General features: G+C 65.1%; 51 protein-coding genes, 2 tRNA genes and 2 pseudogenes (1 of these 55 cut by a window edge). 29 read left to right on the top strand and 26 right to left on the bottom strand.

Translation table 11 applies throughout. The annotated features are described in order from the left end of the window. Both amt and QMZ05_RS17830 read right to left on the bottom strand, forming a co-directional pair. Window positions 1-443, bottom strand: the 5' portion of a protein-coding gene (gene amt, locus QMZ05_RS17835; protein WP_353701938.1) for an ammonium transporter. 880 nt of this gene lie to the left of the window's left edge; the window shows 443 of its 1,323 coding nt (coding positions 1-443); its start codon is at window positions 441-443; the stop codon falls past the left edge of the window. Between the two features lie 84 nt (window positions 444-527). Next, the gene (locus QMZ05_RS17830) at window positions 528-866 is read right to left on the bottom strand and encodes a P-II family nitrogen regulator (protein ID WP_074128375.1); all 339 of its coding nucleotides are present in this window, start codon (window positions 864-866) and stop codon (window positions 528-530) included. Between the two features lie 305 nt (window positions 867-1,171). On the opposite strand from QMZ05_RS17830, the gene QMZ05_RS17825 reads away from it, so the two are divergent. Next, window positions 1,172-2,062, top strand: coding sequence for a GYF domain-containing protein (locus tag QMZ05_RS17825; protein WP_353701937.1), 891 nt, complete (start codon window positions 1,172-1,174; stop codon window positions 2,060-2,062). A gap of 51 nt (window positions 2,063-2,113) precedes the next feature. Here the strand turns inward: QMZ05_RS17825 and tesB are convergent, their stop codons facing one another. After that, complete coding sequence (tesB, locus tag QMZ05_RS17820) at window positions 2,114-2,974, bottom strand: acyl-CoA thioesterase II (RefSeq protein WP_146986170.1); 861 nt, start codon at window positions 2,972-2,974, stop codon at window positions 2,114-2,116. 192 nt (window positions 2,975-3,166) lie between these two features. Between tesB and QMZ05_RS17815 the strand changes: the two genes are divergently transcribed. Continuing rightward, window positions 3,167-4,387, top strand: coding sequence for a ubiquinone biosynthesis hydroxylase (locus tag QMZ05_RS17815; RefSeq protein ID WP_353701936.1), 1,221 nt, complete (start codon window positions 3,167-3,169; stop codon window positions 4,385-4,387). A gap of 53 nt (window positions 4,388-4,440) precedes the next feature. On the opposite strand, the gene QMZ05_RS17810 is transcribed toward QMZ05_RS17815, so the two are convergent. Beyond that, window positions 4,441-4,638 (bottom strand): Trm112 family protein, encoded by a 198-nt coding sequence (locus tag QMZ05_RS17810; RefSeq protein WP_018269337.1) that lies wholly within the window; start codon window positions 4,636-4,638, stop codon window positions 4,441-4,443. Between the two features lie 46 nt (window positions 4,639-4,684). After that, entirely contained in the window at window positions 4,685-5,221 is a 537-nt protein-coding gene (locus tag QMZ05_RS17805) for a TetR/AcrR family transcriptional regulator (protein ID WP_353701935.1), read from the bottom strand. A gap of 94 nt (window positions 5,222-5,315) precedes the next feature. On the opposite strand from QMZ05_RS17805, the gene QMZ05_RS17800 reads away from it, so the two are divergent. From QMZ05_RS17800 to QMZ05_RS17750, 11 genes are all read left to right on the top strand, one after another. Beyond that, window positions 5,316-5,666: a hypothetical protein gene (locus tag QMZ05_RS17800; RefSeq protein ID WP_074130853.1), complete on the top strand. Its 351-nt coding sequence runs from the start codon at window positions 5,316-5,318 to the stop codon at window positions 5,664-5,666. Window positions 5,667-5,677: 11 nt separating this feature from the next. Next, a complete protein-coding gene (locus QMZ05_RS17795) occupies window positions 5,678-6,484 on the top strand; it encodes a crotonase/enoyl-CoA hydratase family protein (protein ID WP_353701934.1) in 807 nt (268 codons plus the stop codon). Continuing rightward, a complete protein-coding gene (locus QMZ05_RS17790) occupies window positions 6,481-6,903 on the top strand; it encodes a PaaI family thioesterase (protein ID WP_353701933.1) in 423 nt (140 codons plus the stop codon). The genes QMZ05_RS17795 and QMZ05_RS17790 overlap by 4 nt, the downstream gene beginning before the upstream one ends. Window positions 6,904-6,926: 23 nt before the next feature. After that, window positions 6,927-7,739, top strand: coding sequence for an NAD(P)H-binding protein (locus QMZ05_RS17785; protein ID WP_353701932.1), 813 nt, complete (start codon window positions 6,927-6,929; stop codon window positions 7,737-7,739). Between the two features lie 219 nt (window positions 7,740-7,958). Continuing rightward, a complete protein-coding gene (locus tag QMZ05_RS17780) occupies window positions 7,959-10,496 on the top strand; it encodes an EAL domain-containing protein (protein WP_353701931.1) in 2,538 nt (845 codons plus the stop codon). A gap of 223 nt (window positions 10,497-10,719) precedes the next feature. Beyond that, the gene (locus QMZ05_RS17775) at window positions 10,720-11,004 is read left to right on the top strand and encodes a PepSY domain-containing protein (protein WP_353701930.1); all 285 of its coding nucleotides are present in this window, start codon (window positions 10,720-10,722) and stop codon (window positions 11,002-11,004) included. A gap of 22 nt (window positions 11,005-11,026) precedes the next feature. Next, window positions 11,027-11,584, top strand: a complete 558-nt coding sequence (locus QMZ05_RS17770) for a cytochrome b/b6 domain-containing protein (RefSeq protein WP_353701929.1) — start codon at window positions 11,027-11,029, stop codon at window positions 11,582-11,584. A gap of 217 nt (window positions 11,585-11,801) precedes the next feature. Beyond that, the gene (locus QMZ05_RS17765) at window positions 11,802-13,430 is read left to right on the top strand and encodes a hypothetical protein (protein WP_353701928.1); all 1,629 of its coding nucleotides are present in this window, start codon (window positions 11,802-11,804) and stop codon (window positions 13,428-13,430) included. Between the two features lie 69 nt (window positions 13,431-13,499). Beyond that, on the top strand, window positions 13,500-13,970 hold the full coding sequence (locus QMZ05_RS17760; protein ID WP_353701927.1) for an FMN-binding protein: 471 nt from the start codon (window positions 13,500-13,502) through the stop codon (window positions 13,968-13,970). Further along, window positions 13,951-14,859: an FAD:protein FMN transferase gene (locus QMZ05_RS17755; RefSeq protein ID WP_353701926.1), complete on the top strand. Its 909-nt coding sequence runs from the start codon at window positions 13,951-13,953 to the stop codon at window positions 14,857-14,859. The genes QMZ05_RS17760 and QMZ05_RS17755 overlap by 20 nt, the downstream gene beginning before the upstream one ends. Then, window positions 14,849-15,268 carry a hypothetical protein gene (locus QMZ05_RS17750; protein ID WP_353701925.1) on the top strand — a complete coding sequence of 140 codons (420 nt, stop codon included), beginning with the start codon at window positions 14,849-14,851 and terminating at the stop codon, window positions 15,266-15,268. The genes QMZ05_RS17755 and QMZ05_RS17750 overlap by 11 nt, the downstream gene beginning before the upstream one ends. A gap of 5 nt (window positions 15,269-15,273) precedes the next feature. Here the strand turns inward: QMZ05_RS17750 and QMZ05_RS17745 are convergent, their stop codons facing one another. Continuing rightward, the gene (locus QMZ05_RS17745; protein WP_353701924.1) at window positions 15,274-15,948 is read right to left on the bottom strand and encodes an LON peptidase substrate-binding domain-containing protein; all 675 of its coding nucleotides are present in this window, start codon (window positions 15,946-15,948) and stop codon (window positions 15,274-15,276) included. Between the two features lie 30 nt (window positions 15,949-15,978). After that, window positions 15,979-16,899, bottom strand: coding sequence for a thioredoxin (gene trxA / locus QMZ05_RS17740; RefSeq protein ID WP_353701923.1), 921 nt, complete (start codon window positions 16,897-16,899; stop codon window positions 15,979-15,981). Between the two features lie 261 nt (window positions 16,900-17,160). Between trxA and QMZ05_RS17735 the strand changes: the two genes are divergently transcribed. From QMZ05_RS17735 to QMZ05_RS17715, 5 genes are all read left to right on the top strand, one after another. Continuing rightward, complete coding sequence (locus tag QMZ05_RS17735; RefSeq protein ID WP_353701922.1) at window positions 17,161-17,616, top strand: SRPBCC family protein; 456 nt, start codon at window positions 17,161-17,163, stop codon at window positions 17,614-17,616. A 160-nt stretch (window positions 17,617-17,776) separates the two neighbouring features. Beyond that, window positions 17,777-17,851 (top strand) — tRNA-Gly (locus QMZ05_RS17730). Between the two features lie 235 nt (window positions 17,852-18,086). Next, window positions 18,087-18,761, top strand: a complete 675-nt coding sequence (locus QMZ05_RS17725) for a DUF2865 domain-containing protein (protein WP_353701921.1) — start codon at window positions 18,087-18,089, stop codon at window positions 18,759-18,761. Between the two features lie 262 nt (window positions 18,762-19,023). Further along, window positions 19,024-20,301: a PQQ-dependent sugar dehydrogenase gene (locus tag QMZ05_RS17720; RefSeq protein WP_050425225.1), complete on the top strand. Its 1,278-nt coding sequence runs from the start codon at window positions 19,024-19,026 to the stop codon at window positions 20,299-20,301. 246 nt (window positions 20,302-20,547) lie between these two features. Then, window positions 20,548-21,129: a c-type cytochrome gene (locus tag QMZ05_RS17715; protein WP_353701920.1), complete on the top strand. Its 582-nt coding sequence runs from the start codon at window positions 20,548-20,550 to the stop codon at window positions 21,127-21,129. 204 nt (window positions 21,130-21,333) lie between these two features. Here the strand turns inward: QMZ05_RS17715 and panE are convergent, their stop codons facing one another. From panE to QMZ05_RS17695, 4 genes are all read right to left on the bottom strand, one after another. Further along, window positions 21,334-22,251 carry a 2-dehydropantoate 2-reductase gene (gene panE / locus QMZ05_RS17710; RefSeq protein ID WP_353701919.1) on the bottom strand — a complete coding sequence of 306 codons (918 nt, stop codon included), beginning with the start codon at window positions 22,249-22,251 and terminating at the stop codon, window positions 21,334-21,336. 112 nt (window positions 22,252-22,363) lie between these two features. Beyond that, complete coding sequence (locus QMZ05_RS17705) at window positions 22,364-23,014, bottom strand: 2-hydroxychromene-2-carboxylate isomerase (RefSeq protein WP_353701918.1); 651 nt, start codon at window positions 23,012-23,014, stop codon at window positions 22,364-22,366. A 66-nt stretch (window positions 23,015-23,080) separates the two neighbouring features. Continuing rightward, the gene (locus QMZ05_RS17700; RefSeq protein WP_353701946.1) at window positions 23,081-24,379 is read right to left on the bottom strand and encodes an MATE family efflux transporter; all 1,299 of its coding nucleotides are present in this window, start codon (window positions 24,377-24,379) and stop codon (window positions 23,081-23,083) included. 276 nt (window positions 24,380-24,655) lie between these two features. Continuing rightward, window positions 24,656-25,243, bottom strand: a complete 588-nt coding sequence (locus QMZ05_RS17695) for a DUF2239 family protein (RefSeq protein ID WP_353701917.1) — start codon at window positions 25,241-25,243, stop codon at window positions 24,656-24,658. Between the two features lie 131 nt (window positions 25,244-25,374). On the opposite strand from QMZ05_RS17695, the gene QMZ05_RS17690 reads away from it, so the two are divergent. After that, a complete protein-coding gene (locus QMZ05_RS17690) occupies window positions 25,375-26,040 on the top strand; it encodes a glutathione S-transferase (RefSeq protein ID WP_353701916.1) in 666 nt (221 codons plus the stop codon). 8 nt (window positions 26,041-26,048) lie between these two features. Here QMZ05_RS17690 and QMZ05_RS17685 read toward each other — a convergent pair whose 3' ends face one another. Further along, the gene (locus QMZ05_RS17685) at window positions 26,049-26,474 is read right to left on the bottom strand and encodes a DUF1330 domain-containing protein (RefSeq protein WP_353701915.1); all 426 of its coding nucleotides are present in this window, start codon (window positions 26,472-26,474) and stop codon (window positions 26,049-26,051) included. 106 nt (window positions 26,475-26,580) lie between these two features. On the opposite strand from QMZ05_RS17685, the gene QMZ05_RS17680 reads away from it, so the two are divergent. Continuing rightward, a complete protein-coding gene (locus QMZ05_RS17680) occupies window positions 26,581-26,916 on the top strand; it encodes a GIY-YIG nuclease family protein (RefSeq protein WP_353701914.1) in 336 nt (111 codons plus the stop codon). Between the two features lies 1 nt (window position 26,917). Here the strand turns inward: QMZ05_RS17680 and QMZ05_RS17675 are convergent, their stop codons facing one another. From QMZ05_RS17675 to ggt, 3 genes are all read right to left on the bottom strand, one after another. Next, window positions 26,918-27,793 (bottom strand): NAD(P)-dependent oxidoreductase, encoded by an 876-nt coding sequence (locus tag QMZ05_RS17675; RefSeq protein WP_353701913.1) that lies wholly within the window; start codon window positions 27,791-27,793, stop codon window positions 26,918-26,920. 207 nt (window positions 27,794-28,000) lie between these two features. Continuing rightward, on the bottom strand, window positions 28,001-29,299 hold the full coding sequence (locus tag QMZ05_RS17670) for an MFS transporter (RefSeq protein WP_353701912.1): 1,299 nt from the start codon (window positions 29,297-29,299) through the stop codon (window positions 28,001-28,003). A gap of 129 nt (window positions 29,300-29,428) precedes the next feature. After that, window positions 29,429-31,174 (bottom strand): gamma-glutamyltransferase, encoded by a 1,746-nt coding sequence (gene ggt, locus QMZ05_RS17665; protein WP_353701911.1) that lies wholly within the window; start codon window positions 31,172-31,174, stop codon window positions 29,429-29,431. A gap of 169 nt (window positions 31,175-31,343) precedes the next feature. On the opposite strand from ggt, the pseudogene QMZ05_RS17660 reads away from it, so the two are divergent. Then, window positions 31,344-32,684, top strand: a pseudogene (locus QMZ05_RS17660) (MFS transporter); the annotation flags it as partial. Between the two features lie 147 nt (window positions 32,685-32,831). On the opposite strand, the gene purH reads toward QMZ05_RS17660, so the two are convergent. From purH to QMZ05_RS17645, 3 genes are all read right to left on the bottom strand, one after another. After that, the gene (gene purH / locus QMZ05_RS17655; protein WP_353701910.1) at window positions 32,832-34,424 is read right to left on the bottom strand and encodes a bifunctional phosphoribosylaminoimidazolecarboxamide formyltransferase/IMP cyclohydrolase; all 1,593 of its coding nucleotides are present in this window, start codon (window positions 34,422-34,424) and stop codon (window positions 32,832-32,834) included. A 262-nt stretch (window positions 34,425-34,686) separates the two neighbouring features. After that, window positions 34,687-36,438: a heparinase II/III family protein gene (locus QMZ05_RS17650; RefSeq protein ID WP_353701909.1), complete on the bottom strand. Its 1,752-nt coding sequence runs from the start codon at window positions 36,436-36,438 to the stop codon at window positions 34,687-34,689. Window positions 36,439-36,575: 137 nt separating this feature from the next. After that, window positions 36,576-37,922: an RsmB/NOP family class I SAM-dependent RNA methyltransferase gene (locus tag QMZ05_RS17645; RefSeq protein ID WP_353701908.1), complete on the bottom strand. Its 1,347-nt coding sequence runs from the start codon at window positions 37,920-37,922 to the stop codon at window positions 36,576-36,578. 187 nt (window positions 37,923-38,109) lie between these two features. On the opposite strand from QMZ05_RS17645, the gene QMZ05_RS17640 reads away from it, so the two are divergent. Further along, the gene (locus tag QMZ05_RS17640) at window positions 38,110-38,343 is read left to right on the top strand and encodes a DUF1674 domain-containing protein (RefSeq protein WP_353701907.1); all 234 of its coding nucleotides are present in this window, start codon (window positions 38,110-38,112) and stop codon (window positions 38,341-38,343) included. A gap of 51 nt (window positions 38,344-38,394) precedes the next feature. Beyond that, window positions 38,395-39,003, top strand: a complete 609-nt coding sequence (locus QMZ05_RS17635; RefSeq protein ID WP_353701906.1) for a thermonuclease family protein — start codon at window positions 38,395-38,397, stop codon at window positions 39,001-39,003. Between the two features lie 330 nt (window positions 39,004-39,333). Here QMZ05_RS17635 and QMZ05_RS17630 read toward each other — a convergent pair whose 3' ends face one another. Beyond that, window positions 39,334-39,849: a L,D-transpeptidase gene (locus tag QMZ05_RS17630; RefSeq protein ID WP_353701905.1), complete on the bottom strand. Its 516-nt coding sequence runs from the start codon at window positions 39,847-39,849 to the stop codon at window positions 39,334-39,336. A gap of 373 nt (window positions 39,850-40,222) precedes the next feature. Further along, window positions 40,223-42,163 (bottom strand): acetate--CoA ligase, encoded by a 1,941-nt coding sequence (gene acs, locus QMZ05_RS17625; RefSeq protein ID WP_353701904.1) that lies wholly within the window; start codon window positions 42,161-42,163, stop codon window positions 40,223-40,225. An 824-nt stretch (window positions 42,164-42,987) separates the two neighbouring features. Between acs and QMZ05_RS17620 the strand changes: the two genes are divergently transcribed. Continuing rightward, window positions 42,988-44,154 (top strand): DNA topoisomerase IB, encoded by a 1,167-nt coding sequence (locus QMZ05_RS17620; protein ID WP_353701903.1) that lies wholly within the window; start codon window positions 42,988-42,990, stop codon window positions 44,152-44,154. A 159-nt stretch (window positions 44,155-44,313) separates the two neighbouring features. Here the strand turns inward: QMZ05_RS17620 and QMZ05_RS17615 are convergent, their stop codons facing one another. Next, window positions 44,314-44,727 (bottom strand): EVE domain-containing protein, encoded by a 414-nt coding sequence (locus QMZ05_RS17615; RefSeq protein ID WP_353701902.1) that lies wholly within the window; start codon window positions 44,725-44,727, stop codon window positions 44,314-44,316. A gap of 90 nt (window positions 44,728-44,817) precedes the next feature. Beyond that, the gene (locus tag QMZ05_RS17610) at window positions 44,818-45,945 is read right to left on the bottom strand and encodes an alpha/beta hydrolase (RefSeq protein ID WP_353701901.1); all 1,128 of its coding nucleotides are present in this window, start codon (window positions 45,943-45,945) and stop codon (window positions 44,818-44,820) included. 207 nt (window positions 45,946-46,152) lie between these two features. Between QMZ05_RS17610 and QMZ05_RS17605 the strand changes: the two genes are divergently transcribed. Next, a complete protein-coding gene (locus QMZ05_RS17605) occupies window positions 46,153-46,914 on the top strand; it encodes a haloacid dehalogenase type II (RefSeq protein WP_353701900.1) in 762 nt (253 codons plus the stop codon). Window positions 46,915-46,920: 6 nt separating this feature from the next. Here QMZ05_RS17605 and QMZ05_RS17600 read toward each other — a convergent pair whose 3' ends face one another. Together QMZ05_RS17600 and tsaD are read right to left on the bottom strand one after the other, a co-directional pair. Next, on the bottom strand, window positions 46,921-47,898 hold the full coding sequence (locus QMZ05_RS17600; protein WP_353701899.1) for an NAD(P)H-dependent glycerol-3-phosphate dehydrogenase: 978 nt from the start codon (window positions 47,896-47,898) through the stop codon (window positions 46,921-46,923). A gap of 246 nt (window positions 47,899-48,144) precedes the next feature. Continuing rightward, a complete protein-coding gene (tsaD, locus tag QMZ05_RS17595; RefSeq protein WP_353701898.1) occupies window positions 48,145-49,218 on the bottom strand; it encodes a tRNA (adenosine(37)-N6)-threonylcarbamoyltransferase complex transferase subunit TsaD in 1,074 nt (357 codons plus the stop codon). A 187-nt stretch (window positions 49,219-49,405) separates the two neighbouring features. Here tsaD and QMZ05_RS17590 point away from each other — a divergent pair, with 187 nt between their 5' ends. The 4 genes from QMZ05_RS17590 to QMZ05_RS17575 all read left to right on the top strand — a co-directional run bounded on the left by QMZ05_RS17590 (window position 49,406) and on the right by QMZ05_RS17575 (window position 53,535). Then, the gene (locus QMZ05_RS17590) at window positions 49,406-50,134 is read left to right on the top strand and encodes a uroporphyrinogen-III synthase (protein ID WP_353701897.1); all 729 of its coding nucleotides are present in this window, start codon (window positions 49,406-49,408) and stop codon (window positions 50,132-50,134) included. Between the two features lie 121 nt (window positions 50,135-50,255). After that, window positions 50,256-51,503: a hypothetical protein gene (locus QMZ05_RS17585; RefSeq protein WP_353701896.1), complete on the top strand. Its 1,248-nt coding sequence runs from the start codon at window positions 50,256-50,258 to the stop codon at window positions 51,501-51,503. 20 nt (window positions 51,504-51,523) lie between these two features. Beyond that, window positions 51,524-53,350 (top strand): heme biosynthesis HemY N-terminal domain-containing protein, encoded by a 1,827-nt coding sequence (locus tag QMZ05_RS17580; protein ID WP_353701895.1) that lies wholly within the window; start codon window positions 51,524-51,526, stop codon window positions 53,348-53,350. 109 nt (window positions 53,351-53,459) lie between these two features. Then, window positions 53,460-53,535 (top strand) — tRNA-Thr (locus tag QMZ05_RS17575). A gap of 1,048 nt (window positions 53,536-54,583) precedes the next feature. On the opposite strand, the gene QMZ05_RS17570 is transcribed toward QMZ05_RS17575, so the two are convergent. Next, window positions 54,584-55,336 (bottom strand): TIGR02391 family protein, encoded by a 753-nt coding sequence (locus QMZ05_RS17570; protein ID WP_353701894.1) that lies wholly within the window; start codon window positions 55,334-55,336, stop codon window positions 54,584-54,586. A gap of 350 nt (window positions 55,337-55,686) precedes the next feature. Then, window positions 55,687-55,963, bottom strand: a pseudogene (locus tag QMZ05_RS17565) (polysaccharide deacetylase family protein); the annotation flags it as partial.

The following is a 55,963-nucleotide window of genomic DNA, read 5'->3' as shown; positions in this document are numbered from 1 at the left end:
GTGATGATCGCGAACGTCATCTGGTACAGCATGAACAGCGCTTCCGGGATGGTCTTCGCCGCCGGATTGACGCTGTCCATGGTGATGCCGGCCAGGAACCAGCTGTCGAGCGAGCCGAGCCAGGGACCGTTGCCGACGAAGGTCAGCGAATAGCCGAAGGTGACCCAGAGGATCGAGATCAGCGCGACGGCCGTGAGGCTCTGCGCCATTGTCGCCAGCACGTTCTTCTTGCGCACCATGCCGGAGTAGAACAGCGCGAGCCCCGGGATCGTCATCATCAGCACCAGCGCGGTGGCGACAATCATCCAGGCGGTGTCGGCGGCGTTGATGCCGGAGGCGCTGACGCTGGAGTCCTGCGCGAAGGCTGGCGTCGCCCATGCGAACAGGATCGCAGCATTGATCGGCGCAGCTGATATCGCTGCACGAAGAGCTCGTGCCCCCATCATCATTCCCCGGCGTGTCGTCGTTTCTTGGTGTGGATTTGTGACGTGCGCCGGCCTCGTTGCCGGCGACGGATTTGATAAAGCTCAGAGCGCGTCGTTGTCGGTCTCGCCGGTGCGGATGCGCAGCGCGTGGTCGATCGGCGTCACGAAGATCTTGCCGTCGCCGATCTGGCCGGTGCGGGCGTGTTCGGTGATGACGCTGACCGCCTTTTCGGCGAGCTCGGTGTCGACGGCGATCTCGATCCTGAGCTTGGGCAGGAAGTTCACGACATATTCGGCGCCGCGATAGATCTCGGTGTGGCCCTTCTGGCGGCCATAGCCCTTCACCTCGGTCACCGTCATGCCGTGAACGCCGATCGCGGTCAGGGCCTGGCGCACTTCGTCAAGCTTGAACGGTTTGATGATCGCGACGACGAGTTTCATGGTTCAGGCCTTTATTCCCTTGAAGTTTTCCCTGTGCGCCCCGTCCCCGGAGCGGCGCCTGCCGCCACCGGAGCGGCAATTTGTCGTCCCGCACATTTCGCGTCCGCCAAATCTGGCAGCTTTCTGGGCAAATGGCACAAAAAAGTTGCAGGTTGAAGGGGAAAACGTGCGCAGCGGGTGAACTCCGTCACTGTACGAGACGACAACCCTCCGCCAGAATATGGCTTTCCCGCCCCGGCCAGCGGTCCCGCTGGCTCGTTTCGCCTACCGCGCGTCACCAAGCGCGCGCCCCGAGGAAACAAGAAATGTCGAACCGAAACTGGTTTTATGCATCCGAAGGCCAGCAAAAAGGCCCCCTGCCTGAAGCTCAGCTCCGCGACTTGATCACCCGTGGCATGGTGGGCGCCGATACGCTGGTGTGGACCGAGGGAATGGCCGGCTGGCAGAAGGCCGGGGAGATTCCAGGTCTTGTTCCGAGCGCCGGGGCGCCGCCGGCGTTTCCGCAGGCCGGTGCACCGCCGCCGGTTGCGGCATCGGCAAGCTACAGCGGCGGCGCGCTGTCGGCCGACTTCCCGATCTGGGGCCTGTTCGGACGCAGCGTGCTGATGTTCATCGGCCAGATCTTCGTCATCCCCGCGCCGTGGACCGCGACCGGCCTGTACCGCTTTGCGATTCCCTATATTCGCGTGCCGGGCCGGCCGCACCTCGCCTTCACCGGGCAGCCGCTCGACATCTGGTACGTCTTCATCGTGCTTGGCCTGCTGACCTATGCTGGAGCAGCCCACAGCACGATCGTGTCGCTGCTCTCGCTGGTGGTGCAGGGCTTCCTGAGCTGGATGATCGTTCGCTGGATCTTCGGCCGTCTCAGCTCGAGCGGCCAGGACCTGCCGATCTCGTTCAACGGCAGCCCGGCCGCCTATGTCGGCTGGTACGTGCTGATGGTGATCGCGTCCATCACCATCATCGGCTGGGCCTGGGTGATGACCGCATGGCTGCGCTGGATCTGCCGCAACGTCGAGGGCACGCGCCGCGAGGTCACCTTCAATGCCTCCGGCCTCGACGTGCTGTGGCGAACCATCGTGTTCGCGGTCGGCTGCGGCTTCCTGATCCCGATTCCGTGGGTGCTGCGCTGGTACGCCAACTGGTTCATCTCGCAATTCGCGTTGACCGAGCGCGGCGCCTACGCAGCTAGCTGAGGGCAATCACTTCGGCTCTGAATTCATCAGAGACGAAGTCGCTCGAAGACGCTATTTGCGTTCGCGCACCGATCCTTCTTGCGCGACGGACGCCACCAGCGTGCCGTCGGGCTTGAAGATCTGGCCGCGGGTCAGACCGCGGCCCGACTGCGCGCTCGGCGAATCCTGCGCGTAGAGCAGCCATTCGTCGGCGCGGAACGGGCGGTGAAACCACATTGCGTGGTCGAGGCTCGCCGGCATCATGCGCCGGTCGAACAGCGTGCGGCCATAGCGCGCCATCACGGCATCGAGCAGCGAGAAATCCGACGCATAGGCGAGCGCGCACAGATGCAGCGCCGGATCGTCGGGCAGCTTCGCCGCGGTGCGGATCCAGACATGGATGCGGCCGTCGTCGATCTTCTGGCCGAAATAGCGGCCGAGCTCGACCGGGCGCAGCTCGATCGGCCGGTCGCTCTCATAGTAGCGACGGATGAACTCCGGCATCTCCTTGAACATCGGCTGCTTCGACACTTCCTCCGCGGTCAGCTTCTCCGGCGGCGGCACGTCGGGCATCTTCTCCTGGTGATTGAAGTTGCTCTCTTCGTCGGAATGGAACGAGACCATGATGGAGAAGATCGCGTTGCCGTGCTGGATCGCGGTGACGCGGCGGGTGGTGTAGCTCTTGCCGTCGCGCAGCCGCTCCACCTGGTAGATGATCGGGATCTGCGGATCGCCGGGCAGGATGAAGTAGCAATGGATCGAATGCGGCAGCCGGCCCTCGACGGTGCGGCATGCCGCCACCATCGCCTGACCGATCACCTGGCCGCCGAACACGCGCTGCCAGCTCGTCTTCGGGCTGTTGCCGCGGAACAAATTCACCTCGAGCTGCTCGAGATCGAGGATGGACAGCAGGTCGATCAGGCTCTTGGACATTCAGTGGCTTTCGGTTGGTTAAACCGTCATTCCGGGGCGATGCGACAGCATCGAACCCGGAATCTCGTCATTCCGGGTTCTCGCTGCGCGAGCCCCGGAATGACGATCGGGCTTGTTTCTGCCCCCTGTTTCGCCCAGCTATTATCAGGTAGCAAGCACAGTCTGATGGCGTCGGGCGCGTAAGGAAAAGGCATGCCGGCACAACGAAGTATCGTGATCTGCGGGGGCGCATTTGCCGGGCTGGCGCTGGCGGTCGCGTTGCGCCAGGGGCTGGGGCCGGACATCCCGGTCATCGTGGCCGATCCGGCGCTGAGCCAGCGCCCGAGCCGCGATCCGCGCGCGACCGCGATCGTGGCGGCCTGCCGGCGGCTGTTCGAGACCCTCGGCGTCTGGGGCCAGGTGGCGCCGACCGCGCAGCCGATCACCGACATGGTCGTCACCGATTCCAAGCTGGAGGACGCAGCGCGCCCGGTGTTCCTGACCTTCGCCGGCAATGTCGAGCCCGGCGAGCCGTTCGCCCATATGGTCGAGAACCGCTATCTGATCGATGCGCTGGCGGCGCGCGCCGAGGCGGAAGGCGTCGAGCTGCGCGCCACCGCGGTGTCGACATCGGAGTCACGCCCCGACGGCGTCAGCGTGCGGCTGGCCGACGGCACCGAGGTCGATGCGAGCCTTCTGGTCGCCGCCGATGGCGCGCGGTCGAAGCTGCGCGAGCGCGCCGGGATTGCGACCCATGGCTGGGACTATGATCAATCCGGCATCGTGGTCACGGTCGGGCATGAGCGCGAGCATCATGGCCGTGCCGAGGAGCATTTCCTGCCAGCGGGTCCGTTCGCGATCCTGCCGCTGACCGGCAACCGCTCGTCTCTGGTGTGGACCGAGACGCGCAAGGACGCCGCGCGTATTGTCGCTTTGAATGAAGAGCAATTCCACGCGGAGCTCGAGCAGCGTTTTGGTTTGCGCCTCGGCGAGATCAAGGCGCTCGACAGACCGCGCGCATTTCCGCTCGGCTATTTCGTCGCGCGCTCGTTCATCGGCGAACGGCTGGCGCTGATCGGCGACGCCGCGCATGTGATCCATCCGATCGCGGGGCAGGGCCTCAATATGGGCCTGAAGGATGTCGCGGCGCTGGCCGAGGTCGTGGTCGATGCGGCGCGGCTCGGCATGGATCTCGGACAGGCCGACGTGCTCGAGCGCTATCAGCGCTGGCGGCGCTTTGACACCATGGCAATGGGCGTTGCCACCAACTCGCTGAACTTCCTGTTCTCCAACGAATCGACGCTGCTGCGCACCGTGCGCGACATCGGCCTCGGCCTCGTTGATCGCGCGCCGCCGCTGAAGGAGATGTTCATCCGCCAGGCGGCGGGATTGTCAGGCGAGGTGCCGCGGCTGCTGAAGGGTGAGGCGTTGTAAGCTTGTTGTCGTCCCGGCCTTCGCCGGGACGACGCAACTGTGATCGTGCGGATCTAATCGATCTTCCTGGCCTCTTCCGGCAGCATGATCGGGATGCCGTCGCGGATCGGATAGGCGAGTTTCGCGGAACGCGAGATCAGCTCCTGCCGCGCGGCGTCGAATTCCAGCGGTCCCTTGGTGATCGGGCACACCAGGATTTCGAGCAGTTTCGGGTCGGCGGTGCTTTCGAGATGGTCGGTCGTGGAATTCATGGAAATCTCCGGATCGCCGTGATGTAGCACAACCAAAGATGCGCTGTCAGCGCTTCGTCATCCGCAGCAGCTCGTCGATCGCCGCCTGCTGCTGGGCTTTCGGCAGCGTCTGCTCTGACAGTGCGTAGCCGATGAACGCCCAGTAGAAGATCTGCGCCCGGCCGCGCGCTTCGTCGTCGGGGAATCCTGCATGCCGGAGCAGGGTTTCGATATAGGCGATGCGGCGCCGGTCGACCTCGAGCACGGCGGCGCGCGCCGCGGCGTCAGCGGTGGCCCAGCTGCGCACCGCGCGTTCCAGCGCCAGCCGCGCCGAGAAGGTCCGGCGCAGCAGCAGCGCCAGCGCGTCGCCGCCTTGCGGAATGGTCTCGAGCTCGGCGATCACCTGCTCGGCGGCGACCTCGCGCCAATAGGTGAGGATCGCGGCGCGGTAGGCGCCGATGTCGGCGAAATGCCAGTAGAAGCTGCCGCGCGAGACGCCCATGGCCTTGGCCAGCGGCTCGGCCTTGAGCGCCGTGAAGCCGCGCCGCGCCAGCGTCTTGAGGCCCTGATCGAGCCAGTCCTTGGCTGAGAGCTGTTCCGTCATGGTTCCCCGTCTGCGCCACCGACCATACACAAGTGTATTGACAGGCGCCAGCCGCTGGCGTCTTATCCATACAGTACTGTATGGAGACTTGCCGATGCGTGATCTTCTGCTGCAAGGCGCCGGTGCCATCGCCATCCTGGTCAGCCTGATCCATGGCGTTCTCGGCGAAACCAAGATATTCGCCCGCGCCACCGTCGAGCCGCCGCGGCTGCGCCTGCTGCTCCGCCTGGTCTATCAGGCCGGCACCGTCGCCTGGATCGGCGGCGGCGTGCTGCTGATTGCAGCGCCCGCGATGGCCTCCGATGCCGCGCGGCACTGGATCGTGGTGACGCTCGCGGTCGTGTTCGGCTGCGCCGCGCTGGCGAATGCGGTTGCGACCCGCTTCCGTCATATCGGCTGGATGGCGATGAGCGTGGTCGTGGCGCTCGCTGCCGCCGGCTACTAGCGGGCGCAACGATGACGACTGACCGCATCAGCCTGAGCATCGCGGGTGGCGTCGCCGACGTCAGGCTCAATCGCCCCGGCAAGCTCAATGCGCTCGATCCGGCGATGTTCACCGCGATCGCCGAGATCGGCGCACAGCTCGCCGACAACTCAAGGGTCCGCGCCGTGGTGCTGTCGGGCGAAGGCCAGGCCTTCTGCGCCGGCCTCGACATCGAGCGCCTCGTCGCGACGACGAATGGCGAGTCGATCCTCCCGTTTGCCGATCTCGGCCAGCGCACCCACGGCATCGCCAACTTCGCGCAGCACCTGGTGTGGCTCTGGCGCGAGTTGCCGGTGCCGGTGATTGCCGCCGTCAACGGCATCGCGTTCGGCGGCGGCTTTCAGCTGATGCTCGGCGCCGACGTCAGATATGTCGCGCCCGGCACTCGCCTTGCCATCATCGAAGCCAAATGGGGGCTGGTGCCGGACATGGCCGGCACGCTGCTGATGCGCCATCTCGCGCGCGAGGACGTGGTGCGCGAATTGACCTATACTGCGCGCGTCTTCTCCGCCGACGAAGCGCTCGGTTACGGCTTCGCCACCCGAATCGTCGACGACCCACGCGCCGCCGCGCTGGAGACCGCCCGCGCGATCGCTGACCGCAGTCCCGATGCGATCCGCGCCGCCAAGCGGCTGCTCAATCTTGCCGCCGATCGCGATGCGGCGATCGGGCTCGCGGCCGAGACAGCCGAGCAGGCGCTGCTGCTTGGCGCGCCCAATCACATCGAGGCGGTCAGGGCCAATCTCGAACGACGATCGCCGCAATGGAGGTTTGCATGACCACTGGAGCGGGATTCGATCTGGAGCGTCTGATCGCGACCAATGCGTCGGCGGCCTTCAACCGGCTTGTCGGCCTCGAGGTGATTTCCGCCGGCGCCGGCGAAGTGGAACTGCGCGTGCCCTGGCGCGATGATCTCACCCAATATGCAGGCCACCTGCACGCCGGCATGATCGCGGCACTGCTCGACACCGCCTGCGGCTTTGCCGCCGCGTCCGTCGTGGGCTCGGTCACCGCATCGCATTTCTCGATGAATTGCCTGAAGCCTGCGCTGGGCCGCGGTTTCATCGCCAAGGGCACATTGGTGCGTGCCGGCCGCCGGCAGGCGTTCGCGCGCGCCGAGCTGTTTGCCGAGAACGAGCAGGGAGAGGTCGCGCTGGTCGCGACCGGCGAGACGGTGCTGATCCCGCTCGCCGCCTGATCGGTCAACATTGGAGCATGAACATGTCTCTCGTCCTCGTCACCGGCGGGACGGGCCATCTCGGCCGCGATCTCGTCGATCAACTGGTCCAGGCAGGGTGCCGCGTGCGTGTCTTCACGAGGTCCCCGCAGGCACGGACCGACGTCGAGTGGGCCGTCGGCGATCTCGCCACCGGGCAAGGCTTGCGTACTGCGTTGAACGGCGTGCACACCGTGATCGATGCCGCGACACATTCGCCGATCGCTCGCCGCGGCGGCTTCAGGCCGGTCGATTTCTTCAAGTCACCGTCGGCGGTGGATGTCGAGGGGATCGCGCGGTTGCTGGCCTTCAGCCAGGACGCCGGCGTGCAGCATGTCCTTCACGTCTCGATCGTCGGGCTCGATGAAGCGACGTTGCCCTATGCGCGCGTCAAGCTTGCCGGCGAGCAATTGGTCCGACAGTCGCGCGTCGCATGGTCGGTGGTTCGCGCAATGCCGTTCCACTATCTCCTCGAGGATCTCTTGGCAGGCATGTCCGGTCTTCCAGTGTGGCCGATACCTCGTGCGAGGCTCAATCCGGTCGATACATCCGACGTCGCGGACCATCTTGTCAGATGCGCCTTCGACGGAGGACGCGGCATGCGCGCCGAGATCGGCGGACCCGACGACCTCAGCCTGGTCGAGATCGCCCGGCAGTTTCAGGCAGCGCGTGGCCTCCGCCGTGTCATCCTGCCCGTACCACTGTCGGACAAGGCTGCGCGGGGCATGGGTTTCGTGGTGAGCCAAGGGGTCCGCGGCACGCGGTCATGGGCGGATTGGTTGAAGCAAGCTTCCGGGCGGCGGCGGTCGGCCGCGTAATCAGTTGTTCCCGAAAGCAATCGCTGAAGCACAAGGTGCGCGGAACAACGGCAAACAAGTTCGCGCCATAGAGCACGTGTTCAAAATTTATGGGGCCATCAATTTCCGTGCGGAATCGGCTTACGCGCGGATAACCATGCCACTGAAAGTTGTAGAAAATTATCGAGAAGACAATTCAATCGGCCTAGCTTGTCTGCGCGGACAACCATGGACCGACGCATGTTTCGTGTTCTGACGTGCCTTTCGGGTGAGCATGACTGGCGGCTGGTTCTGCTGGCCGGACTGGTTTGCTTCGTTGCCAGCATTGTCGCGGTCAACATCTTCCATCGCGCGATCGCCTCGCAGGCGCGGACGCGGCTGATCTGGATCGCGATCGCGGGCGCTGCGATCGGCTACGGCATCTGGGCAACGCATTTCGTCGCCATGCTGGCCTATGAGCCGGGCGTGCCGACCGGCTACGGCATCGTTCTCACCGCGCTGTCGCTTGCGGTGGCGATGATGCTGACATCCGGTGGCCTCGGCCTTGCCGCCAGCGACTCCAGCCCCTGGCGCGCGCCGGTCGGCGGCGCCGTGATCGGAGCCGGCATCGCCAGCATGCATTATCTCGGAATGTGGGCGCTGGAAGTGCCGGGCCACGTGGTGTGGTCGATGGACCTCGTGGCCGCCTCCATCGTGCTCGGCATGCTGTTCGGTTACGCCGCGCTGGCGACCGCGGTCCGTTACCAGGATCGCTGGTCGTCGCTGGTCGCGGCGCTGTTGCTGACGCTTGCGATCGTGTCGCATCATTTCACCGCGATGGGCGCGGTCGAGATCATTCCGGATCCGTTGCTGGCTCCGGAGGCCCTGTCGCTTTCTCCCGCCTTCCTCGCCATCGTGATCGCGGGCGTGGCGCTCTCGGTGCTCGGGATGAGCCTGGTCGGCGTGCTCGCGGACCGGCGCCTCGCGCTTCGCACCCGCCGCTTCGAGGAGATCATCAGCCAGCTGTCGCTGGCGCGCCAGCAGGTCGAGGCGTCGCAGAAGGAGCTGGAGCAACAGAGGTTCCGGCTCGATACCGCGATCAACCACATGGGCGAGGGCCTCTGCATGTTCGATGCGGAGAAGCGCCTTGTCGTCTGCAACGACCGCTACGCCAAGATGTACCGGCTGCCGCCCGAATTGCTGATGCCCGGCACCGCCCATCGCGCGATCATCACGCATCGGATCGCCAATGGCCTTCTCAAGGGTGAGACCAGCGACAACGCCGCGACCGAGAAGCTCGCCACGCTGAACGCGCTGCCGGCCGACGAGATCAGCAGCCGGGTCGACGAGCTTGCCGACGGCCGGCTGATCTGCGTGACGCGGCAGCCGATGCCCGGTGGCGGCTGGGTCGCAACGCATCGCGACGTCACCGAGCAGCGGCGCTCCGAGGCCAAGATCACGCATATGGCGCAACACGACGCGCTGACCGATTTGCCGAATCGCGTGCTGCTCAAGGAATGGATGGAGCAGGCGCTCTCGGGCGCGAGGTGCGGTGGGCCAAGCCTTGCGGTGCTGATGCTCGATCTCGATCGCTTCAAGGACGTCAACGACACACTAGGACATCCGGCAGGCGATGCGTTGCTGATGTCGGTGGCCGCGCGGTTGCGCCGCTGCGTCAGCGATACGACGCTGGTCGCGCGGCTCGGCGGCGACGAGTTCGCTGTCATCGACTCCGTCAGCGATCCGGTCACCGAGGCCGGCTTGCTCGCGGAGAAGATCAGGAAGGCGCTCAGCGAGCCGATCGATCTCGGCCATCATCGGGTGACCACCACGACCAGCATCGGCATCGCGCTCGCACCGCGCGACGGCACCGATTCGGACGAGGTCCTGCGCAGCGCCGATCTTGCGCTCTACTCGGCCAAGAGCGGTGGGCGCGGCTCGTTCCGTTTCTTCGAGCCGGAGCTCGATCGGTTGCTGCAGGCCCGGCGCAGCCTCGAGCGCGACATGCGCAGTGCGCTCGCCAATGGCGAGTTCGAGCTGCATTATCAGCCGTTCATCCATGTCGCGAGCGGGGAGACCTGCGGCTTCGAAGCGCTGCTGCGGTGGCACCATCCGCAGCGCGGCATGGTCTCGCCGGCGCAGTTCATTCCGCTCGCGGAAGAGACCGGCCTGATCGTGCCGCTCGGCGAATGGGTGCTGCGCACCGCCTGTGCGGAAGCCGCCAAATGGCCCGACGACCTCAAGATCGCGATCAACCTGTCGCCGGTGCAGTTCAGGAGCCCGGAGCTGGTGCCGGTGATCGTCCACGCGCTGGCGAGTGCAGGAATTTCTCCCGACAGGCTCGAGCTCGAAGTCACCGAAACAGCCATCATCCAGGACAGCGAGGCGGTGTTCGCGGCGCTCAGCCAGCTGCACGATCTCGGGGTGCGGATCGCGCTCGACGATTTCGGCACCGGCTATTCCTCGCTGAGCTTCCTGCAGAAGTTTCCGTTCGACAAGGTCAAGATCGACCGCAGCTTCGTCTCCGAGCTCTCCGGTGCATCGGACGAGTCGCGCCGGATCGCGCGCGCGATCGTTCGCTTCGCGGTCAGCCTCGGCAAGACGACGACCGCGGAAGGCGTCGAAACCAGGGAGCAGCTCGACATCCTCCGCGCCGACGCCTGCGTGGAAGTGCAGGGCTTCCACTTCAGCCCGCCGGTGCAGAGCGAGAAGGTCGCGCAGATGATCGGTGAGCGGATCCCGGCAGCGGCCGAACGCCCTGCTGTGGTTCGTCGCGCAATGGCGGGTGCCGCGTCCTGATCGAAGGCGCGCGCCGGCAGATTCGGATCTCCGTGAGGCGTAAGGCCGCAGCACGCGGTCAACACCAAATTGCGCGTGGAGCGCAAAGCGGTTTTCGCGGCCGTTAGAATTCCTCTAAAGCCTGCCGCTGCCGCGCTTCCTTGACTTGGCAATCCCCTCGGCATTGTTCACCCATGTGCTCAACGCGATGTGCGTTGTGGGCGTGATCGTCAACGGAGGGGAGATGCGCGTGAGAGTGATTTTGAGCGCTGTGCTTGCAGCTGGTGTTCTGGGACTTGCGGGATCGGCGGCGTTGGCCGACGGCTACAAGACTTGCACCAAGCTCGACAAGGCGTCGTGGAAGCCGGCTAGCGATGCCGAAGCCAAGGCCAAGGCAGCCGGCTACGAGGTGCGCCGCACGAAGGTCGAAGGCTCCTGCTACGAAGTCTACGGCGTCAAGGAAGGCAAGCTCTACGAGCTGTTCTACAGCCCGGAGGATCTCAGCCTGAAGCACACGATCGCCAAGTGAGTCGTCAAGTGAAGCAGCTGCGATGACGGAGGCGGCGCCGGGCGCCCGCGGCACGACCAGCGTGCAGGTCTGGGACCTGCCGCTGCGGCTGTGGCACTGGGCGCTCGCCATCCTCGTCCTGGTCGCGTGGGTGACGCCAAACGTCTATGACCGGCTGCATCGACTGGCGGGCTATTCCGTGATCGGGCTGTTGGCGTTCCGGTTGATCTGGGGCTTTGCCGGCACACGTTATGCGCGTTTCGGCAAGCTCGGCGTCCGGCTGCGCGCCTCGCCGCGCTACATCTGGAATCTCCGTCGCGGCATCACCGGCCGCTATATCGGGCTCAATCCCGCGGGCACCGTGATGCTGGTGGCGCTGCTGCTCACGCTCGCGGTGTCCGCGATCACGGGCGCGATGGAGGTCACCGTCACCTTCTTCGGCGTCTGGTGGGTCGAGGACACCCACGCCTATGCCTCGGATGCGGTGATCATCCTGGCCGCCCTGCACGTGCTTGGCGTCATCGTGGTGGGATTGCTTCAGCGTCAAAACCTGGTGCGCGCGATGTTCACCGGACGCAAGCAGCTGCGGGATCGCTCTTAAGTCCTGTCGGTCGGGCTGCTTCGCGGCTTCATGCTGCTTTAGATGCCGATTTTTCCCGAATGTCCGGCTTTGGTTGCTTCTTATTTCTATTCTAAACTTGAGGGATTCTAAAAGCGCGGCGTCCTCCCATCGCCGATTCTTCGCGAATTGTTTCCGGACAATGCTAGGTGCGTCCCAATGTCGCGGATTGCGTATCCGCCGACTAGCAGGGGGGCGCATGTCATCGCATCGTTACACGGGCTTGGGTGGATCGAAATTCAGACACGGCCTCAGATCGCGGCGCGCCGCGCTTCTCGCGGCGACCGCGCTCTCGATCGTCGGTAGCGTCAGCGCCGCTGCGGCCGAAGGTGACGCGAACGAAGCGCTGCTCAAGAAGCTCGACAAGATGGAGCAGCGCATCCAGGCGCTCGAAGCCGAACTGAAGCAGAAGGATGCCGCCGCCAAGCCGGCGCCGCGGCCGATCTCGACTCGAAGCGCCAATGCTGCAGCGTCATCCGTCGCGCCTGGGGGGACGACAGATGCCAAGCAGGACGCGAAGGATGCCAAGGGCAAGCCCGAGGCGCAGCCGGCAGGGACACCGGCCAAACCCATGCTGAATCTTCCGCCGCTTCCGTCGGTGGGGGACAAGCCGATCCTCGGGCTTGTCGACTCTCCCGTGCCGGGCCTCAGCATCGGTGCCTATGGCGAAATCAAGTTCGGCAGCGTGCAAAATCCTGCCGCCAACGGCCAATGGCAGAACGGCTTCGATGCAGCGCGATTCGTGCTGTTGCCGACCTACGCGATCACACCAAACATCATCTTCAACGCAGAGATCGAGTTTGAGCACGCAGGCTCCGGCTTCGACAACGATGACAAGCTGCACGGCACTGCCGAGATCGAGCAGGTCTGGATCGACTTCAAGATCATCGACCAGTTCAACGTGCGCTCGCCCGGTATCGATCTCGTGCCGATCGGCTACATCAACCAACACCACGAGCCGACGCAGTTTTACAGCGTGAACCGGCCCGAATTGTACAACGGCCTCATTCCGTCGACCTGGAAAGTGCCGTCCTCGAGTGTCTACGGAACCATTACCGAAGACCTGAAATATCAAGTGATGGTCAGCACCAGCAATGAGGACTTCGGCGACACTTTTGATAACCGGACCGCGGCCAAGACCGTGCCGCTTCCCGGCACGCCCTACGCCGCAGGCATCGATGGCCTGAATGCTCTCGGCTTCTCGCGGCCGCCGCTCGGTGACTTCCAGCAACTCAACAATGCCGTGGCCGTATCAGGGCGGCTCGACTTCACGCCGACATTCCTGCCCGGCCTCGCCGGAAGCGTCAGCGCCTATTACTCGCCGAACACGACGCCGCGCGGCGCGCATGACGATCTCGGCAACTTCCTCGGACACTCGAGCCTGACCATGTTCGACGCCGAGTTCCGCTATCGTGTTCCCGACACGGGTCTTGAATTGCGTGGCGAATATGTCCGCGCGGAATTCGGCCGTCCGGAGAACCTGCGCGCCAACAACGATTCAGATCCCGCCAATAACGTCGGCAAGACGATGTACGGCTATTCCGGCGAGGTCGCTTATCACGTGCCGCTCGGGACTGTCCTGAACAGCGAGTGGGAGGCGGTGCCGTTCTATCGCTACACTTATCAGAACCTGCAGACCGGAGGCTTTGCCGGTACGGACGCCAACCTGCCGACCGGCGCCGGCGAGCGACAGTTCCATACCGCCGGCTTCGCGCTGTTCCCATCGCCGAAGGTTGCGCTCAAGGCCACCTATCAGCACGTCATCGACAAGAGCATCACCGGCGCGATGTCGGATTCGTTCCTCGGCGGCGTCGGCTTCTTCTTCTGAGACCGGCGGGGCGCGCCGGAACGACGCGCCGCCACGGCGAGACATTGAACAACAGGAGTTGCGTAAAAGATGACGTGGGTTCGATATACGTTGCCGGCGGCGGCGCTCGTGTCGGTTGCCTCGCCCGCCTATGCCGTTCAGTACCTGTCGATCGCGGAGGCGCAGAAGCAGGCATTTCCGTCGGCGACGCACTTCACCGAAGTTCAGGCGGGACGCGTGTGGAAGGCTGAAGCCGGCGGCAAGGTCGCGGGCTTCTTTATCTTCGACCGGGTCATCGGCAAGCACCTGTTCATCGACTATGCGGTGGCGCTGACCCCGACGGGCGCAGTGCATAAGGTCGAAATCCTGGAGTACCGGGAATCCTATGGCGGTGAGGTCAGAAGTCCGGGCTGGCTGGCGCAATTCGTCGGCAAGAGCAGCGGCAGCGCGTTGAAGATCAACGGCGACATCAGGAATATCTCCGGCGCGACGCTGTCGTCGACGCATGTCACGGAAGGCGTGAAGAGGATCCTGGCCGCCTATGCCAATCGTCTCCGATAGGACCCGCCGCGCGCGGCCGCTGCTCGGCACCTTCGTCGAGATCGAGGTCGCAGCCGCCGGCCCCGAAGCGGATGCCGCCATTGACGCCGCATTCGATGCCGTCGCGCATGTTCATCGGCTGATGAGCTTTCATGAGCGCGACAGCGATGTCAGCCGCCTCAATCGAGAGGCCAGCGTTCTGCCGACACCGGTTCATGCCTGGACATTCGAGGTGTTGGAGGCGGCGGTCGAGATTCACCGGCGCTCTTGGGGGACCTTCGACGTGACCGTTGCGCCGGCGTTGCAAGCCATCGGCCTGCTGCCCGGACCGGACGGCGGTCGGGTCGTCGTGCCCGGGCCGTGCGTCGGCGACGCGATCGAGTTGCTACCGGAGCGCACTGTGCGCTTTCGAGCTCCTGAAATCACGATCGATCTCGGAGGAATCGCTAAGGGCTTTGCGGTCGACCGTGCCATCGAAGTATTGCGTGGATTCGGCGTTCCGGCGGGGCTGGTGAATGCCGGCGGCGATCTCCGGGTGTTCGGAGCAGGGCCGCAGAGGGTCGATCTGCGCGATCCGCGCGACCCGCTGCGCCTGCTCGCGCGGATCGAGATAGTCGGAGAGGCGCTGGCGTCGACGGCGCGTCGATTTGATCTGGCGGAGGGCACTTGTCCGGGAACCTCTCCGATCGTCAATCCCGCCACCGGCGAGCCGGCTACGGCGATCGTCGGCGCCACGGTCCGCGCGTCCTCATGCATGATTGCCGATGCGCTGACCAAGGTCGTGATGATCTCGGGGACCGATGCAGGCGACCTGCTTGAGCATTACGGAGCAAACGCCCTGTTGATCGCGGCCGACGGGGACATTCAGGTCACGTCCGACTGTTCACAGGTGGTGCATCTTGCGGCTTAAACGTTCATTTCGTTACGCGATGTATGCCGCGTTTGCGGCGCTGTTGCTGACAGGCGCCGGCTGGCTGGTGGCGGATTGGCAGAAAAACATCGCCGGCGACGAGATTTGGCAGCAGGTCGCCGCCAACTTGCTGATGGTTCACGGCGGTGTCGCCATGCTGACACTGCTGTTGCTCGGAGCGCTCGTTCCCGTGCATCTGTTGCGCGCGTGGCGGACCAGGAAAAATCGCATTTCGGGATCGATCATGGCGGCATTCAATGCCGCGCTGATCGTAACCGCCTTCGGGCTGTATTACCTCGGTTCGGAGGTTGTCAGGCCCTGGATGAGCTGGATCCACCTCAGTGCGGGGCTTACCCTGTCGATGATGTTTCCGCTTCACGTCTGGCTAGGCCGGCGCGAGTCGCGGTGAGGGGCCTACTGCACCGGCGGATCGCCGCTGGTGCGCTTCTTGGCGAGGTCCATCTCGGTGACGGCGATGAGGATCTCGGCGCGGGTCTTCAGGTCGGGCGCCTCGAGCATCGCCTGCTTTTCCGCCGGACCATAGGGCGACATCATCGCCAGCGCATTGACCAGCGCCTCGTTGGGCGCGGACTCGATGCCTTCCCAGTCCACCTTCAGATTGTTGGCTTCGAGGAAGTCGGCGAGTACCTCGAGCAGCGCCTTGCGGTCGACGGCCTCCTCGCCCTTGCGCGCAGTGAAGTCGCCGGTGAAGGAGAAGAAGTCGACCTTGCACTGCCGATACGGCGTCTGCACGGTCAGCTCCTCGACCACCTTGAAGCGCGCGACGCCGGTCAGTTCAAGGATGTAGCGGCCATCGCCGGATTCGGCGAGCTGGGTGATGCGGCCGACGCAGCCGATGCGGAACAGCACCGGCTTCGCCTCCTTCTGCGAATGCGCGACGTCCGGCTGGATCATGCCGATCAGGCGGTGACCGTCGCGCAGCGCATCGTCGATCATCGCGAGATAGCGCGGCTCGAAGATATTGAGCGGCATCTGGCCGCGCGGCAACAACAGCGCGCCGGGCAGCGGGAACACCGGGATCACCTCGGGGAGCTCGCCGGGCCCGCGATATTCGGCATTGATCGGCATCTGCGGTCCCGCTGTTGTGACGGGCGTACTTTACGAGAACAGGATAGTCGACAACCGCCTGCGCCCCTCGACGGTTGCCTCATCGGTGCCGCCCCACGCCTCGAAGAACTGCACCAGCTGCTTGCGCGCGCCGTCGTCGTTCCACTTGCGGTCGCGCTTGACGATGGCGAGCAATTGCTCCGTCGCCTCCGCGCGCTTGCCCATCGCATTGAGCGCGGTCGCGAGATCGAAGCGGGCCTGATGATCGAGCGGGTTTGCGGCGACTTTCTGTTCGAGCTCGGCGATCGGACCGACCGACTGCGCCTGTTCGGCGAGATCGATCGCCGCCTGCACGGCCTTCACCGCGGCGTCGCTGCGCTTGGATTCCGGCACCATCGCGAGCGTCTGCTTGGCCTGCTCGACCGCACCGGTCGTCATGTAGCATTTGGCGAGGCCGGCCAGCGCCGCGATATTGGTGGCGTCGTGCGCCAGCACCTCGGCGTAGATCTGCGCCGCACCTTCGGCGTCGCCCTCGGCGAGCACGGCGTCGGCCTCGGCCAGGACCTCGGTGAGATTGGGCTCGCCGGCGGCCGGCACGCCCTTGGTGATTTTCTCGATGAAGGCGTTGACCTGGCTCTCCGGCACCGCGCCCATGAAGCCGTCGGCGGGCTGGCCGTTGACGAAGGCGATCACGGCCGGGATCGACTGGATGCCCATCTGGCCGGGGATCTGCGGATGCTCGTCGATGTTCATCTTGACCAGTTTGACCCGGCCCTTGGCGTTCTTGACCGCCTTCTCCAGGATCGGCGTCAGCTGCCGGCAGGGGCCGCACCACGGCGCCCAGAAGTCGATCATGACCGGCTGGCGGCGCGATTCCTCGATGACGTCCTTGACGAAGGTCTGGGTCGTCGTCTCCTTGATCAGATCGGGCGCTGCCTGGGGCGTGGGGCCGCCCTGCTCCATTATCGTCACGTTGTCCTCGCCTGCTTCTGAGGTCGGAAATCCGGGGGCGTTCTAGCACGCTCCGCACGGCACGTTCAGCCGTTCTGTGAGCCTAGAGCATGATCCCGGAAAAGTGGGAACCGGTTTTCCGACAGATCACGCCCAGTACATGGCGGTGACCCGGCAAAATTCAATCGCTCGCGGTCCAATCCCGTTCGATCGGAGATCGGGTGGGCTTACCCACCCGGGACGGCCGAAGATGGCCGTCCTTGATGGCAACGGGGATCACCCATGGCGAAGGCCTATTACAGCACCGTGTTCGAGCAGCCGGCCGGCGAAGTCTGGAAAATCATCCGCGATTTCAACAATTACCCGGTCTGGGTCCGTGGTGCGGGGACGAGCGAGATCGAGGACGGCAAGTCCGGCGACACCGTCGGTGCGGTGCGCAACGTGCTGTACCGGGAACGGCGGATCCGGCAGCGGCTGCTCGCGCAGTCCGACGTCGAGCGCTTCCAGACCTACGAATTTGCCGGCCCTCCGACCCTGCCGATGACGGATTTCAGCGCAACCCTGCGGGTGACCCCGGTGGTCGACGGCGACCGGGCCTTTATCGAATGGTGGGCGGTGTTCGATTGCGACGCCGACCGCCGCGTCGAACTGGCGCAGACCCTGACCGGCTGGTTCGAGGGCTGGCTCGAATCGCTCCGGGACGAGATGGCTTTGAGGCCGGTTCCGGCGGAAACATAAAAAGAAATCGTCGCCGCGGCCGGTTTCGGCCGATTCGGGGTCAATTTTTAGCGAAACCGTGCGATTTCGTGAGGGGCAGACCGCGCTCTTGTGTTGCATTCACAGACAGCATTTGGCATAGGTCTGCCGTTGCCGGCGAGCGATCGCCGCCATTTCGGATGCGGGTGTAGCTCAGTGGTAGAGCACGACCTTGCCAAGGTCGGGGTCGAGGGTTCGAGCCCCTTCGCCCGCTCCAAAATCTCTCGCTGACCGAATATCTCGCCGACAGAGCTGACAGTCTGATGAAGGCCCGCCCCTATTGCGGGCTCTTTTGTTGTCCGCGCCGCCGTGCCGTTTGCCGCGGCCCGCGATGGCCGCTTCCGGGCTCGTTAGCCGTCAAATGGTGCATTCTCAAAACTGATAGAAATCTGTGGTTGTGTCGGCATTGAAATGGCTGCCGCTCGCCTCTCGAGGCGGCATGCAAGTGAATGATGTCGATCAGCTGGACGCCAGATCCCGCCTTGGAGCGCCGCGTTGCTCGCGCAAGCGTTGCAGCGCTGATCGCGCTTGCCGGCGTCGGGATATGTTCGCCGGCTTCAGCGCAGCAATTGCCGAGCGACTCCGCCTACGCGCCGGCGCCCAGTTTCTTTCCCATGCCCGGCCTTGAGCCGGCGCCCGGCTCCGAGCCCACGCAGCAGCCGCGGACCCGGGTCTACATCACGACGCGCGCGCATTGGGGCGGCCGGCAAAACTTCTGCGTCCGGACCTGCGACGGCCGCTTCTTCCCGCTGCCGCGCGTCAGCGGGGCAGCCGATGTCAGGTCTTGCGAGGCGACCTGTCCCGCTGCCGAGGTGAAGCTGTATTCCGGCTCCGACATCGACAGCGCCAGGACCGAAGAGGGCGAGACCTACAAGACGCTCGCAAATGCATTCCGGTTTCAGCGCGAGATCGTGCCGCAATGCTCGTGCAGCGCCAGCGCCTCAACCGGCCTGTCGCCGATTGCGATCGAGGACGACATGACGCTTCGGACCGGCGATATCATCGCCGCCGATGATGGCTTCAAGATCGCGGCGATCACCAGTGGGGAGCGGCGCAGCGTGTTGTTCAGGCCGCCGTCGAGGGCCAAGGCGCAGGCGCTCGGCCTGGCGCGGCTGTCGTCGCGATAGATTCCGGGCGTTAACTTCGTTCGAATATTACGCCGTGGTGCAGAATGCCTTGTTCGCAGGCAGAGGGCACAGGAAAATATCGTCTCAAATTTCGTCTCAACTTGTTTTGACGCAGCGCACACCGCTGCACGCGCTTTTCAGCGTCGTTGGATGTGCTACCATTTTGCAGTCTGACCTACCTCCAGACCGCCACCATCATCTCTCAGGGCGTTCAAAATCAATAACAGGCAAGCTGCAACGGCTTGCATAGGGGAGTGACGCGATGAAATCGGCTTTCAATCGATCGATACTTGCGTTCGCGGCGGTTGCGCTGCTGGCGGGGACAACCTTCGCCAATGCGCAGCAACAAACTGACAAGAACCGTGCGCTGAAGAAATACGAATCCGGCACCAAGGAATTCTGGACCCATCCGCCGGATGACTGGTTCCTCGGCGACGAGACCGAAGCGCAGAAGGGCCTTGCCCCGCCGTCCGGTCCGCCGACCGGCGCGTCCGACGCCGAACTCGCCAGCATGATGAAGAAGATCAAGCTGCCGCCGGGCTTCAAGATCGAGGTCTATGCCTCGAACGTGCTCGCGGCGCGGCAGATGGCCTGGGGCGACAAGGGTACGCTGTTCGTCGGCTCGTTCGGCCTCGGCAACGTCTATGCGATCAAGGACAACAACGGCAAGAAAGAGGTCAAGACCATCCTCAAGGGCCTCAACATGCCGACCGGCCTCACTTTCAAGGACGGCGCGCTCTATGTCATCGCGGTCGACAAGTTGATCAAGTACGACAATGCCGAAGCCAATCTCGACAATCTCGGCAGCGGCAAGGTGGTGTATGACGATATGCCGTCCTACGCGGCGCATGGCTGGAAATACATCGCCGTCGACAAGGATGGCTGGTTCTACATTCCGTTCGGACCTCCCTTCAACATCGGCATCCCGCCGACCTCGGTGTCGCAGATCCGCCGCGTCGATCCCAAGACCGGCAATGCGGAGATCTGGGCGCTCGGCGTGCGCAACTCGGTCGGCGGCGACGTCGATCCGCGCACCGGCAAGTACTGGTTCACCGAAAACGCCCGCGACTGGATCAGCGACGATCTGCCGAGCGACAAGCTCAACATGATCTCGAAGATCGGCGAGCATTTCGGCTATCCCTATTGCCACCAGGGCAACCTGCCGGACACCAAGTTCGCAATGGGTCACAAGTGCTCGGAGTTCACCCCGCCGGTGTACAATCTCGGCGCGCACGTGGCTCCGCTCGGCATGAAGTTCTATACCGGCAGCCAATTCCCGGCCGACTACAAGAACGCGATCCTGATCGCCGAGCACGGCTCCTGGAACCGGCACAAGTACCAGGGCGGCCGCATCGTGAAGATCACCGCGAGCCCCGACGGCAAGAATGCCAAGCAGGAAATCTTCGCCTCCGGCTGGATCGAGGGTGACCAGGGCTATCTCGGCCGTCCTGCCGACATCCTGCTCGACAAGGATGGCTCCATCCTCGTCGCCGACGACTGGGCCGGTGCGATCTATCGCATCAGCTACAGCAAGAAGTAACGGTCGAAGCTCATGAGGCTGCGGTGGCCGTGAGGCGACCGCAGCCTCTGTCGCGATCGGGTAAAGGAACCACCTCGTCATGCCCGGACTTGCCGCCTACGCCGAGGCTTCGGCGCGCCTGAGATCGTTAGCCGCGTCGAAGCCTTGGCGAAGACGGGATCCGGGCATCCATCCAAACAAGAACCCCTCTTCAAGCCAGATGGATTGCCGGGGCGAGCCCGGCAATGACATGCGGAGAAACTGGCCATGCGCGTTGTGTCCCTCGGAATGCTGTTCGCGTCGGCGATCGCGCTGACCCCGTCCGCCAATGCCGCCGATGTCGCCGCCGGCAAGGCGAAGGCCGAACTCTGCGCCGGTTGTCATGGCGACAACGGCATCTCGCAGACCGAGAACATTCCGTCGCTGGCCGGCCAGCTCGACCAATTCATTCAGTGGCAGCTGGTGTTCTTCCGCGCCGGCGCGCGCAAGAACGAGCAGATGCAGCCGATCGTCGAGCAGCTCAACAACGACGACATCCGCAATCTCGGCGCCTATTTCGCGTCGCTGCCGCCGTTCAAGGGCGGCAAGGACGACAATCCTGATTTGTCCGAGAAGGGCAAGCAGGCCGCGGCCGGCCGCCGCTGCGCCTCATGCCATGGCGACGGCTTCGCCGGCACCAAGGCGGTCGCCCGCATCGCCGGCCAGCGCGAGGAATATCTCGTCAAGGCGCTGCATGACTACAAGTCCGGGCAGCGCTCCGGCGGCGCGCAGGCGGCGATGGCCGATGTCGCGTATCCCTTGAGCGACGAGGAGATCACCGCGCTCGCGCATTATCTGGCGCATTTGTAGCGACGCGGCGCTCGGCCATCCTCCCCTGGAGGGGTCGAGACGAGCGAAGCTCGCTCTGGGATCGGCGCGAATGCAATGAGCGACGAGGTGGGGTGACGGTCTCTCCACTCGAACAGTGCCCGTGTTGAGAGATCACCCCACCCCGTCTCACATCTCGCTTCGCTCGGTGTGAGCCGACCCTCCCCCTCCAGGGGAGGGTGGAGATCATCCCCGCTGCTTCTCATACGCCTTGAGATGCGTGTAGGCCGTGCGCAGCTTCGGCACCGGGATCTTGGCCGCATCCGCGCGCACGATCAGGTCGCCGATCACGTGATCGGCTTCGACCGGCAGCCCCGCCTTGATATCGCGGAACATCGATGCGGTCATCGGCGAGCCCTCGGTGGTCAGGAGCCCGCGGGTACGCTGGAAGAACGGGCCGCCCGGTTCGTGGCCGGCATCGGCGGCAATCGCGCTGCATTCGTCGAGGATGCCGAGCAGGAAATCCTTGCCGCCGGGCGCGGCCAGGATGTTGCCGACCGAGGTCCGCATCAGGCTGGTGGAGGCGGCGAGCGATGCCAGGAACACCCACTTCTCCCACATGTCCTGCATGACGTGCTCGCTGGCAGCCGCGCCGTTGACGACGGAGAACGTGTCGGCGATCGCGCGCACCCGGTCCGACATGCCGCCGGCGCGTTCGCCGAAAGCGAGCGACTGCATCGGCTGCAGCTGCACCACCTCGCGCTTCTCGTTCAGCGTCGCCGCGATCGCGCAAAGGCCGCCGAGCACATGCTGGACGCCGAACTTCTTCTCGAGCGCATCGAGGTGCAGCATGCCGTTGAGCAGCGGAATGATCGCGGTCTTATCGCCGACACCAGGCGCAAACGACTTGATCGCGTCCTCGAGGTCGAACGCCTTGCAGCTCAGCAGTACGACGTCGAACTTGTCCGACAGTTTGTCGGCCTGCACCGTCGGCGGGTTGTTCAGCGTGACATCGCCGTTCGGGCTCCTGATCACGAGCCCGGCGGAGGCGAGCTCGGAGGCGCGGCGGGGCCGAACCAGGAAGGTGACGTCGCGACCGCCCTGAAGCATCCGGCCGCCGAAATAACCGCCGATCGCACCGGCGCCGACCACGAGAACGCGCATGGGAATTTGTCCTTCTTTGTTGTTGCCCGGAAGCCAGGGGCGAATGGGGAGTGGCGAATAGATAGGGATCTGAACCGGCTATTCGCTACTCGCTATTCGCCGCCCGCTCATCTCACTTTCCCGACACCATGTCCTCGACTTCGCGCAGCTGCTCCTTGCCGAAGAAGATCTCCTTGCCGACGAAGAAGGTCGGCGAGCCGAACGCGCCGCGCTCCACAGCCGACTGGGTGTATTCCATCAGCTTGCCCTTCACGTCAGCGTCCTGCGCGCGGGCGAACAGCTTTGCGGCATCGAGGCCGGAGGACGCGATGGCTTTGCCGGCCACTTCAGGATCGTCCATCTTCTTCGGCTCGACCCACATGTGGTGGAAAGCCGCCTCGATATACTTCTCGAACACGCCCTCAAACTGGGCGGCGACCGCCGCGCGCATCAGGTTCAGCGTGTTGACCGGGAAGAACGGGTTCCAGGTGTAGGGCCTGACGTTGAAGCGCTTGAGGAAGCGCTCGGTCTCGATCTTCATGAACTCGGGCTTGTTCTTGACCCCCGCCAGCGTCTCGGCCGGCGATTTGTTGTTGGTGGCCTTGAAGATGCCGCCGAGCAGGATCGGGACATATTCGAATTTGACGCCGGTGCGCTGTTCGATCGCCGGGATCGCCTCGTGGCTGAGGAACGCGTTGGGGCTGCCGAAATCGAACAGGAATTGCGGATTCTGGCTCACGGCGCTCTCTCCCTCAGCTTGTCTCGTTTGGGCTCGTTGTAGCATGGGCCTATCGTCGCAGGCACCATCGGTAGAATATGATACTCATCATGTGAGCAGCAGTGCGTGATGTCAAATCAGCCGCTTGATGCTCTGCTTGCGCCATACCAGGGCGTAATAGGCCATCTGCAACAGGAACATGGTTGCGAAGGTGACGGGATAGGCGATCCAGATGCCGCTGATGCCGATGGCGCGGCTGAGCAGGGTCGCGACCGGCACCTCGACCGCCGCGATCGCCAGGGTCGAGATGAACAGCGGCATCCACACCGTGCCGCCGGCGCGCATCGCGCCGGAAAACACCGTCGCCATGCCGAACAGCACCATGCTCCACAGCACGATGTACAGCAGCTGCTGGGCGAGCGCGAGCACCGCACTGTCGGTGATGAAGAAGCCCATCAGCGGCCGCGCGAAGAGATAGCCGAGCACCACCAGCCCTCCGGTCAGCGCGAGATTCATCTCGAGCCCGGTCCTGACGATGGCGCCGACCCGGCCGGGTTCACCGCGGCCGATCGCCTGTGCGCCGAAGATCGAGGTCGTGATGGCGATCGAGATCGCCGGGAACTGCACATAGCCGATCACCTGGTTGACGGCGCCATAGGCGGCGGTGGCGTCCGAGCCGAACCCGTTGACGAGGCCGAGCAGCACCAGTTCGGCGAGCGAGACCACCACCATGCCGATCGCGGTCGGAATGCCGAGCCGCAGCACGATGCGCAGCAGCGCGCCGTTCGGCCGCATCGCGCGCAGGAACGCTGTGTCGAAGGCGAGCGGGTGCTTGTGCCTGAGCATGTGGACATGCAGCCAGAGCAGCGTCACCACGCCCGAGACGGCGGAGGCAATCGCGGCACTGGCGACGCCCAGCATCGGCAGGCCGAGCCAGCCGCGGATCAGCGCGGGCGTCACCACGAGCCCGACGACGGTCGAGACCGTCAGAGCCACCAGCGGCGTCACGGTGTCACCGACGCCGCGCATCATCGCCGCGAGCAGCAGGAATGCGAAGGTCACCGGCATCGTGATCATCATGATCCGCGCATAGGACACCGCGGCGTCGAGGACGTCGGGCGGCGTGGCAAGCGCGATCAGGAGCGGCCGAGCGAACAGGCCGCCGAGGATGGCGATCGCCAGCGCCAGCAGCAGCGTCACGGTCATGGTGGTGCCGGCAACCGCCTTCACCCGGTCGGGCTCGCCGGCGCCCCAGGCCTGGCCGATCATGACCGAGGCACCCGCGCTGAGGCCGATCACGAAGGAGATGAAGAAGAACATCACCGGGAAGAACACCGATGCCGCCGCCAGCGCGTCGACCCCGATCATCTGGCCGAGATAGACGCCGTTGATGGTGCCGAACAGCGACTGCAGCACATTGCTCAGCAGCATCGGTGCGAGGAACGACAGGAAAGCTTTGCGTAAGGAGGGAGGGTTGGACACGTTCGACTTCCAAAAATGGTACCGAGCTTGTGCAGCTTGGCGAGCCAGGTCAGGCAACACACACCGCTGTCGTCCCTGCGGAAGCAGGGACCCATACTCCGCGGCCTTTGCAAAAGGCACGCGGCTAGTTCGATGCGCTGCAATGCTCTTCAGTGGTTATGGGTCCCTGCTTTCGCAGGGACGACATCCTGCTCGAGGTTATTCGTTCACACTAATCAAAACGAATCAGTCCGCTTGATCGCTATAGGCGAGCGCGATGGCGTGATCACGGATATCGGCCGGCCAGTCCGCGATCAGCGCCGCGAAGCGCCGCCGGTCGTGCGCGAACAGCGCGCGGATCGCCTCCTCGTAATGCGGCCGGTTACCGGCCATCGTGGTCATGAAGCGATAGGCGGCATCCTGCGCTGCGCGCGTGCGGTCCTTGTCGCCGCTTGAGCGCCGCGCCTCGTCGACCAGCTTGCGGATCGCAACCGATGCGCCGCCCTTCTGCTGCGCGAGCCAGTCCCAATGCCGCGGCAACAGCGTGATCTCGCGCGCGACGACGCCGAGCTTTGGCCGTCCCGGCCCGCGCGGCGCGGCCGGCACCGCCGGCTCTTCGTCGAGCGGGCGGGCTGGCTTGGGCAGCCGCGCCAGCACGTCGTCGACCGAGCCGCGGAAGTCGATATCGACCAGCGCCGAGGTGCGGCCGTTGAATACCAGGATCGCGGCGTCCTTGCGCTGATCGAGCAGCTGCTTGGCCGTGCGGGCGACCTCGGGGAGGTCACCGGCTGCGATGCGGTGCTCGTTTTCAAAGGCGACATAGGCTGGGTTCATCGCGGATCTCTTCGGTTGCGCAGCATATTGCCCGGGTAATTCGGGGTAATCCAGGCGCGGACGTCTCGACTTTCTTGCGGCGGGCTGGCACCAAACGCCGCCCGATTGCGCTGACATTTGAGAGGACGCCCATGCTGACGGTTCATCACCTCAACAATTCCCGCTCGCAGCGCGTGCTGTGGCTGCTCGAGGAATTGGGCGTTCCTTACGAGATCGTGCGCTACCAGCGGCAGCCCGACATGCGGGCGCCGAAGGAGCTGCGCGCGATCCATCCGCTCGGCAAGTCGCCCGTCGTCACCGACAACGGCAACACCATCGCGGAATCCGGCGCGATCCTCGAATACATCATCGCGACCTACGGCAATGGCCGCCTGATTCCGCAGGCCGATACGCCGCAGCGGCTGCGCTACACCTATTGGCTGCACTACGCCGAGGGATCGGCGATGACGCCGCTGCTGCTGAAGCTCTTGTTCACACTGATGCCGAAGCGCGCGCCGGCGCTGCTGCGGCCGCTGGTGCGCAAGGTGTCGAACCAGGCGCTGTCCACGCTGGTCAATCCGCAGCTCAAGCAGCACATGGCCTATTGGGAAGGCGAGCTCGGCAAGAGCGAATGGTTCGCCGGCAGCGAATTCTCCGGCGCCGACATCCAGATGAGTTTTCCGCTGGAAGCGGCCGCCGCGCGCGGCGGGCTCGAGGACGGTCACCCCCGATGCGTCGCGTTTCTCGAACGCATCCACGCCCGCCCGGCCTATGCGCGGGCGCTGGAGAAGGGCGGGCCGTACGAGGTCGGCCGATAAACGCGCGCTCATCGCGGCAGCTCGACCAGCGGCAGCAACCGTGAATCGGCGAGCGCCGCGGTGCGATGCCCGATGCCGGCCAGATAAGCCTCCGCCACGGCGAAGGCGAGGAATGCGCCGCGGCTCTTCTGCCGGATCAGCATCGCGCGGTCCCAGCGCTGGGCCTCGGGCCCGATCAGGAACGACCCGCCGTCACCCATGAACAGGATGTCGCCGCCGCTCTTCTGCAGATGCGGGAGCGTGTGGGCGACATAGCGGTCGTAGGCCTCCGCGCCGGATATCGGCTGCGGCGGGGCGAGCTCGGGGTCTTGCGAATAATCGGCGATCTCGCGGAAGCGCAGCAGATTGAGCATCACCAGCTCGCCGGTGATCTCGCGCTGGGCAAAGTCGCGCCCGGCGTCCCAGGTCGGCTCCAGATAGCAGGCGGTGTCCATGTTGGTCGTCCCCATCGGGTTCGGATGGCACTTTTTACCAGGGCATAATTGCCTTGTCAATAATACCCGGATATAAATCATCGCACCAAAGACGACAGGAGCCGCCATGAAGACCGAGGACCGCAAGCTGGCCATCGCCGATTACAAGAAGCGCGCGAGCGTTGCCGGCGTGTTCGCGATCCGCTGCCGCGCGACCGGTGCGGTCTGGGTCGGGCCCGCGCTCGATCTCGACAAAATCCGGAACCGGATCTGGTTCACGCTGCGGATGGGCAGTCATCGCAATGCTGAGCTGCAGCGCGCCTGGTCGGCGCATGGCGCAGACAACCTGTCGCTCGAAACGCTGGAGCGGATCGAAGATGAGGAGCTCGCCTATGTGCGCGACACGCTGCTCAAGGAGCGCGTGGCGCACTGGCGCGCGCAGCTGAAGGCGTCTGCAGTCTAGCTTAGCGCGCCGGCAGCGCCTGCACGGTGACGCCGGGCGGCGGCACGTCGTCGTCGGGCACGAAGAAGTCCGACATCAGCGGCACCGAGGGATCGACGCGATAATGCTCGAAGTCGCGCACGCCGTTGGCATAGAGCACCTTGTCGTCGATGCAGAAATGCCCGGTGAATTCGCGCGACGGCCGCGTGATGATCGCATAGGCCGCATCGCCCATGATCTCGGGGGTGCGGCTCGCGCGCATCATGGCATCGCCACCGAGCAGATTGCCGACCGCGGCGGTCGCGATCGTGGTGCGCGGCCACAGCGCGTTGACGGCGACTCCGGCCGATTTCAGCTCGCCGGCCAGCCCGAGCACGCACATGCTCATGCCGAACTTCGCCATCGTGTAGGCGGTCGAGTGCTCGAACCATTTCGTCTTCATGTCGAGCGGCGGCGACAGCATCAGGATGTGCGGATTCTCCGCCTTCTTCAGATGCGGGATGCAGTATTTCGACACCATGAAGGTGCCGCGGGTGTTGATCCCCATCATGAGATCGTAACGCTTCATGTCGGTGGCCTGCGAATTGGTCAGGCTGATCGCGCTGGCATTGTTGACGCAGACGTCGATGCCGCCGAACTCGGCGACGGTCTGCTCGATCGCCGCCATCACCTGCCCCTCGTCCCTGATGTCGCAGATGACAGGCCGCGCCTTGCCGCCGGCGGCGCGGACCTCGTCGGCTGCTGTGTAGATCGTGCCCTTCAGCTTCGGATGCGGCTCGGCGGTCTTCGCCGCGATTGCGACATTGGCGCCGCCACGCGCCGCCCGCAGCGCGATCGCGAGCCCAATGCCGCGGCTCGCGCCGGAGATGAACAGCGTCTTGCCTTTGAGCGATGTCATCTGCTGGCTCCTCCACAGTTAGGGACGCACCATGTCAGGCTCCCTCTCCCCTTGTGGGAGATGGTTGGGGGTGAGGGGTATCTCTCCGCACGGCGTACTGGGCGGATGGACCGCGACCCCTCACCCGGATTGCATCTTCAATGCAATCCGGCCTCTCCCACAAGGGGAGAGGCGAAGCGGAGCAAGTTGGTCGGTCAGTGCTCACTTCTACCCACCCGCATGCAGCACGCGCCCGCGCGTTTCCGGCAGTGCATAAGCGGCGATGAAGAACACGGCATAGGCCGCCACCGCGAAAATCGCGATTGCGTTGGCGAGCGTGGTCGTGGTCGAGAGCGCGCCGACCAGGAACGGAAACAGCGCGCCGACGCCGCGGCCGAAATTGTAGCAGAAGCCCTGGCCGGAGCCGCGCAGCCGGGTCGGATACAGCTCGGTGAGGAACGCGCCCATGCCGGAGAAATAGCCCGAAGCAAAGAAGCCGAGCGGGAAGCCCAGCACCCACAGCACCTCGTTGGAGAGCGGCAATTGGGTGTAGAGAAGCACGACCGCGATGGCGCCGATCGAAAAGATCAGGAACAGGTTGCGCCGGCCGATCCGGTCGGCGAGCCAGGCGCCGACCAGATAGCCGATGAACGAGCCGATGATCAGCGTCGCGAGATAGCCGGTCGAACCGACCACCGAGAGCTTGCGCTCGGTGGTGAGGAAGCGCGGTACCCAGAACGTGATGGCGTAATAGCCGCCCTGCATGCCGGTGCCGACCAGTGAGGCCAGCAGGGTGGTCTTCAGGATCGGTCCCTGGAAGATCTCCCACAGCGCGGCGGGTCCGGTGCCGGACGCCTGCTGCTGCGCCATCGTGGCGGCGGAGATCTCGGGCTCGGTGACGTAACGGCGCAGGTAGAACACCAGTAGGGCCGGCAGCGCGCCGATCACGAACATCCAGCGCCAGGCGTTCTCCGCAGGCAGGATCGAGAACAGCACCGCCTGCGCCAGCACCGCAAGGCCCCAGCCGACCGCCCAGCCCGACTGCACCGAGCCGACCGCGCGGCCGCGATATTGCGGCCGGATCGCTTCGCCGATCAGCACCGCGCCGGCCGCCCACTCGCCGCCGAAGCCGAGGCCGAGCAACGCGCGGGCGATCAGCAGCTGGTCGAAATTCTGCACCAGGGCGCAGACCAGCGAGAAGAACGAGAACCAGATGATGGTGAGCTGCAGCGTCTTCACCCGTCCGATCCGGTCGGAGAGATAGCCGCCGAGCCAGCCGCCGATCGCGGAGGCCAAAAGCGTCACGGTGCCGGCGAGGCCGGCGGTGCCGGCATCGACCTTCCACAGCGTGATGATGGTGCCGATGACGAGCGGATAGATCATGAAATCCATGCCGTCGAGCGTCCAGCCCGACGCGCAGGCCCAGAACGTGCGCCGCTCCTGCAAATTCATGTCGCGATAGAAGGCGAGGAGGCTGGTGTCCTCGATCTCTGCGACTTCCATCGATTTGGATTCGGCCGTGCTCATGCGCGTTCCCCGGAGAAATCTTTCACCGGCACTTTGCGATCCGCGGCCGGAGTTGCGCGGACCGCCAATCTATCGCGATGTTGCAGGCGGGGCAAAGCCGCGTTTGCGCGCCTTTAGTAGGCCGCGGTCTCAGTACCCCGCGGCCTCCGAGCCACGCGTGCGCGGATCGGGCGCGCCGAGCAGACCATTGGTCGTGACGAGGATCGAGTTCGCGGAGGAGTAGCCGAGCGGTTCGACCAGTCTGTGGCCCTTGGCGCGCAGATCGGCGAGCACCTCGTCGGGAAAGCCGCGCTCGATCCGGACCTCGTCGGGCAGCCATTGATGGTGCATGCGGGGCGCCGCGACCGCGGCTGCGATGTCCATCTTGTAGTCGATGACGTCGACGATGATCTGCGTCACCGCTGATATGATGCGGCTGCCGCCGGGCGATCCCGTCACCAGCACCGGCTTGCCGTCCTTCAGCACGATGGTCGGCGACATCGACGACAGCGGGCGCTTGCCGGGGCCCGGCAGATTGGCCTCGAAGCCGACCAGGCCGAACGCGTTAGAGGCGCCGGGCGCTGCGGTGAAATCGTCGAGCTCGTTGTTGAGCAGCACGCCGGTGCCGTCGGCGACGAGGCCGACGCCATACGGGAAGTTCAGCGTGTAGGTGTTGCTGACGGCGTTGCCAGTGGCATCGACCGCCGAATAATGCGTGGTGTTGTCGCCCTCATGCGGCTGCTTCGCGTTGCGCACGTCGGTCCAGGGCGTGGCGCGGGCAAGATCGATGGTCGCGCGCTGCTTCGCGGCATAGTCCTTGTCGACCAGCAGCTTCGTCGGCGCGTCGACGAAGGCGGGATCGCCGAGATAGCGGGCGCGATCGGCATAGGCCCGCTTCATCGCCTCGATCATGACATGCAGCGAGGCCGCCGAGCCCTGCTTCATGTCCGACATCTGAAAGCCTTCGAGGATGTTGAGGATCTCCAGCAGCACGACGCCGCCGGAGGAGGGCTGTGGCATCGAGACGATGTCGTAGCCGCGATAGCTGCCGCGGATCGGCGTGCGGATCACCGGCTGGTAGGATTTCAGATCTTCGAGGCTGAAGATGCCGCCGGCATTCTTGATTCCGCTGACGAGCTTTTCAGCGACCGCGCCTTCGTAGAAGCCGCGCGGCCCCTGTTCGGCAACCGCGGTCAAGACGCCGGCGAGATCGCCCTGGATCAGGCGGTCGCCCTCATGCAGCGGCGTGCCGTCGGCGCGTGAGAACGTCTTGGCTGAATTGGGCCAGCGCGACATGCGGCGATACATGTCCGCCAGCGTATCCGCGGTATCGTCGGTGACGATGAAGCCGTCGCGTGCGAGATCGATCGCCGGCTTGAGGATCTGCGCCAGCGTGAACTTGCCGGAGCCGTATTTCTCCAGCGCCAGCGCGAGGCCCGCGACCGTGCCGGGCACACCGATCGCGAGCGCGGAGTTGCGCGACTTGTCCGGATCGGGCTTGCCCTCGGCGTTGAGGAACATGTCGCGGGTTGCGGCCTGCGGCGCGGTCTCGCGATAGTCGATCGCGACATCTTCATTGCGAGCGGCGAGATGGATCACCATGAAGCCGCCGCCGCCAATATTGCCGGCGCGCGGGTAGGTCACCGCCATCGCAAAGCCGGTCGCGACCGCGGCGTCGACCGCATTGCCGCCCTGGCGCAGGATATCGGCGCCGACCCGCGCCGCGAGCTTCTCCTGTGCAACCAGCATGCCGTGTTCGGCGCGAATGCTGCTGGTCGTAGCAGTGGCTGACGGCTCGTAGGCGCGACGCTGCACCTGGCCGAGGGCGGGCGCAGCGATGCCGATCACCAGGAGAGCGGCAAACAGCCGCCGCGACATCGTTGCTGTCAGCGCCATCGAAATGTCCTGCCCTGTTCATCGCCGTATCAGCCAAACCGGCCCATGCTATATGGGAGCGGCTTGAAGCGGCAAAAGCCTGCCTGTGGCTCGATCTGGGGAATATCTTTGGCGATGACGGCAACAATGCAGACCGGGCGCGGGTGAAGCGAAGGCCTCCACCAAAGCCTATCCTGGCCGCGCAGCCGTCATCAGCTGGATCTTCTTCGACTGGGCCGCGCAGCCCTATTTCACGCTGATCACGACCTTCGTGTTCGCGCCCTATTTCGCGAGCTTCGTCGCGCCCGACGCCGCAAGCGGGCAGGCGCTGTGGGGCTTTGCGACTGCCGCGGCGGGGCTTGCGATCGCGTTGTTGTCGCCGGTGTTAGGGGCGATCGCCGATGCCAGCGGCCGGCGCAAGCCATGGATCGCGGTGTTCGGCGCGCTGCTCGTGATCGGCTCGAGCGCGATGTGGATCGGCACGCCCGGCAATCCCGACATCATCCCCATGCTCCTGCTCGCTTATGCGATCGCCAGCGTCGGCGTCGAGTTCGCGACCGTGTTCAACAATGCGATGATGCCGACCCTGGTGCCGCCGGACAGGATCGGGCGGCTCTCCGGCACCGGCTGGGCCACCGGCTATGTCGGCGGCATCCTCAGCCTCGTGCTGGTGCTCGGCTTCCTCGCCGCCAACGCAGAGACCGGCAAGACGCTGTTCGGCTTCGCGCCGCTGTTCGGCCTCGATCCGGTCATGCATGAAGGCGACCGCATCACTGGGCCGCTGACCGGGCTGTGGTTCATCATCTTCGTGACGCCGATGTTCCTGTTCACGCCGGACTATCCGGCGAAACGGCCCATGCGCGAGGCGCTCGGCGAAGGCCTGCGCGAGCTCAGGGAATCATTTGCGAGCCTGCCGAAGCAGAGATCGCTGGCGTGGTTCCTGCTGGCGAACATGATCTACACCGACGGGCTGGTCTCGCTGTTCGCGTTCGGCGGCATCTATGCCGCCGGCACGTTCGGCTGGGACACGATCCGGATCGGCACCTTCGGCATCATCCTCGCGGTGGCCGGGACGTTCGGCGGCTGGATCGGCGGCAAGCTCGACGATGCGTTCGGGCCGAAGCGCGTGATCACCGGCAGTCTTGTGATCCTGCTGTTTGCGATCGTCGTGATCCTCACCGTGAACAAGGATTCCATCCTGTTCATCCCGGTCGCACCGCCGGTGCCGGGAGGTCCGTTGTTCGCGGGTGCCGCCGAGCGCGCCTATATCGTGCTGGGCTGCCTGATCGGCGCCACCGGCGCGCCATTGCAGGCGGCCTCGCGCTCGCTGCTGATCCGTCTCGCGCCCAGGGATCGCATCGCGCAGTATTTCGGCTTGTTCGCGCTGACCGGGAAGGTGACGTCGTTCATCGGCCCGCTCCTGATCGGCGCGATCACCGCGGCGACTGCGAGCCAGAAGTACGGCATGGCCGTGCTGGTGGCGTTTTTCGTGGCGGGGCTGGGGTTGCTGGCGCGGGTGCGCGAACAGTAACCGCCGTCGTCCCGGCCAAGCGAAGCGCGAGCCCGGACCCATAACCACAGGGTGAAGTTGTTGTGCGACGCTGTGGCCCCAGCGAACTTCACACATGAAGCGATGGTTATGGGTCCCTGCTTTCGCAGGGACGACGGTGCTGACAGATCAGTGCCTGAAATGTCGCACGCCGGTGAACACCATGGCGATGCCGTGCTCGTCGGCGGCCTTGATCACCTCGTCGTCGCGCATCGAGCCGCCGGGCTGGATCACGGCGGTGGCGCCGGCCTCGATGCAGGCCAGCATGCCGTCGGCGAACGGGAAGAAGGCGTCGGAGGCGACCACCGAACCCTTGGTCAGCGGCTCGGCGAGCTTCAGCTCGGCCGCAGCATCCAGCGCCTTGCGTGCGGCGATGCGTGCGGAATCGACCCGGCTCATCTGGCCGGCGCCGATGCCGACGGTGGCGAGATCCTTGGCGTAGATGATGGTGTTCGACTTGACGTGTTTGGCGACACGGAAGGCGAATTTGAGATCGCGCAGCTCGGCGTCCGTCGGCGCGCGCTTGGTCGCGACCTTCAGGTTCATGTCCTCGACCACGGCATTGTCGCGGCTCTGCACCAGGAGGCCGCCGGCGACGGTCTTGGCGGTGAGGCCGACCGCGCGCGCGTTCGGCAGGCCGCCGGCGAGCAGCAAGCGCAGATTGCGCCGGCCGGCGATGATCGCAATCGCCTCCTCGGTCGCATCGGGCGCGATGATCACCTCCGTGAAGATGCCGATGATGGCGCGCGCCGCATCCGCATCGAGCGTGCGGTTGACCGCGATGATGCCGCCATAGGCCGAGGTGGAGTCACAGGCCAGTGCGCGGGCGTAGGCGGTGGCGAGATCGGGACCCTCGGCAACACCGCAGGGATTGGCGTGCTTGACGATGACGCAGGCCGCGGTGCGCTGCGGATCGAACTCGCCGACGCATTCATAGGCCGCGTCGGTGTCGTTGATGTTGTTGTAGGACAGTTCCTTGCCCTGCAGCTGGCGTGCGGTGGCAACGCCCGGCCGCTTCTCCGGCGTGGCATAGAACGCGGCGGTCTGGTGCGGGTTCTCGCCATAGCGCAGCGACTGGATCAGCCTGCCGCCGAAGGCGCGGAAGTCCGGCGCCTTGGTATCGAGCTGCACGGCGAACCAGTTCGAGATCGCGGCGTCATAGGCCGCGGTGCGCGCATAGGCCTTGGCGGCAAGCCGCCGGCGCAGGCCGAGCGAGGTCGCGCCCTTGTGCGCGGCGAGCTCGTCGAGCACGGCCTGATAATCCTGCGCCTCGACCACCACGGCGACGTCGTCATGGTTCTTCGCCGCGGCGCGGATCATCGCGGGGCCGCCGATGTCGATGTTCTCGATGCACTCCTCGAACCCTGCGCCTTTGTCGACGGTGGCCTCGAACGGATAGAGGTTGACGACCAGCAGATCGATCGGCGCGATGCCGTGCGAGGCCATCGCCGCGGCGTGTTCCTTGTTGTCCCGGATCGCGAGCAGGCCGCCATGCACCTTCGGATGCAGCGTCTTGACCCGACCGTCCATCATCTCGGGGAAGCCGGTGAGCTCGGAGACGTCCTTGACCTTCAGCCCGGCCGCAGCGATCGCCTTGGCGGTGCCGCCGGTCGAGACCAGCTCGACGCCCTGGCCGGCCAGCGCCTTGGCGAAATCGATCAGTCCGGTCTTGTCGGAAACGGACAACAGAGCGCGGGTCACGCGGCGAAGCTGCTCGGTCATATCGGAAAATCCTTGGCTGTTAAGGCAGCCGGGTAGCATGGTTTTGTGCGGTACGAAACCGCTTCCCGGGGCCAAATTCTTGGAAATTGCGGACGATCCGATCCTCATCCCCGTCATCCTGAGGTGCGAGCGCTTGCGAGCCTCGAAGGGTGCACGGCCCGGCTGGTGGCCGATTCATCCTTCGAGGCTCGCCGAAGAGGCTCGCACCTCAGGATGACGGGTGTGAGTCAGGCTGCGCTGCGGATCGGCGTTTCCGCCACCGTTACAGCGGCAGTTCCGGCTCGCGGCGGGCGTTGCGGCGGGCGTTGGTGGCGGTGGCCGAGGTCGAGGAGCGCACGAAGCTCCAGCGGATGGTGCCGGCGTGCCGCGCGTCCTGCCGGATCACGATCTGGGAGGTGCGGCGCGGGCCGTCATTGCCGGCCAGGAACACGCTGTCCTCGAGATCGACCTTGTCGTCCATCGCCTCGAAGGTCCAGACGTCGCGGTTCGGCAGCACCAGCATCACGCCGCGGGCATCCGACAGCCGGCTCGCCTTCACCGAGGGGTGCAGGTGGAAGCGCAGCGCGAAATCGGCCTCGCTGCCCTTGATGCGGCCGCCCGGCGCCGGCGTCAGCTGGTCCTCGCCCTCCAGGCGCGTGCCGTCCTGGGAGACCATCAGCACGCGGCGATGGATCACGCCGAAGCGCGAGAGATAGCCGTCATGCGAGGCGGTGAGCACGTCGCCGCCGGGAACGGCCTCGCGGTAGCTCTCGACATTGCTGGGCCCACTGGTGATCGGCGCGCCGCGCAGCAGCCGCTTCATCGCCGACAGCTCGACGAACTGGCACGACGAGGTGTCGCGATAGGTCAGCGTCGAATGCGCCGCGGTGGAGCGCGCGAACGGCCGCCAATTGTCGCGCCCCGTGGACGGCATGCCGCAATTGACGACGATGCGGCTTGGACCCGAGGAGAGCTCGAACGACAGGCAGCCGGCATGCGCATCCTGGCTGACGCTCGCCGGCGGCGGCGGACCGGTATCGATGATCAATGTGGTACTACCGGCATCGAGGCGCTGGAAGCCGGTATGCGGCATGCTCGCCATCGGCACGCCGCGGGTGTCGTCATAGGCGAGCAGCGTCGCGACCAGATCTGACGGCGCGGTCGACATGCCGTTGAACAGCGCGAAGCTGCCGTCGCCGTGACGGAAGAAGCGCAGCATCGGCATCATGCGGTCGATCGCGTTGAGCAGCGCCGGCGGCGGCGCGATATTCCTTGCAGCAAAGGTCTGGCGCAGCGGCAGCAGATCGCTCAGCAGTTCGACCAGCGCGCCGGGATTGCGCGAGATATGGCCGCCATCGGGCAGGATCTGGCGCTGCAACTCGTCCGACAGCCTGCGCGTCGCCGACTTGATATTGCGCGCCTGGTTGGCGAGGCAGAGCGAGGCGTAGCACAGCGCGATCAACACCTGCAGGCGCGGCACGCCGTCATTGTCGAGCGTCGCGTGACGCAGGTAGCGGATCTCGCGCGCCAGCCCGCGCAGATATTTCCGGTAGAATTTTCCGTCGGTGTCGCCGAGCACCAAGGGAGCTTGCGACAACAGCGAGATCACGCGCCGCGCGCGCACATCGGCGCGCCGCTCCAGCGGCCGCTTGCGGGCCTGATTCGAAATCCAATCATCGACCAGCGAGCGGGCATTGGCGCGGGTCAGCGCGGTGTCGGCGGCGCGGAGGTGACGCAGCCAGCCGAAGCCGAGCAGGGCGGCTTCCCAATCCTCCGACGGCGGCTCGAGATCGAAGATCGAGCGGCCGTGGCAGGTGACGATCTTGCCGGCGAACACGAATCGCCCGGCATAGATCTCGGCGGCGCGGGTGGCGTCGGCGGTCCGCAGATCATGCGGGGCGATGATCAGCCGGTCGGTGCGGCCGGGCCACAGCCGCGACAGCGCAACTGTGCTTCCGCTGGCGCGTGCGAGCATGCTGCGGGCAAAGCGGCCAGCAATCAGCGTCGAGATGCGTCTGCTTTGAGCGACCGACACGCCTAACCTTGCGGGGAGGGAATTTTCAACGAATCCTTATTTAATCCGGAAACGCGGCCAAGGCACCTTCTTGATAAACAAGACACCCTCTTGATACCGCGCGAATCACTTCGAGCTTAGAGGACTGAAGTTTAAAATCAGGATTTAACCAGCCGGGCTGCGTAAAAGCCATCCAGCCCGCCCAGCCGCGGGTCGGCGTTGGGTAGATGGCTCGGCAGGGTGCGCAGATCGCCGTCGGCGGTAATGATGTCGTCGAGGCCGGCGACCTCGCTTGTCTCGACCGGCGCACGGCGCAGGCCTGATTCGCTCGCCAGCAGCGCGGCAATCGCGTGCTCGCCTTCCTCCGGCTCCAGCGAGCAGGTGCAGTAGACCAGCGTGCCGCCGGGCTTCAGCAGATGGGTGGCCTTTTGCAGCAGCCGCTTTTGCAGCGCCGACAGCGCGGCGATGTCGCCTTCCTGGCGCAGCCAGGCGACGTCGGGATGGCGGCGGATGGTTCCCGTCGAGGTGCAGGGCGCATCGACCAGGATACCGTCGAAGCTTGCGGCCTCGGCGGGCCATTCGGCGGCGTCGGCGACGACAGTGTCGGCCTGCAACGCCAGCCGCGTGAGATTCTCGCGCAACCGCGCGACCCGCGCCGGCGAGCGGTCGACCGCGGTGACCTGCGCGCCTGCCAGCGCGAGCTGGGCCGTCTTGCCGCCGGGCGCAGCGCAGAGATCGGCGATCGCCTTGCCCTTGATGTCGCCGAATAGGCGCACCGGCAGCGCCGCGGCGGCGTCCTGCACCCACCACTGGCCTTCGGCAAAGCCCGGCAGCATGGTGACGGAACCCTGCAGCAGCGTGCGCACGGTTCCCGTCGGCAAGGTCTCGCCGTGCAGGCGGCTCGCCCACTGCGCAGCGTCCGACTTCACCGTGAGATCGAGCGACGGCTCGTGGCCGAGCGCCAGCGCCATCTCGCGCGCGGTGGCCTCGCCGTAATGCGCGTTCCAGCGCGCCAGCATCCATGGCGGCAGGTCCAGCGTCTGCGTGCTGATCTCGTCGATCAGCCCCTGGCCCTCGCGCGCGCAGCGGCGCAGCACGGCGTTGACCAGCCCGGCATATTTCGCCGCGCGGCGGTCCGATTGCACGAGCCGCACCGAAAGATCGACCGCGGCGTGGTCAGGCACGTCCATCCAGAGGATCTGCGCGGCGCCGATCAGGAGCGCGCTCTGCGCGCGCGGCGCATCGGTCGGGATGCCGCGATCCAGCAGGCGCGACAACAGATGGCCGAGCGTGCCGAGCTTGCGCAGGATGGTCGAGACCAGCCGGCGCATCAGCGCGCGGTCGCGATCGGCCAGCGATTTCAGGCCGGGATGCGCGCCGGCGCCGTCGAGCTGGTCGTCGAGCGTGCGGTGCTTGTGCAGCACGCCGTCGAGGATGTCGGCCGCGATGCGGCGCGCCGCGAGACCGGGGACTTCGGCAGGAACTGCAAATCTTGAAGGGGGCATGGAGCGGAGATATCTCGAAGGTGCTGAGTTACATTCGGCTCATGCCCATCAACTCGAAAACACCTCTGGCATGCGAATATGCCAAATGTAAGAATCGCCTAGCGGATTTCTTGATCGTGATGTCGTCACTGAGCCAACACCAGGATACGAAATTCGCAGGCAGAAAGTTTTGCCAAGAAGGCCTGCCATGTCTGAGAGATCGTCCGAGAAATCGCCATCGCCGCCGGAACCCGCACCGCGCAAGCCGCTGACGCCGGCAGCCCAGCGCGCGCTCGCCGAAGCCGAAGCGCGGCGCAGGGCTGCCGAGGAGCTGGCCGCGCAGGATGCGGCCGCGCGGCCGAAGGAATATCAGGGCCCCAAAGGGCTGGAACCGACGCGTTACGGCGATTGGGAGACCAAGGGCATCGCCTCGGACTTCTGAGAGCCTTTGGCGTGTCTTGCCTGTCGGCCCGACTCAAGTCAGTCTGGGAATATGTCCCCATACGAGAGAATAAATCCTTATCGTGGGACGGGACGTCCGCCCTTCCGCAGGTCCCCTTGGGGCCGCCGCGTCTCGGCGGCGCTGCCTTGGGTGTTCGTGCTCGGCATCGCCGTCGGCAGCATGCTTCCGATCCGCCGATTTGTGCCTCAATGGATGCCGTTGCCGTCGCATTGGTCGTTGAGCCGGTCGCGCGACGCCGATCAGATCTTGCAGCGCTCCGCTGCGCCTGACGCCAGGCGCAGCGTCGATGTGATCAGGACGATCGATGGCGACACGTTCGAGGCGCGGGTGCATCTCACGCCGGGCCCGGATCTCTATACGCGGGTCCGCCTGCGCGGCATCGATGCGCCGGAGCTCAAGGCGTCGTGTCAGCGCGAACTGCAGATGGCGCAGGCCGCGACGGTGGCGCTGCGCGATCTGCTCGGCCAGGGCGATGTCGCGATCTACAATATCGGTCCCGACAAATATCAGGGGCGCGTCGTCGCCGATGTCGCGACCAGGAAAACCGACAATGTCTCGGCCGCGCTGCTCGCCGCCGGTCATGCCCGCGCCTACAATGGCGGCCACCGCTTCGGCTGGTGCGGATATTTTGCGCGTTAGAGCGGAATGAGTTTTGTTTGAATCGGCTTGGCGCGGTCTTGGTTCCACCTCTCCCCAGCGGGGAGAGGTCGGATTGCGCCTGGCGATGCGAAGCATCGTCCAGTGCAATCCGGGTGAGGGCTCTTGCTCTCTCGATGGACCGTAGCCCCTCACCCGATTTGCTGCGCAAATCGACCTCTCCCAAGGGAGAGGTGAACTTTCGACGCCGTTGCAGCTCAACCCAATCTCATCATGCGTTAGGCCATCGCCTCGTGGTCGCTAACGACGCCGATGACGCAAACAAAAAGCCGCGCAGATGCGCGGCTTTTCTTTCGGCGAAGGACTGCGCGATCAGCGGGTGACGACGACAGTCGTGCCGACCGAGACGCGCGAATAGAGATCGGTGATGTCGGTGTTCAGCATGCGGATGCAGCCGTAGGAGACGAAGCCACCGACCGAGCCCGGCACGTTGGTGCCGTGGATGGCGTATTCACCGCCGGCCAGCGTCATCGCGGCGACGCCCATCGGGTTACGCGGCGAGCCGCCGGCGATCACGTCCGGGATGCTCGGCTTGTCGCGCTTGACCTCGGCGGGCGGCGACCAGGCCGGGTTGCGATACTTGCCGTCGATCTTGGTCGTGCCGGCCCACTGCTTGCCGGACTTGCCGACGCCGACCGGGTAACGCATCGCGTGGCCGGAATCGAGAATAAGATAGAGCCGCCGTTCGTTGGTCTTCACCACGATGGTGCCCGGCTCATAATTGTCGGCGTGGATTCCGACCATTTCCGGCCGCGCTTCGGCCGTCTGCGACATCAAAACAACCGCACCAAGGGTGGCAGCGAACGCCACCGCAAACTTCATCGACATCAACCTCTCCACTTCCCAACAGCTCCCGTGAGGGAGCCAAAAACGAAGGTGCAGAGCCCTGAAAAAACCGGGCCCGCCGGTCTCACGCACGCAATATTAACCGCGTGTCTTAACCGGGTGGTTTCACACCGGCCGCGAGACACGTCCTGATGGCGGGCAGAAAAGGAAAAGTTCGGATTAAAGTAAATGACCTGAAAACAACACTTGGCCACAAACGCGCCGCAATGGCGCCTTGCCTCTGACAATCCCGTGAAATGACCGCTTCCACCCGCGTTTTCGAACGCGCTTTCGAGCGACATGGGACGAAAGCGAAGGGCCGCGGCGGTGATCGCGCGCGGCCCTTGCTGCATGTCTCGATATTGCCGCCGCCGGGCTACTTCTTGTTCTGCCGGTTTTGCACGAGGTCATCGACCACGGCGGGATCAGCCAAGGTCGAGGTGTCGCCGAGGCTCGACGGCTCGTCCTCGGCGATCTTGCGCAGGATGCGGCGCATGATCTTGCCGGAGCGCGTCTTCGGCAGGCCGGGCGCGAACTGGATCAGATCCGGCGAGGCGATCGGACCGATGTCCTTGCGGACCCATGCGACGAGCTCCTTGCGCAAGGCCTCGGTCGGCTCGGTGCCCTTCATCAGCGTGACATAGGCGTAGATGCCCTGGCCCTTGATGTCGTGCGGGTAGCCGACCACGGCGGCTTCCGACACCGCCTCATGCGCGACCAGCGAGCTCTCGACCTCGGCGGTGCCCATGCGGTGGCCGGAAACGTTGATGACGTCGTCGACGCGGCCGGTGATCCAGTAATAGCCGTCGGCATCGCGCCGGCAGCCGTCGCCGGTGAAGTACTTGTTCTTGTAGGTCGAGAAATAGGTCTGCTCGAACCGCGCATGATCGCCATAGACCGTGCGCATCTGGCCCGGCCAGGACTTGGTCAGGCAGAGATTGCCCGAGGTCTCGCCGTCCAGCGTCTTGCCGTCGGCATCGACGATCTCAGGCACCACGCCGAAGAACGGCCGCGTCGCCGATCCCGGCTTCAGCTTGGTCGCGCCGGGCAGCGGCGTGATCAGGATGCCGCCGGTCTCGGTCTGCCACCAGGTGTCGACGATCGGGCAGCGGTCGTCGCCGACCACGCGGTAATACCACTCCCAGGCTTCCGGATTGATCGGCTCGCCGACCGAGCCGAGCAGGCGCAGCGATTTGCGCGAGGTCTTCTTCACCGGCTCGTCGCCGCCCTGCATCAGTGCACGGATCGCGGTCGGCGCGGTGTAGAAGATGTTGACCTTGTGCTTGTCGACCACGTTCCAGAAACGCGAATTGTCCGGGTAGTTCGGCACGCCCTCGAACATCAACGTGGTCGCGCCGTTACAGAGCGGCCCGTAGAGGATGTAGCTGTGGCCGGTGACCCAGCCGACGTCGGCGGTGCACCAGTAGATGTCGCCGTCGTGATAGTCGAACACGTATTGATGCGTCATCGACGCGAACACGAGGTAGCCGGCCGAGGTGTGCAGCACGCCCTTCGGGGTGCCGGTCGAACCCGAAGTGTAGAGGATGAACAGCGGGTCCTCGGCATGCATATGCTCGGCCGGGCATTCTGATGTCACCACCTTGGCCGCCTCGTGATACCAGAGGTCGCGAGTCGGGTTCATGTCAACAGCACCACCGGTGCGCTTCACTACCACGACCCAATCGACGCCGCCGGTCTTGGCGATCGCCGCATCGACATTGGCCTTCAGCGGCACCTTCTTGCCGCCGCGCAGGCCTTCATCGGCGGTGATGACCACCTTGGAATCGCAGTCCTTGATGCGCTGGGCAAGGCTGTCCGGAGAGAAACCGCCGAACACAACCGAATGGATCGCGCCGATCCGCGCGCAGGCCAGCATGGCGTAGGCGGCTTCCGGGATCATCGGCAGATAGATCGTGACGCGGTCGCCCTTCTTGACGTTCCGCGTGCGCAGGATGTTGGCCATCTTGCAGACTTCGTCGTGCAGCTGGCGGTAGGTGATGTGCTTGGATTCGGAGGGGTCGTCGCCCTCCCAGATGATCGCGGTCTGGTCGCCGCGCTTCTCGAGATGGCGGTCGATGCAGTTCCAGGCGACGTTCAACACGCCATCCTCGAACCACTTGATCGAGATGTTGCCGGGCGCGAAGGAGACGTTCTCGACCTTGGTGAAGGGCTTGATCCAGTCGATCCGCTTGCCGTGCTCGGCCCAGAAGCCGTTGGGATCCTTGACCGAGTGCGCGTACATCTCGCGATATTTGGCGTCGTTGACATAGGCGCGCTTGGCCCAATCGGCCGACACGTCATAGATCTTCTCGGACATCATTTCCTCCACTCATTGCCGATCGCAAACAACGCGACGGCAAGCCGTCCTGATCATTGCTGCGATTATGCGTTGCCGCATTCCGGCCCGGCAAGGAAAAAGGACTGTCACTTTCGTCGCGTCGAGCCGCCGGGCATTGCGCCGGCTGCCACATCTGATTGGGTGGTTTACCGCGCCTCGTTGACGAGTGAAACCTATGCGCCATCGTGTGCCCTAGTCACTGGTCTCTTGGTCGTAGTGGTATCGTTCGCCGCTCCGCTTGCTTGCGCCTCGTGCCGTCGCCGGAGCCGATCGGTGTCGCGAAAGAATTGGCGATCACGATCGGTCTGGCCGGCGATTTGAAGAGCCTAGAGGGCAACGTTCGGCCGCGCGTTGACGCCGGCCGGGACGTGGCGCTTCGACACCCATCGTGCCGGACCGCTCACGGCGCGCTTCGATGAATTGTCGAAGGGTAGTTGCGATCATCTGCGCCGACGATTTCGCGCCGGAGCGCCGCCGCAGCTCCCGTGGCGCGTCCCTCCGGGGACCGGGCGGGAAACGACATGGTCCCTGACCTGTCTCGCCGTCGTCGCGGTCCTCCAAAGTCCGGTTCCCGGACCGCGCTCCCGCTGTTTTGACCGATGCCGGACAGCCCAAAATCAAGGTTAGCGGGCGAATGGCACCCATGAAAGGTATTTAGAAACCGCAGATAACCGATTCGCGACTCGCAATGTCAGTCTCGACGCCCTAAATCGCCATTCCGAGGCCGGACGGCCCCACCGGAACGAAGCCCGAAGCAACGGCATTACCGGGAGAACAGCGGAACAAGGCGTCTGACGAGTAGTATGATGGATCAGCAGAACATCGCGGCTGTGCGGCCCATGTCCGCCGATCCCGCTGTCGCCCTGGCGAAGGCGCTGGGCCAATGGCCCAAGCCGTCACCCAAGTCCAAGATCAAGTTCGACGCCCCGGCCGCAGCTGCCATCAAGACGTCAGTTGAAGATCTCGCCCGCGATCTGGGCCTGCGGCTCGGCGACCAGAACGAGCTGACCATCCGCCGCGTCAAGCGCGGCAAGAATTATTCATTCGTTCGCGCCAATGGCTCGCGCGTCCGGGACGCTCGCACCATTCGCCGGCTGCACGCGATGGCGATGCCGCCGGCCTACCGCCGGGTGCGCTACTCCACCGATCCGAACACGCATCTGCAGGCGGTCGGCCTCGATGCCGCCGGCCGGCTGCAATATCGCTATCACGCCGATTGGGAGAAGGTCCGCGAGCAGCGCAAGGCGCATCGCCTGGGCAAGCTGGTGGCCGCGCTGCCGAAGATCCGGCGCAAGGTCTCGGCGTTCCTCTCCGGCGACGAGCCGACGCGCGAGTTCGCGCTGTCGGCGGTGATCGAGCTGATCGCGCGCACCGCGATCCGGCCCGGCAACGAATCCTATGCCCGCCTCAACGGCACCCGCGGGGCCACTACGCTTTTGAAGTCCAACGTCACACTGGAAGACGATTCTCTGGTGCTGACCTTCAAAGCCAAGGGCGGCAAGGCCGTGCGCAAGGAATGCGACGCAGCCAAGCTGGTGCGCGCGATCGGTATTCTGCGCGACGTCCCGGGCAAGCGCATGTTCCAGTATTACGACCGCTCCGGCGTCGTGCGCGCCGCCTCGACCACGGCGGTCAACGCGTTCCTGCGCGAGCTCGCCGGCATCAAGATCTCGCTGAAGGATTTCCGCACCCTGATGGCGTCGGCCGTCGTCGTGGAATCGCTGTCGCGGATCACGCCGGCCGCCAGCCAGCGCGGCCGCAAGCGCCAGGTGCTGGACGCGATCCGCGCCGCCGCCGACCAGCTCTCCAACACGCCGGCGATCTGCCGCAAGAGCTATGTCCACGACACCATCGTCACCGCGTTCGAGGACGGGATTCTCGAGCGCTTCGCCGCGACGATGGGCGGCTACCGCACCCAGTCCAAGCGCGAGCAATTGCTGGCGCAGGTGGTGATGGCGGCGGGGGCGTAGCACTCTGTCGTCCCGGCCAAGCGAAGCGCGAGCCGGGACCCATAACCACAGAAGCACGAGATTGAGTGAGCTGTGGTCCCAGCGCGCTTCAACAACGCAGCCCTGTGGTTATGGCTCCCTGCTTTCACGAAAGCAGGGACGACGGTTGAGATTGGGACGCTACAGCCCGCCCATCTTGCAGACGTACTTCCATTCCTCCGCGGTCACCGGCTGTACCGAGAGCCGCGAATATTTCACCAGCGCCATGTCGGCGAGCTTCTTGTCGGCCTTGATCGCGGCCATCGTCACCGGTGTCTTCAGCGGCTTGTCAGCCTTGATGTCGACGCAGACGAACTTGCCGGCCTTGTCGGTCGGATCGGGATAGGCTTCCTTGATGATCTCGGCGATGCCGACGATCTCCTTGCCCTCGTTGGAATGATAGAAGAACGCCTTGTCGCCCTTCTTCATGTTGACGAGGTTCTGCCGCGCCGTGAAGTTGCGCACGCCGGTCCAGGCCTCGCCCTTCGCGCCCTTGGCGACCTGCTGGTCCCATGACCAGGTCGACGGTTCGGATTTCACCAGCCAGTAATTCATCGCGACTTCACCCCGTTCTCGAACGCCGATTGCGCGGCAATCTACAGGCAGCTCGATGCCCGCGACAAGCGCAGGTATCCGGCCTCATGCTCACTGCTTCAAATAGCGATCGAAGAATTTGGCGATATCGGTGAACGCCTCCCTGGTCTCGGGGGCGTCGATGTTCATCTGGTACTGCGCGTGCGACTGCCCCTCATAGACATTGAGATCGGCGATCACGCCGGCGCGGCGCAGTTTGCGATGGGTACGGACCGTGTTGCTGAGAAACAGGTCGCGCGTGCCCGACGTCAGGATGGTGGGCGGAAAGCCCTTGAAGTCGCCGTAGATCGGCGAGATGTAGGGATTCTTCAGGCTGGTGCCGTTGGCGTAAAGCTTGGCGGCGCGGCCGAGCCATCCGTCCCAGGTCACCAGCACGTTGTCGCCCCACTCGTTGCTCGCATAGCTGTCGCCGATCTTGTCGATGTCGGACCATGGCGTGCTCGGCGCGATGGCGGCGGGCAGCGGCAGCCTCTCGTCCTTCGCCCGCAACACCATTGCGAGCGTCATCGCGCCGCCGGTCGAGGTGCCGAAGATCGCCAGCCGGTGGCGCTCGTGCGATTTCAGAACTTCCTTCCACACCGCCATCGCGTCGTCCATCGCGGCCGGATACGGGAAGTCCGGCGGCATCCGGTAGTCGATCGAGATGACCTTGTAGCCGCCGAAGCCCGCCATCATGATGGCTTCCGGCAACGCCGCTTCGCCGGGGTCGAACACATAGCCGCCGCCGTGCACGTGGATCAGCAGGCGCCGCCGGTTCTCGAGCGCGATCTTGTTCGGCGTCACGATGTAGCAGTGCACGCCGGCAAGTTTGGTTTCCTCGACCTTGACGCCGAGCTTCGCCTTCATCGTCGGAATATTCGCGATGGCCTCCTTGGCGCGGCGATTGATCAGCTCCTTCCATTCGGCCGGGGTTTTCGGGTCGGCGTTGAAATGCGGCGGATAGGGCGTGCCGATCATCGCCTGCATCTCGGGGGACACGTCAGCGGTGGGGTTGCCGATCGATTTGAGCGGCGCGACCCGCTTGCCGTTGTCGGCATTGGCGGCCGCTTCGATCTTTGCGAGGTCGTTGTACGAGGTTGCGGTTTGGGCGTGGGCTGCGGTGGACGAGGCGGCGAGGGCGGCTGCAAGGTTGATCGAAAGAAGGCCGATCGAAAGGAGGACGCGATGCGGTCGACGCATGGGTTTTTCCCTTGGGACCCGTTTTTCGATTGTTCGACCGGGATCCGACGGTTCGCCAGTCACGCTAGTACGGCAGGTTCTGGCCGTGAAGGGCAGCCTGCTGGGGTCGATTGTTCTGAAATCTGGAATGATCTCTGCCGGAATCCGGCAATTGTGCCGTGACGCTTTTCCTGTGATCGAGTGGCTCCTCGTCTTGCAGGAGATCACATGCCTCTGAATCGCCGGACATTCACTGCCTTGACCGCCGCGTCCGTCGCGGCGGCGGCCGCGTTGCCGCACCAGGCGCGCACCGCAGGCCGCCCATCGCTCAAGGCGATTGCCTTCGACGGCTTTCCAATCATCGATCCGCGTCCGGTGTTCGCGCGCGTGGAGGAGATGCTTCCGGGCAAAGGTGCCGAGTTGAGCGCCCGCTGGCGCAGCCGGCAATTCGAATATGGCTGGCTCAGGACCCTTGGCGGCTGCTACATCGATTTCTGGCGCGTCACCGAGGACGCGCTGGTGTTCGCAGCCAAGGCAATGAAGATCGAGCTGCGACCGGAGCAGCGCGACCGATTGATGCAGACGTATCTGGAGCTCAAGGCGTGGCCCGATGTCCTGCCGGCGCTTCGACGACTGCGCGATGCCGGCGTGCGTATGGCGTTCCTTTCGAACCTCACCGCGCCGATGCTCGATGCAGTGGTCAGGAATTCCTCACTGGAGGGACTGTTCGAGCCTCACCTCTCGACCGACAAGGTTCAGGCCTTCAAGCCCGACGCCCGCGCCTATCAGATGGGTGTCGATGCGTTCGCCCTGCGCAAAGAGGAGATCGTCTTTGCGGCGTTCGCCGGTTGGGATGTCGCCGGCGCGAAGTGGTTCGGCTATCCGACCTTCTGGATCAATCGCGCCGCTGCGACCGTCGAGGAGCTTGGCGTCGTGCCTGACGGCGTAGGACCAGGCTTGAGCGATCTTGCGGACTTCGTCGGCGCGTGACGCGTGTTACTCGGCCTTGAATGGCCGCGTCAGCAGGCCTTCGATCGCCGCATCGATCGTCAGCCGGTCGCTCAGGATTGCGGCAACCGCGTTTGACACCGGCATATCGACCTTTTGCGCGGCGGCGAGCTCGCAGAGGACCGGCGCCGTGAACGTGCCCTCCGCGAGCTTGCCGACCGGCGCGGCTTCACCCCGCCCGAGCGCGAGGCCGAGCGCGAAATTGCGCGATTGCGCGGTCGAGCAGCTGAGCAGGAGATCGCCAAGCCCCGACAAGCCAGCGAGGGTTTCGGTGCGCGCGCCGCAAGCGCGGCCCAGCCGTGCGAGCTCGCTGAAGCCGCGCGTGGTCAGGGCGGCGAGCGCGGAAGCGCCGAGATTCTTGCCGACGACGATGCCGGCGGCGATCGCCAGCACATTCTTGGCCGCGCCGCCGATCTCGACACCGCGCACGTCTGACGTGTGGTAGGGCCGGAAGGTCGCCGAGCCGAGCGCCTGGACCAGCGCGCGTGCGAGCGCTTCGTCGCCGGTGGCCAACGTGACGGCGGTCGGCAATCCGCGCGCGACGTCGTCGGCGAAGCTCGGTCCTGACAGAATGGCAGGTATGGCGCGCGGCGCGGCTTCCGCGACCACCTCGGTCATGAATTTGTGCGTGCCATGCTCGATGCCCTTGGCGCAGGCGATCACCGGCGTAGCAGGTTTGAGGTGCGGCGCGAGATGGCTGACCGCCGCGCGCAGATGCTGCGCGGGGGTCACCGCCAGGATGATGTCCGCGCGCGCGGCCGCGGCGATATCCGACGTCACCGCGATGCTTGGCTGAAGCCGGACACCGGCCAGCTTCGGATTGATCCGCGTCGCCTCGATCCGCGCGGCATGCTCGGCATTGCGCGCATACAGCGTCACCTTGCGCCCGGCGCGTGCTGCGACCTCGGCCAATGCGGTGCCCCAGGCGCCGGCCCCGATCACGCTGACTGACATATGCGCGGGCATCGGAAACCCCTAGCTCGACTGTGCTCCCTCGCCCCGCTCTTGCGGGGAGAGGGTTGGGGTGAGGGGCTGCATCCGCAGACACCTGGCGTGTGGAGAGTCCCCCTCACCCGGATTGCATCTTCGATGCAACATAGCCGAAGCTTTGCTTCGGCGTTGTTTTGGACGCCCGCCAGAGGCGGCCTGCGCCTCTCCCCGCAAGCGGGGCGAGGTGAAGCGGTATCCGCGGCGCGCGTTGTCGAACATGACTCAATATCCGGCGCGGCTGTTAGCGTGGCCGGCCGGCGCCTTGGCGTTGGCATCGAGCAGCCAGCGTGCCCGCGGCGGCGCTTCCAGCGTGTCGGTGAGGCCGAGCGCCATCCGTTCGGCGCCGGCCCAGGCGATCATCGCGCCGTTGTCGGTGCAGAGCGCCGGCGGCGGAATGATCAGCGTGGTCTGCGCTTTCGCCGCGACATCCTGGAGCGCGCTGCGGATGGCGTGGTTGGCGGCAACGCCACCGGCCGCGACCAGCGCGCGCGGCGTGCCGAAGCGTTCCTGGAACAACCGCAAGCCGACGGTCAGCCGGTCCGCGGTCGCTTCCAGCACCGCGGCCTGGAAGCTCGCGCAGAGATCGCTGATGTCCTGCGGCTCCAATGGCTCCAGCCGGCTCGCTTCATTGCGCACCGCCGTCTTCAATCCCGACAGCGAGAAATTCGCATCGGGACGGCCGAGCATCGGGCGCGGAAAGGCAAACCGCGTCGGGTCGCCGCCGGCGGCTGCGCGCTCGACCTGCGGTCCGCCGGGATAGGGCAGCGACAGCATCTTCGCGACCTTGTCGAACGCCTCGCCCATCGCGTCGTCGACCGTGGTGCCGAGCCGGACATATTCGCCGACGCCGACCACGGCGACGATCTGAGTGTGGCCGCCCGAGGCCAGGAACAGGCAATAGGGAAACGCCAGCGCGCAGGTCAGCCGCGGCGTCAGCGCGTGCGCCTCGAGATGGTTCACCGCGATCAGCGGCGTGTCGTGCACCATCGCGATCGCTTTCGCCGTGGTCAGACCGACGATCACGCCGCCGATCAGGCCGGGTCCGGCGGCCGCCGCCACCGCCGACAATTGTCCGTAGCCGACACCGGCCTCTTTCATGGCGGAGGCGACGATGCCGTCGAGCAGGTCGACATGGGCGCGCGCCGCGATCTCCGGCACCACGCCGCCGAAGCGGGCATGCTCGTCAGTCTGCGAGCGTACGACGTTGGAGAGGATTTTCGCCTGTCCGTCAGCCTGGCGCTCGACCACGGCGGCTGCGGTTTCATCGCAGGTGGTCTCGATCCCCAACACCAGCATCGGTGGTTCGTGTCCCAATTTCGGCCCTTGTGCTACCAGCATGATCCGGACAGGCCGGAACCGGTTTCCGGCAAGATCATGCCCATCAAATGTCCCCTCCGGGGTAGCATTGCGAGGTCTCAAAGTGCAATCGGTCGCCAAGGTCCAATCTGCAGGGGCCAATTCGTAATGCGGGAGGCCTGACCCCGTGACCATCCTTGTCACACGACCGCATCCGGACAATGAAGCCACGCTCGCGACGCTGCGCCAACGCGGCTTCGAGGCGATCGCCGCACCGGTGCTGCGCTTCGAGCCGTTGCCGTTCCATGACGACGATGCGGATTACGACGCGGTCATCCTCACCAGCGCCAATGCGCCGCGCGCCATCGATCTTGCCGGCAGCCGGCTGTTGCGGCTGCCGCTGTTCGCGGTCGGGACCCACACCGCCGATGCCGCGCGCGCCGCGGGCTTCGACAGGGTGATCGTGGCCAAGGGCGATGCGATCTCGCTGCGCGATCTCGTGCTCGCGCGGGTCAAGGCCGGCCAACTGCCGGCGTCCGCCACGCTGCTCTATCTCGCCGGCGCCGACCTGTCGCGCGATCTCGCCGGCGAACTCAGCGAAAAGGGCCTGACGGTCGTGACCCACACCACCTACCGGATGGCGCCGGTGGCGGCTCTTCCAAGGGAGGTCAGCGACGCCTTCATGGCGAACCGGATCACGGCGGTGCTGCATTATTCCCGCCGCAGCGCGCAGGCGTTCCTGGACACCATCCGGGCCGACGGCCTGGAGATTTCGGCGCTCGCGCTGCCGCAATGCTGCATCTCGGCCGCGGTCGCCGCGGTGCTCCATGACGCCGGCGCGACCAAGGTGGTGGTGGCGGCGCGGCCGGACGAAAACGCCCTGCTGGAGGCGCTCGACCGCGCGATGCGGCCGTGACCGGAATTAATTCTTTCGTCTGACCATGATGTTAGGCAATGCTCCGATTTTCGGATCGTGCTCTAAGAACCCGGGCCGATTCTGATAGAGTGTGCGGCCAGTAGTTTTGAGGACCCTCGCGATGGCTGAAGAAAGGCCCGACGACACAGGACCTTCGCCGGATTCCCGGCCCAAGCGCGCGCCGCCGACCATCGATCTTCAGGCGACCGAGATCTCCAGCGAGACGTCGAAGGCCGAGGGCAGCACGGAAGCCGCCCACGACGCTGACAGGGCAGCGGAGTCGGCTGCGCCCGAGGCGGAGCCCCATCCCGATCCTGCTCCTCATGCGGAGCCGCAGCCCGAGGCCGCCTCCACGCCGTCCTCGGCCGAGCCGTCGCGGCCGGTGTCGCCCTGGGTGGTAGCGCCGCTGTCGGGCGCGGTCGCCGCAGCGCTGGTGATCGGGGTCGGCTGGCTCCTCGGCTGGCCCGCGGTGCAACCGGCATCTGCGCCGCAGCCTAATGCCGCAGCGGTCGACGAGCTCGGCACGCGTCTCAGCGCGCTTGAGTCGAAGGCCAGCAGGCCGGTCGCCGCGGCCGCCGATCCCGCGGCAACCGCGCGGCTCGAGGCGCTCGACAAGTCGATCGCCGCGTTGCGCACCGAGCTCGCCGCGACGCGGGCGCAATCCGACAAGCTTGCCGCTGCGGTCAATGACGCGAAGGCCGCGCCGCGCGATGGCGCGGCTGCGCCTGACATTTCCGGCATCACGGCGCGCATCGACAAGGTCGAGGGCGCGGTGAAGGCGCAGGGCGCCGCGATCGCGCGGCAGGACAGCAAGATCGCCGACACCAAGGCCGAGGCGAAGGCAGATGACGTGCCGCTGCGCCGCGTGGTCGCGGCGTCGCTGCTCGACGTCGCGGTGCGTCACGGCGATCCCTACGCCTCGGCGCTCGAGGCTGCCAAAGCGATCAGCGACAATCCCGACCTGCTGAAACCGCTCGACGTCTTCGCTGCATCGGGCGTGCCGAATCCGAACAAACTATGCCGCGAGCTGATCGAGATCGTGCCGCAACTCGCACCGCCGCCGCCGGAAGCTGCGGCAGCAAGTGCCGGGCTGGTCGATCGTCTGCAGGCCGGCGCGTCCAAGCTGATCCGCATCGAGCGGACCGACGGCACGGGCACCGACCGCGGCAGCATCGTCGCGCGCGTGACATCGGCCGCCGTGCATAATGATCTCGCATTGAGCGAACGCGAATTGAAGTCGTTGCCGCCGGCCGATCGCACCGCGGCGCAATCCTGGCTCGCCAAGGTGGACGCGCGCCGCGCCGCGCTCGACGCGTCGCGGAAATTTGCCGACAACGCCATGGCGGCGCTCGCCACGGTCAATCAATAGCTCCTTGCAATAGGTTCTTGATGATCCGGATCATTCTGTTCCTGCTGCTGATCGCGCTCGCTGCAGCGGGTGCCGCCTGGTTGGCCGATCAGCCCGGCGATCTCGTGCTGAATTGGGGCGGCTTGCGCCTGACGTCCAAGCAGCCGATGTACCTGCTCGGCCTCGTCATCGTCGTCGCGATGGTCGCCGGCGCGATCCTGCGCGCGCTGTGGAAGGTCCCCGGGCACATCCGCCGCGGCCAGCGCGAGCGGCGCCACGCCCGCGGCCGTCACGCCATCACGCAAGGCCTGCTCGCGATCGGGCATGGCGATTCGTCGGCGGCGCGTGCGCATGCCGAGGTGGCGCGGCGTCACGCGGGAGGCGATCCGCTGGCGCTGTTGCTGCACGCGCAATCGGCGCAGCTCGACGGTGATCGCGACGGCGCGCAGCGCGCCTTCCGCGCCATGGCCGAGCGCGCCGACACGCGGCTGCTCGGCCTGCGCGGCCTGTTCATCGAGGCGCAGCGCGCCGACGATCCGGTGGCGGCCGTGATGATCGCCGAGGAAGCGCTGAAGATGTCGCCGTCCTCGTCATGGGCTTCGCATGCGGTGCTCGGTTTCTGCTGCGCCAAGGGCGATTGGGCCGGCGCGCTGTCGATCATCGACAACAACCAGACTGCCGGACTGATCGACAAGGCGACCTATCGGCGGCAACGCGGCGTGCTGCTCGCGGCGCGCGCGCTGGAATTCGAGACCATCGATCGCGACCTGTCGCGCTCGAGCGCGATGGAGGCGCTCAGGCTGGCGCCGACGCTGATCCCGGCCGCGGTGCTCGCCGCCAAATTCGAGAGCGAAGCGCATCAGATCCGCCGCGCGATGCGCATCGTCGAGACCGCGTGGCTGGCGCAGCCGCACCCCGATCTCGCCGACGCCTATTCGCATGTGCGGCTCGGCGATTCCGCGCGCCAGCGCCTGGTGCGGGTCGAGACGCTGGCGGCGAAAACGCCGGGCAACATCGAGGGTGCGCTGGCGATCGCGCGCGCCGCGATCGATGCGTCCGAGTTTGCGAAAGCGCGCGCCGCGCTGGAGCCGTTCACGGCGGCGCCGACGCAGCGCGTCGCGCTGTTGATGGCCGAGATCGAGCGCACCGAGCATGGCGACAGCGGCCGGGCGCGGGCCTGGACCTTGCGCGCGGTGCGCGCGCTGCATGATCCGGCCTGGACCGCGGACGGCTATGTCTCGGATCGCTGGCGTCCGGTGTCGCCGGTCACCGGCCGTCTCGATGCCTTCCAATGGCAGACGCCGGTGGCGGCGCTGCCGTCCGACAAGGGCAACGCGATCGAGCCCTCGCCGTTCGAGGAGGCGATGCTGGCGCCACGCCGGGTCGAGCCGCCCAAAGAATCGCCTAAGGAGGTGGCCCTCGAGCCCGAGGCGGCCAAACTGCCGGAGGCAGCCAAGCCGGTTGAGGCGGTCGGGGCCAAGCCAACTGAGCCCAAGCCAACTGAGGCCAAGTCAACTGAACCCAAGCCCGTTGAGCCTGCCGCGCCGACCGCGCAGGATAACGCCCCGCTGCCGGCGGCCATCGAGGCCGAGCCGGCCCCCGCTTCGGACGGCACCCCAGCACCGGAGCCCGCTCCGCCGCCCGCGGCCGAATCAACGCCTCCGGCGCCGGCCCCCTTGTTCCGTTCCCGGACCGATCTCCCCAAGGCGCCGCCGGCGCCCATTCCGGCCGTGATCCCGATCATCCGGGCCCCTGACGACCCCGGGGTCGACGAGGACGGGGCCGTGGACGAGTTTGCGGAACAAATCGGCCCGCCCAAGGCCCAGATCGGCGGTTGGCGCGGATTTCTGTCACGTTTGGGAAGCTAATTCGCGGTTAGATGTCAGGTGCGTGGTTCAATAACCGCGTTTTCCTTGCCAATCGGGGTCATGCCCGATATCAGGTGGCGCGAATGATCAGGCCGTTGCCGAACGGTTTGCCGCAATAGCTCAGTTGGTAGAGCACGTCATTCGTAATGACGGGGTCGGGGGTTCGAGTCCCTCTTGCGGCACCAGTAATTTCAATAGGTTAGTTTAGTCTCGAACGGCGTCGCGCTAAGATAATCAATGCAATAATAATCAATCCTGCAGTGGATTGCTGGGTTCCGGAAACGACCGCAGATGCCCAAGCCAGAGCGGCCCTGAGCCGAGTTGGACACGCGAATGCAAGTGATGAGCGGTGCGCCCTGCATGATCGAGGTCCTCCAGAACCGTCTGTAAAGAACCTTTTATACAAACGGCGTTTGGGGATCCCTCCGATTCCGATTTGCATTACTCAATGTGAACCCACGCATTAGGGACTAAGGTCGCGGTACGGGAATGGGGCTCGAATTGTTTTCTGCGGGATAGCACCCGTAGTGCCCATCCGGCTCAGGCATTCGCACGCAAAAATATACTTCGTACGCATCAATTCGCGCGGTCCAATAGCTTGATCCGCCTGGCATGACGTTGGCGGGGGACACGACTGTGTTGTCTACAATCGAACCCTCGTAAACGGTCGTTGAATCTCGATGTGTCGATGGTGAGTAGAATAGCCTGCAGTCACCCTTGCCACTAAGCTCTTCGCTGAGCTTGTTGTCGACATAAACGTCCTGCACCTGACCGGAGCACTGGAGGACGAAGCCCGTCCTCTTGTCGACCAGGTACGCAACTAGATTGCACGAGTGTGTGGTGCTTCGGCCATCTTGCACTGAGATGCAGTGCATCTTGTTGTTTTTCAGCAGTTCCCAAGCTGTCGATTGGGCAGTAGCTGGAGACCCTCCGAACAACAGAAGGATGATGGCGCCAAGTGCGCAGCATAAACCGGATCGCAGTTCCATGAGCGGATGATCCCCAGCCCTGATGAAACGACCTTCAAATCAAGTCGTGCATTTGCAAAGTACAATCTAAGCGAAGCGCTTTCCAAAGAATACAAGAGCCTGATACAAAGCACATCATCTGCGGAAAAATTCGCTAGGTTTGTCAATGCTGAAGGGCGCTGTTGGCAGTGCCCGCCCAACCGTACTACCTCAATCAACCACTCAGCTCAGTGCTCGTTTCGTTCGCCCGCGCTCAGGTAGCGATTTAGGTAGCCGGGCGTCGAACGTCGACAATGCGCAGGAGATGCGTCGCGAGCAAAACTTGTTCCTGTGCCTCGCGAGGATCACTCAAAGCGACGGTACGATGCGAGTGCGGGTTCTTGTAGGACCCGATCGCGCCAGCAAAGAGATGGCATAGTGCTTCGCGTTCGGCTTCAGGATGCGATTGGTCGGCGAGCGGGCCGCTTTTCGCATCGAAAGCCTTACGCATGAGTGGGACGCCGATGTCAGTCGGCTTGTAGCCGCCGGCTTCGCGCACTGCGACCTCTACAGCCTTAAAGGCCGCGAAAACGGCCTCATCAAGCTCACCCCGCATTAGCGCTGAGTAGACCTTCTTTGCGATCGACGGGTGAAGCAACGATTTGGGAAATTGGCGCGCCGCGCGGATGCGATCGAAGTCTTCTTTCGAGCCCACGCTTTCGCCATCGGAGGTCAACACCATCCATCCGTTACGACCGTTCGTGTCGGGCGCCGGCATGATGTATCCCTCGCGGGAGAGGTATGCCCATGTCTCGTTGAGCAACGCCTCGACCCGTGACTTGGTGTGGTACGGATAACCGTATTCGTTGGCTGCGGCCATGCCGGTGCCGACCGTTACCTGTGGCACACTGGCGGGCCAGAACATGTTGCCAGACTGACGGCGCGCCTTGGCCAACTGCAAGAGGATTGGCGCGAGCTCATCGGGCGTGAGTTCGAGCAAAAGTTCGGGTGTGGGAAACAGCGAAAACAGGGTGTCCATGGTGGCATCCTAGCGATGACTCGCTCATAAGTAATTGAGAACGGAAGATAAACAAAATTTTAGGTTTGCTCCGGCCTGATTGCGGGCGAGGGTGCGTGATTTCGGAATATTAGAAGAAAATTCCCTGATTTGCCCGACGGGTCAAGTTGCCTTGTCGAGCGCCGGCACCCGCCAGCTCCTTTGCATGGGGTTGTTTTCGATATTTTGGCTGCGCGCATCTGAGGCAGGGAATTTCGCCACCGTCGTCCGCAGTGATTTGCCGGTAGTCGACGCCGACACCGCAAATGAAAGCGCCCCTGGATCCGATCCAGGGGCGCTTTGCGTTGAGTGTGTTCGGCGTATTCGCGGCGTTACTCGGCGACCGTCTGCACGACGTTGCCGATGGGCCGGCCCGATGCGACCGGCTTCTCGGTCTTTGCCATCATCGCGTCGTATTCGGGCAGCGTCTCGATCTGGGTCTTGGCCTTCATCCAGACCACCTTGTAGCCACCGGCCTTCAGCTTGCGCAGCAATGTCGGCAGTGCCTGCGCGGTGTGCTTCTGCAAATCATGCATCAGGATGATGCCCTTGTGCTCCTTGTCGAGCTTGGTCATCACGTTGTTGATCACCTCGTCGGAGCTCTTGGAC

Origin of the sequence: Bradyrhizobium sp. INPA03-11B (genome assembly GCF_040446015.1) — a bacterium.
Classification (GTDB): domain Bacteria; phylum Pseudomonadota; class Alphaproteobacteria; order Rhizobiales; family Xanthobacteraceae; genus Bradyrhizobium; species Bradyrhizobium macuxiense_A.
This window is presented reverse-complemented; position numbering and strand designations above follow the sequence as displayed.

Bases quoted from the DNA above. Each gene is read 5' to 3' on its own strand.
- QMZ05_RS17830 (WP_074128375.1), bottom strand. From the start codon at position 866: ATGAAACTCGTCGTCGCGATCATCAAACCGTTCAAGCTTGACGAAGTG.
- QMZ05_RS17825 (WP_353701937.1), top strand. From the start codon at position 1,172: ATGTCGAACCGAAACTGGTTTTATGCATCCGAAGGCCAGCAAAAAGGC.
- tesB (WP_146986170.1), bottom strand. From the start codon at position 2,974: ATGTCCAAGAGCCTGATCGACCTGCTGTCCATCCTCGATCTCGAGCAG.
- QMZ05_RS17815 (WP_353701936.1), top strand. From the start codon at position 3,167: ATGCCGGCACAACGAAGTATCGTGATCTGCGGGGGCGCATTTGCCGGG.
- QMZ05_RS17810 (WP_018269337.1), bottom strand. From the start codon at position 4,638: ATGAATTCCACGACCGACCATCTCGAAAGCACCGCCGACCCGAAACTG.
- QMZ05_RS17805 (WP_353701935.1), bottom strand. From the start codon at position 5,221: ATGACGGAACAGCTCTCAGCCAAGGACTGGCTCGATCAGGGCCTCAAG.
- QMZ05_RS17800 (WP_074130853.1), top strand. From the start codon at position 5,316: ATGCGTGATCTTCTGCTGCAAGGCGCCGGTGCCATCGCCATCCTGGTC.
- QMZ05_RS17795 (WP_353701934.1), top strand. From the start codon at position 5,678: ATGACGACTGACCGCATCAGCCTGAGCATCGCGGGTGGCGTCGCCGAC.
- QMZ05_RS17790 (WP_353701933.1), top strand. From the start codon at position 6,481: ATGACCACTGGAGCGGGATTCGATCTGGAGCGTCTGATCGCGACCAAT.
- QMZ05_RS17785 (WP_353701932.1), top strand. From the start codon at position 6,927: ATGTCTCTCGTCCTCGTCACCGGCGGGACGGGCCATCTCGGCCGCGAT.
- QMZ05_RS17780 (WP_353701931.1), top strand. From the start codon at position 7,959: ATGTTTCGTGTTCTGACGTGCCTTTCGGGTGAGCATGACTGGCGGCTG.
- QMZ05_RS17775 (WP_353701930.1), top strand. From the start codon at position 10,720: ATGCGCGTGAGAGTGATTTTGAGCGCTGTGCTTGCAGCTGGTGTTCTG.
- QMZ05_RS17770 (WP_353701929.1), top strand. From the start codon at position 11,027: ATGACGGAGGCGGCGCCGGGCGCCCGCGGCACGACCAGCGTGCAGGTC.
- QMZ05_RS17765 (WP_353701928.1), top strand. From the start codon at position 11,802: ATGTCATCGCATCGTTACACGGGCTTGGGTGGATCGAAATTCAGACAC.
- QMZ05_RS17760 (WP_353701927.1), top strand. From the start codon at position 13,500: ATGACGTGGGTTCGATATACGTTGCCGGCGGCGGCGCTCGTGTCGGTT.
- QMZ05_RS17755 (WP_353701926.1), top strand. From the start codon at position 13,951: ATGCCAATCGTCTCCGATAGGACCCGCCGCGCGCGGCCGCTGCTCGGC.
- QMZ05_RS17745 (WP_353701924.1), bottom strand. From the start codon at position 15,948: ATGCCGATCAATGCCGAATATCGCGGGCCCGGCGAGCTCCCCGAGGTG.
- QMZ05_RS17735 (WP_353701922.1), top strand. From the start codon at position 17,161: ATGGCGAAGGCCTATTACAGCACCGTGTTCGAGCAGCCGGCCGGCGAA.
- QMZ05_RS17725 (WP_353701921.1), top strand. From the start codon at position 18,087: ATGTCGATCAGCTGGACGCCAGATCCCGCCTTGGAGCGCCGCGTTGCT.
- QMZ05_RS17720 (WP_050425225.1), top strand. From the start codon at position 19,024: ATGAAATCGGCTTTCAATCGATCGATACTTGCGTTCGCGGCGGTTGCG.
- QMZ05_RS17715 (WP_353701920.1), top strand. From the start codon at position 20,548: ATGCGCGTTGTGTCCCTCGGAATGCTGTTCGCGTCGGCGATCGCGCTG.
- panE (WP_353701919.1), bottom strand. From the start codon at position 22,251: ATGCGCGTTCTCGTGGTCGGCGCCGGTGCGATCGGCGGTTATTTCGGC.
- QMZ05_RS17705 (WP_353701918.1), bottom strand. From the start codon at position 23,014: ATGCTACAACGAGCCCAAACGAGACAAGCTGAGGGAGAGAGCGCCGTG.
- QMZ05_RS17700 (WP_353701946.1), bottom strand. From the start codon at position 24,379: ATGCTGCTGAGCAATGTGCTGCAGTCGCTGTTCGGCACCATCAACGGC.
- QMZ05_RS17695 (WP_353701917.1), bottom strand. From the start codon at position 25,243: ATGAACCCAGCCTATGTCGCCTTTGAAAACGAGCACCGCATCGCAGCC.
- QMZ05_RS17690 (WP_353701916.1), top strand. From the start codon at position 25,375: ATGCTGACGGTTCATCACCTCAACAATTCCCGCTCGCAGCGCGTGCTG.
- QMZ05_RS17685 (WP_353701915.1), bottom strand. From the start codon at position 26,474: ATGGACACCGCCTGCTATCTGGAGCCGACCTGGGACGCCGGGCGCGAC.
- QMZ05_RS17680 (WP_353701914.1), top strand. From the start codon at position 26,581: ATGAAGACCGAGGACCGCAAGCTGGCCATCGCCGATTACAAGAAGCGC.
- QMZ05_RS17675 (WP_353701913.1), bottom strand. From the start codon at position 27,793: ATGACATCGCTCAAAGGCAAGACGCTGTTCATCTCCGGCGCGAGCCGC.
- QMZ05_RS17670 (WP_353701912.1), bottom strand. From the start codon at position 29,299: ATGAGCACGGCCGAATCCAAATCGATGGAAGTCGCAGAGATCGAGGAC.
- ggt (WP_353701911.1), bottom strand. From the start codon at position 31,174: ATGGCGCTGACAGCAACGATGTCGCGGCGGCTGTTTGCCGCTCTCCTG.
- purH (WP_353701910.1), bottom strand. From the start codon at position 34,424: ATGACCGAGCAGCTTCGCCGCGTGACCCGCGCTCTGTTGTCCGTTTCC.
- QMZ05_RS17645 (WP_353701908.1), bottom strand. From the start codon at position 37,922: ATGCCCCCTTCAAGATTTGCAGTTCCTGCCGAAGTCCCCGGTCTCGCG.
- QMZ05_RS17640 (WP_353701907.1), top strand. From the start codon at position 38,110: ATGTCTGAGAGATCGTCCGAGAAATCGCCATCGCCGCCGGAACCCGCA.
- QMZ05_RS17635 (WP_353701906.1), top strand. From the start codon at position 38,395: ATGTCCCCATACGAGAGAATAAATCCTTATCGTGGGACGGGACGTCCG.
- QMZ05_RS17630 (WP_353701905.1), bottom strand. From the start codon at position 39,849: ATGTCGATGAAGTTTGCGGTGGCGTTCGCTGCCACCCTTGGTGCGGTT.
- acs (WP_353701904.1), bottom strand. From the start codon at position 42,163: ATGTCCGAGAAGATCTATGACGTGTCGGCCGATTGGGCCAAGCGCGCC.
- QMZ05_RS17620 (WP_353701903.1), top strand. From the start codon at position 42,988: ATGATGGATCAGCAGAACATCGCGGCTGTGCGGCCCATGTCCGCCGAT.
- QMZ05_RS17615 (WP_353701902.1), bottom strand. From the start codon at position 44,727: ATGAATTACTGGCTGGTGAAATCCGAACCGTCGACCTGGTCATGGGAC.
- QMZ05_RS17610 (WP_353701901.1), bottom strand. From the start codon at position 45,945: ATGCGTCGACCGCATCGCGTCCTCCTTTCGATCGGCCTTCTTTCGATC.
- QMZ05_RS17605 (WP_353701900.1), top strand. From the start codon at position 46,153: ATGCCTCTGAATCGCCGGACATTCACTGCCTTGACCGCCGCGTCCGTC.
- QMZ05_RS17600 (WP_353701899.1), bottom strand. From the start codon at position 47,898: ATGCCCGCGCATATGTCAGTCAGCGTGATCGGGGCCGGCGCCTGGGGC.
- tsaD (WP_353701898.1), bottom strand. From the start codon at position 49,218: ATGCTGGTGTTGGGGATCGAGACCACCTGCGATGAAACCGCAGCCGCC.
- QMZ05_RS17585 (WP_353701896.1), top strand. From the start codon at position 50,256: ATGGCTGAAGAAAGGCCCGACGACACAGGACCTTCGCCGGATTCCCGG.
- QMZ05_RS17580 (WP_353701895.1), top strand. From the start codon at position 51,524: ATGATCCGGATCATTCTGTTCCTGCTGCTGATCGCGCTCGCTGCAGCG.
- QMZ05_RS17570 (WP_353701894.1), bottom strand. From the start codon at position 55,336: ATGGACACCCTGTTTTCGCTGTTTCCCACACCCGAACTTTTGCTCGAA.